The 57,671-nt window shown below is 63.2% G+C and carries 52 protein-coding genes, 2 tRNA genes and 3 pseudogenes (2 of these 57 running past the window's edge); 29 read left to right on the top strand and 28 right to left on the bottom strand.

From position 1 onward, the window contains the following. The 3 genes from merA to Q7S20_09800 form a co-directional block, all read left to right on the top strand. A protein-coding gene (gene merA / locus Q7S20_09810; protein ID MDO8502125.1) for a mercury(II) reductase crosses the window boundary here: on the top strand, positions 1-2 show a 2-nt sliver of it. 1,708 nt of this gene lie to the left of the window's left edge; only 2 of the gene's 1,710 nt are visible here; its start codon lies off the left edge, out of view; its stop codon straddles the left edge of the window (only 2 of its three bases are visible, at positions 1-2). 402 nt (positions 3-404) lie between these two features. Next, positions 405-812, top strand: a complete 408-nt coding sequence (locus Q7S20_09805) for a mercuric transporter MerT family protein (GenBank protein ID MDO8502124.1) — start codon at positions 405-407, stop codon at positions 810-812. A gap of 246 nt (positions 813-1,058) precedes the next feature. Then, complete coding sequence (locus tag Q7S20_09800) at positions 1,059-1,280, top strand: heavy metal-associated domain-containing protein (protein ID MDO8502123.1); 222 nt, start codon at positions 1,059-1,061, stop codon at positions 1,278-1,280. 115 nt (positions 1,281-1,395) lie between these two features. Here Q7S20_09800 and Q7S20_09795 read toward each other — a convergent pair. The 3 genes from Q7S20_09795 to dnaK form a co-directional block, all read right to left on the bottom strand. Next, positions 1,396-1,477, bottom strand: a tRNA-Leu gene (locus tag Q7S20_09795). A gap of 128 nt (positions 1,478-1,605) precedes the next feature. Then, positions 1,606-3,183 (bottom strand): trypsin-like peptidase domain-containing protein, encoded by a 1,578-nt coding sequence (locus tag Q7S20_09790; protein MDO8502122.1) that lies wholly within the window; start codon positions 3,181-3,183, stop codon positions 1,606-1,608. A gap of 89 nt (positions 3,184-3,272) precedes the next feature. Next, positions 3,273-5,207 (bottom strand): molecular chaperone DnaK, encoded by a 1,935-nt coding sequence (dnaK, locus tag Q7S20_09785; GenBank protein ID MDO8502121.1) that lies wholly within the window; start codon positions 5,205-5,207, stop codon positions 3,273-3,275. A gap of 156 nt (positions 5,208-5,363) precedes the next feature. On the opposite strand from dnaK, the gene Q7S20_09780 reads away from it, so the two are divergent. The 4 genes from Q7S20_09780 (at position 5,364) to ppk1 (ending at position 10,601) form a co-directional block, all read left to right on the top strand. Next, positions 5,364-6,113 carry a rhomboid family intramembrane serine protease gene (locus tag Q7S20_09780; GenBank protein ID MDO8502120.1) on the top strand — a complete coding sequence of 250 codons (750 nt, stop codon included), beginning with the start codon at positions 5,364-5,366 and terminating at the stop codon, positions 6,111-6,113. Between the two features lie 695 nt (positions 6,114-6,808). Beyond that, positions 6,809-7,420, top strand: coding sequence for a DUF47 family protein (locus tag Q7S20_09775; protein MDO8502119.1), 612 nt, complete (start codon positions 6,809-6,811; stop codon positions 7,418-7,420). Between the two features lie 4 nt (positions 7,421-7,424). Further along, positions 7,425-8,462: an inorganic phosphate transporter gene (locus tag Q7S20_09770; GenBank protein ID MDO8502118.1), complete on the top strand. Its 1,038-nt coding sequence runs from the start codon at positions 7,425-7,427 to the stop codon at positions 8,460-8,462. Positions 8,463-8,465: 3 nt separating this feature from the next. After that, on the top strand, positions 8,466-10,601 hold the full coding sequence (gene ppk1 / locus Q7S20_09765; protein MDO8502117.1) for a polyphosphate kinase 1: 2,136 nt from the start codon (positions 8,466-8,468) through the stop codon (positions 10,599-10,601). Here the strand turns inward: ppk1 and Q7S20_09760 are convergent. The 10 genes from Q7S20_09760 to Q7S20_09715 form a co-directional block, all read right to left on the bottom strand. Beyond that, complete coding sequence (locus Q7S20_09760) at positions 10,598-12,235, bottom strand: Ppx/GppA phosphatase family protein (protein ID MDO8502116.1); 1,638 nt, start codon at positions 12,233-12,235, stop codon at positions 10,598-10,600. The two genes, ppk1 and Q7S20_09760, sit on opposite strands and share 4 nt — an antisense overlap. 5 nt (positions 12,236-12,240) lie before the next feature. Beyond that, positions 12,241-12,924 carry a phosphate signaling complex protein PhoU gene (phoU, locus tag Q7S20_09755; protein MDO8502115.1) on the bottom strand — a complete coding sequence of 228 codons (684 nt, stop codon included), beginning with the start codon at positions 12,922-12,924 and terminating at the stop codon, positions 12,241-12,243. Next, complete coding sequence (pstB, locus tag Q7S20_09750) at positions 12,921-13,679, bottom strand: phosphate ABC transporter ATP-binding protein PstB (GenBank protein MDO8502114.1); 759 nt, start codon at positions 13,677-13,679, stop codon at positions 12,921-12,923. The genes phoU and pstB overlap by 4 nt, the downstream gene beginning before the upstream one ends. Next, positions 13,676-14,527, bottom strand: coding sequence for a phosphate ABC transporter ATP-binding protein (locus Q7S20_09745; protein MDO8502113.1), 852 nt, complete (start codon positions 14,525-14,527; stop codon positions 13,676-13,678). Before Q7S20_09745 ends, pstB begins: the two co-directional genes overlap by 4 nt. After that, entirely contained in the window at positions 14,508-15,353 is an 846-nt protein-coding gene (pstA, locus tag Q7S20_09740) for a phosphate ABC transporter permease PstA (protein ID MDO8502112.1), read from the bottom strand. Before pstA ends, Q7S20_09745 begins: the two co-directional genes overlap by 20 nt. Then, the gene (pstC, locus tag Q7S20_09735) at positions 15,350-16,336 is read right to left on the bottom strand and encodes a phosphate ABC transporter permease subunit PstC (protein ID MDO8502111.1); all 987 of its coding nucleotides are present in this window, start codon (positions 16,334-16,336) and stop codon (positions 15,350-15,352) included. The genes pstA and pstC overlap by 4 nt, the downstream gene beginning before the upstream one ends. Beyond that, complete coding sequence (pstS, locus tag Q7S20_09730; GenBank protein MDO8502110.1) at positions 16,333-17,412, bottom strand: phosphate ABC transporter substrate-binding protein PstS; 1,080 nt, start codon at positions 17,410-17,412, stop codon at positions 16,333-16,335. Before pstS ends, pstC begins: the two co-directional genes overlap by 4 nt. A 133-nt stretch (positions 17,413-17,545) precedes the next feature. After that, positions 17,546-18,721: a hypothetical protein gene (locus Q7S20_09725; protein MDO8502109.1), complete on the bottom strand. Its 1,176-nt coding sequence runs from the start codon at positions 18,719-18,721 to the stop codon at positions 17,546-17,548. 138 nt (positions 18,722-18,859) lie between these two features. Then, complete coding sequence (locus tag Q7S20_09720) at positions 18,860-20,188, bottom strand: ATP-binding protein (protein ID MDO8502108.1); 1,329 nt, start codon at positions 20,186-20,188, stop codon at positions 18,860-18,862. Further along, positions 20,185-21,000: a response regulator transcription factor gene (locus Q7S20_09715; GenBank protein MDO8502107.1), complete on the bottom strand. Its 816-nt coding sequence runs from the start codon at positions 20,998-21,000 to the stop codon at positions 20,185-20,187. The genes Q7S20_09720 and Q7S20_09715 overlap by 4 nt, the downstream gene beginning before the upstream one ends. 68 nt (positions 21,001-21,068) lie before the next feature. Between Q7S20_09715 and Q7S20_09710 the strand changes: the two genes are divergently transcribed. From Q7S20_09710 to Q7S20_09700, 3 genes are read left to right on the top strand one after another with little or no spacing between them, the layout of a single operon-like run. Then, positions 21,069-24,221, top strand: coding sequence for a 5'-nucleotidase C-terminal domain-containing protein (locus Q7S20_09710; GenBank protein MDO8502106.1), 3,153 nt, complete (start codon positions 21,069-21,071; stop codon positions 24,219-24,221). A gap of 48 nt (positions 24,222-24,269) precedes the next feature. Beyond that, positions 24,270-25,307, top strand: coding sequence for an adenosine deaminase (gene add, locus Q7S20_09705; GenBank protein ID MDO8502105.1), 1,038 nt, complete (start codon positions 24,270-24,272; stop codon positions 25,305-25,307). Next, complete coding sequence (locus Q7S20_09700; protein ID MDO8502104.1) at positions 25,304-26,143, top strand: purine-nucleoside phosphorylase; 840 nt, start codon at positions 25,304-25,306, stop codon at positions 26,141-26,143. The genes add and Q7S20_09700 overlap by 4 nt, the downstream gene beginning before the upstream one ends. On the opposite strand, the gene thiD is transcribed toward Q7S20_09700, so the two are convergent. Beyond that, positions 26,095-26,913: a bifunctional hydroxymethylpyrimidine kinase/phosphomethylpyrimidine kinase gene (gene thiD, locus Q7S20_09695; GenBank protein MDO8502103.1), complete on the bottom strand. Its 819-nt coding sequence runs from the start codon at positions 26,911-26,913 to the stop codon at positions 26,095-26,097. The genes Q7S20_09700 and thiD overlap by 49 nt on opposite strands. A gap of 105 nt (positions 26,914-27,018) precedes the next feature. Then, positions 27,019-27,810, bottom strand: coding sequence for a M48 family metallopeptidase (locus tag Q7S20_09690; GenBank protein ID MDO8502102.1), 792 nt, complete (start codon positions 27,808-27,810; stop codon positions 27,019-27,021). A 73-nt stretch (positions 27,811-27,883) separates the two neighbouring features. Between Q7S20_09690 and Q7S20_09685 the strand changes: the two genes are divergently transcribed. From Q7S20_09685 to Q7S20_09675, 3 genes are read left to right on the top strand one after another with little or no spacing between them, the layout of a single operon-like run. After that, positions 27,884-28,642 carry an RNA methyltransferase gene (locus Q7S20_09685; GenBank protein MDO8502101.1) on the top strand — a complete coding sequence of 253 codons (759 nt, stop codon included), beginning with the start codon at positions 27,884-27,886 and terminating at the stop codon, positions 28,640-28,642. Next, a complete protein-coding gene (locus Q7S20_09680) occupies positions 28,642-29,463 on the top strand; it encodes a prepilin peptidase (GenBank protein ID MDO8502100.1) in 822 nt (273 codons plus the stop codon). Before Q7S20_09685 ends, Q7S20_09680 begins: the two co-directional genes overlap by 1 nt. Positions 29,464-29,474: 11 nt before the next feature. Beyond that, entirely contained in the window at positions 29,475-30,785 is a 1,311-nt protein-coding gene (locus Q7S20_09675) for a hypothetical protein (GenBank protein MDO8502099.1), read from the top strand. A 4-nt stretch (positions 30,786-30,789) separates the two neighbouring features. On the opposite strand, the gene Q7S20_09670 is transcribed toward Q7S20_09675, so the two are convergent. The 3 genes from Q7S20_09670 to Q7S20_09660 are packed head-to-tail and all read right to left on the bottom strand — an operon-like array spanning position 30,790 to position 33,731. Continuing rightward, a complete protein-coding gene (locus Q7S20_09670; protein MDO8502098.1) occupies positions 30,790-30,948 on the bottom strand; it encodes a hypothetical protein in 159 nt (52 codons plus the stop codon). A gap of 29 nt (positions 30,949-30,977) precedes the next feature. Further along, complete coding sequence (gene lon / locus Q7S20_09665; protein ID MDO8502097.1) at positions 30,978-33,455, bottom strand: endopeptidase La; 2,478 nt, start codon at positions 33,453-33,455, stop codon at positions 30,978-30,980. 60 nt (positions 33,456-33,515) lie between these two features. After that, the gene (locus Q7S20_09660) at positions 33,516-33,731 is read right to left on the bottom strand and encodes a hypothetical protein (protein MDO8502096.1); all 216 of its coding nucleotides are present in this window, start codon (positions 33,729-33,731) and stop codon (positions 33,516-33,518) included. Between the two features lie 185 nt (positions 33,732-33,916). On the opposite strand from Q7S20_09660, the gene ffh reads away from it, so the two are divergent. The 4 genes and pseudogenes from ffh (at position 33,917) to trmD (ending at position 36,918) form a co-directional block, all read left to right on the top strand. Beyond that, entirely contained in the window at positions 33,917-35,260 is a 1,344-nt protein-coding gene (ffh, locus tag Q7S20_09655) for a signal recognition particle protein (GenBank protein ID MDO8502095.1), read from the top strand. 96 nt (positions 35,261-35,356) lie between these two features. Next, a pseudogene (rpsP, locus tag Q7S20_09650) lies at positions 35,357-35,584 on the top strand (30S ribosomal protein S16). A 137-nt stretch (positions 35,585-35,721) separates the two neighbouring features. Beyond that, positions 35,722-36,252 carry a ribosome maturation factor RimM gene (rimM, locus tag Q7S20_09645; protein MDO8502094.1) on the top strand — a complete coding sequence of 177 codons (531 nt, stop codon included), beginning with the start codon at positions 35,722-35,724 and terminating at the stop codon, positions 36,250-36,252. 3 nt (positions 36,253-36,255) lie between these two features. After that, positions 36,256-36,918 carry a tRNA (guanosine(37)-N1)-methyltransferase TrmD gene (trmD, locus tag Q7S20_09640; GenBank protein MDO8502093.1) on the top strand — a complete coding sequence of 221 codons (663 nt, stop codon included), beginning with the start codon at positions 36,256-36,258 and terminating at the stop codon, positions 36,916-36,918. Between the two features lie 29 nt (positions 36,919-36,947). Here the strand turns inward: trmD and Q7S20_09635 are convergent, their stop codons facing one another. The 5 genes from Q7S20_09635 to Q7S20_09615 form a co-directional block, all read right to left on the bottom strand. Then, entirely contained in the window at positions 36,948-38,582 is a 1,635-nt protein-coding gene (locus tag Q7S20_09635) for a peptide ABC transporter substrate-binding protein (protein ID MDO8502092.1), read from the bottom strand. A 40-nt stretch (positions 38,583-38,622) separates the two neighbouring features. Next, entirely contained in the window at positions 38,623-40,224 is a 1,602-nt protein-coding gene (locus Q7S20_09630; protein ID MDO8502091.1) for an HD-GYP domain-containing protein, read from the bottom strand. Beyond that, complete coding sequence (locus Q7S20_09625; protein ID MDO8502090.1) at positions 40,221-41,186, bottom strand: sigma 54-interacting transcriptional regulator; 966 nt, start codon at positions 41,184-41,186, stop codon at positions 40,221-40,223. Before Q7S20_09625 ends, Q7S20_09630 begins: the two co-directional genes overlap by 4 nt. Positions 41,187-41,349: 163 nt before the next feature. Further along, entirely contained in the window at positions 41,350-42,360 is a 1,011-nt protein-coding gene (locus Q7S20_09620) for a tetratricopeptide repeat protein (GenBank protein MDO8502089.1), read from the bottom strand. A 152-nt stretch (positions 42,361-42,512) separates the two neighbouring features. Continuing rightward, positions 42,513-42,926: a hypothetical protein gene (locus Q7S20_09615; protein ID MDO8502088.1), complete on the bottom strand. Its 414-nt coding sequence runs from the start codon at positions 42,924-42,926 to the stop codon at positions 42,513-42,515. Positions 42,927-43,542: 616 nt separating this feature from the next. Here Q7S20_09615 and rplS point away from each other — a divergent pair. The 5 genes and pseudogenes from rplS (at position 43,543) to Q7S20_09590 (ending at position 46,647) form a co-directional block, all read left to right on the top strand. Beyond that, positions 43,543-43,914 carry a 50S ribosomal protein L19 gene (rplS, locus tag Q7S20_09610; GenBank protein ID MDO8502087.1) on the top strand — a complete coding sequence of 124 codons (372 nt, stop codon included), beginning with the start codon at positions 43,543-43,545 and terminating at the stop codon, positions 43,912-43,914. Between the two features lie 13 nt (positions 43,915-43,927). Continuing rightward, positions 43,928-44,674 (top strand): annotated as a pseudogene (locus tag Q7S20_09605) (ribonuclease HII). Beyond that, on the top strand, positions 44,671-45,177 hold the full coding sequence (purE, locus tag Q7S20_09600) for a 5-(carboxyamino)imidazole ribonucleotide mutase (protein ID MDO8502086.1): 507 nt from the start codon (positions 44,671-44,673) through the stop codon (positions 45,175-45,177). The pseudogene Q7S20_09605 and the gene purE overlap by 4 nt, the downstream one beginning before the upstream one ends. Beyond that, entirely contained in the window at positions 45,174-46,265 is a 1,092-nt protein-coding gene (locus Q7S20_09595; GenBank protein ID MDO8502085.1) for a 5-(carboxyamino)imidazole ribonucleotide synthase, read from the top strand. The genes purE and Q7S20_09595 overlap by 4 nt, the downstream gene beginning before the upstream one ends. Positions 46,266-46,296: 31 nt before the next feature. After that, positions 46,297-46,647, top strand: a complete 351-nt coding sequence (locus tag Q7S20_09590; GenBank protein ID MDO8502084.1) for a hypothetical protein — start codon at positions 46,297-46,299, stop codon at positions 46,645-46,647. A gap of 8 nt (positions 46,648-46,655) precedes the next feature. On the opposite strand, the gene Q7S20_09585 is transcribed toward Q7S20_09590, so the two are convergent. After that, entirely contained in the window at positions 46,656-49,505 is a 2,850-nt protein-coding gene (locus Q7S20_09585) for an insulinase family protein (GenBank protein MDO8502083.1), read from the bottom strand. Further along, entirely contained in the window at positions 49,502-49,771 is a 270-nt protein-coding gene (locus Q7S20_09580; GenBank protein ID MDO8502082.1) for a DUF4342 domain-containing protein, read from the bottom strand. Before Q7S20_09580 ends, Q7S20_09585 begins: the two co-directional genes overlap by 4 nt. 125 nt (positions 49,772-49,896) lie before the next feature. On the opposite strand from Q7S20_09580, the gene Q7S20_09575 reads away from it, so the two are divergent. The 3 genes from Q7S20_09575 (at position 49,897) to Q7S20_09565 (ending at position 51,971) form a co-directional block, all read left to right on the top strand. Beyond that, positions 49,897-49,969: transfer RNA gene (locus Q7S20_09575), tRNA-Lys, on the top strand. A 213-nt stretch (positions 49,970-50,182) separates the two neighbouring features. Beyond that, the gene (locus tag Q7S20_09570; GenBank protein ID MDO8502081.1) at positions 50,183-51,532 is read left to right on the top strand and encodes a hypothetical protein; all 1,350 of its coding nucleotides are present in this window, start codon (positions 50,183-50,185) and stop codon (positions 51,530-51,532) included. Positions 51,533-51,578: 46 nt separating this feature from the next. Next, positions 51,579-51,971: a cupin domain-containing protein gene (locus Q7S20_09565; GenBank protein ID MDO8502080.1), complete on the top strand. Its 393-nt coding sequence runs from the start codon at positions 51,579-51,581 to the stop codon at positions 51,969-51,971. Between the two features lie 105 nt (positions 51,972-52,076). Here the strand turns inward: Q7S20_09565 and Q7S20_09560 are convergent, their stop codons facing one another. From Q7S20_09560 to Q7S20_09550, 3 genes are all read right to left on the bottom strand, one after another. Continuing rightward, positions 52,077-52,559: a CocE/NonD family hydrolase C-terminal non-catalytic domain-containing protein gene (locus tag Q7S20_09560; protein ID MDO8502079.1), complete on the bottom strand. Its 483-nt coding sequence runs from the start codon at positions 52,557-52,559 to the stop codon at positions 52,077-52,079. A gap of 318 nt (positions 52,560-52,877) precedes the next feature. Next, positions 52,878-54,479 (bottom strand): hypothetical protein, encoded by a 1,602-nt coding sequence (locus tag Q7S20_09555; protein MDO8502078.1) that lies wholly within the window; start codon positions 54,477-54,479, stop codon positions 52,878-52,880. Then, positions 54,476-56,428, bottom strand: a complete 1,953-nt coding sequence (locus tag Q7S20_09550; GenBank protein MDO8502077.1) for a CocE/NonD family hydrolase — start codon at positions 56,426-56,428, stop codon at positions 54,476-54,478. The genes Q7S20_09555 and Q7S20_09550 overlap by 4 nt, the downstream gene beginning before the upstream one ends. A 353-nt stretch (positions 56,429-56,781) precedes the next feature. Here Q7S20_09550 and Q7S20_09545 point away from each other — a divergent pair. From Q7S20_09545 to feoB, 4 genes and pseudogenes are all read left to right on the top strand, one after another. Next, positions 56,782-56,943 (top strand): annotated as a pseudogene (locus Q7S20_09545) (DUF433 domain-containing protein). Next, positions 56,933-57,118: a DUF5615 family PIN-like protein gene (locus tag Q7S20_09540; protein MDO8502076.1), complete on the top strand. Its 186-nt coding sequence runs from the start codon at positions 56,933-56,935 to the stop codon at positions 57,116-57,118. Before Q7S20_09545 ends, Q7S20_09540 begins: the two are co-directional and overlap by 11 nt. Positions 57,119-57,185: 67 nt before the next feature. Next, positions 57,186-57,608 carry a FeoA family protein gene (locus tag Q7S20_09535; protein ID MDO8502075.1) on the top strand — a complete coding sequence of 141 codons (423 nt, stop codon included), beginning with the start codon at positions 57,186-57,188 and terminating at the stop codon, positions 57,606-57,608. Further along, on the top strand, positions 57,608-57,671 hold the 5' end (the start) of the coding sequence (gene feoB / locus Q7S20_09530) for a ferrous iron transport protein B (protein ID MDO8502074.1). The gene runs 1,937 nt beyond the window's last position; the window shows 64 of its 2,001 coding nt (coding positions 1-64); the start codon lies at positions 57,608-57,610; its stop codon lies beyond the right edge, outside the window. Before Q7S20_09535 ends, feoB begins: the two co-directional genes overlap by 1 nt.

Below are 57,671 nucleotides of genomic sequence, written 5' to 3'. Positions count from 1 at the left end.
GACGAAAACCTCTGCAGGTTTTGAGACAGTGAGAAAGCGTGCGCGGAAGGGAACTTCGCAGACTTCGAAGGGAGGTGCTCCAGCCAGGCGTTCCCGCAAACGGGTCCTTCCTACGGTCCTGCCCACGGATGAACCATATCTGACAGGCGACGCTGAACGTGCGATATACAATCGGTTGTCGCGTCTCGAGGGACAGGTACGTGGGGTCAAGAAGATGCTAGCCGACCACAAGTCCTGCGACGATATGCTCGTGCAGGTTTCGGCTCTCAAGCAAGCAGTGAACGGTATTGCTGCCGAGTTACTCCAGGCTCACATGGAGACTTGTGTCCTGGGCAGAGTTGAAGCCGGCGAGGGGCGACGGGCGCTCGCAAGCCTGAGAGATGCTTTGGCCAAGGTGATGAAGCATGGCTGAGTCATTTGATCCCCTCACCGCTGCGGACGGCGACACGAGTCGTCCTGTCGGTCATCGGGGCATTGGGCCTTCACTGGCTGCCATTGGAGCCGCGTTGCTGGCTTCGCTCTGCTGCATCGGTCCCGTCTTATTCGTCACTGTGGGCGTGGGCGCTGGCCTCGCGAGGCAGTTCGAGCCATTGCGTCCCGTCCTCACGATATTGACAGTCGGGCTGATGGCTGCGGGGTTCTACTCGGTCTACGGACGCCGCGATGCAAAAGCCGGGGATGCACCGTGCGACGCGGATGGTGTCTGCCGGGTGCCTCGTAATCGCACTCGCGACAAGGTGGTGCTGTGGACTGCGGCCCTGATTGCTCTCGTGCTACTCACGTTTCCGCAGTGGTCGCTCTGGGTGTTTTGATCACCCGCAATTTCTACTTTCACTTTTTGTGGATGTAACATGAATAAACTGGCAGCAACTTTAGGGGTCTTCGCGGTAGGCGGAGGGCTATCACTTTGCGACCTGTGTGATACAGATCGGGTTTTGGAGCGCGGCGCGACTCACGCGTTCATCAGTGTGGCTGATGCAAGAACGCCAGGAGTATCTGGATCGGTAGCCGAGAAAGAGAGCGGTGTCGCCTCGCGTCCCGCACCTGCTTCAAAGACAGTGACATTCAAGATTCAGGGCATGACGTGCGGCGGCTGCGTCTTCGGAGTTCGCAAAGTCCTCAGGCGGCTTCCTGGCGTGTCCAAAGCCGTTGTCACGTACGAAGAGAGTCGAGCTGTTGTGACCTACGATCCGGCCATGGTGACAATCGCGCAGATGGCAGCCGCCATAAAGACGCTCGGATACAACGCGACGGTCGTTGCATCAACAGCGCCCAAGTAGCTCGACGCGCTGAGGTTCTCGGTGAAAAGTGATTACGAGAGTGACTACGAAGCCCCGAACAGCACACCAACCAACGGCGCACAATTCGAGGCTAAGTCGTTACGATGCAACCGAATGCGAAAGGCGAGACTCGAACTCGCACCCCCGAAGGGACTGGATCCTAAGTCCAGCGCGTCTGCCAATTCCGCCACTTCCGCTAAAGAAGAGACGCAGAGGGCCTTCGGCCACGCAGAGACGCAGAGTTCACAGAGAAATCATTGCGTCTGGGCACCGTGTCTCTGCGACTTCTGCGCCTCTGTGTCGCGTCAGCGCTCTGCGGCTCGTTTTATCCCCCGATGCGGATATTCACGACCCGGTCCCCTCCGCCCTGGATGAGCGAGTGCACGTTGAGGCTGATGTAATCTCCGTTCTTCAGTCCTTTCAGCACACCCAGCAGATCCGCCGGCGTCCTGATAGCGCGCCGGGGCGCGGGATACAGAAGCTCGAAGATCACGTCGTGCTCGATGAGCTTGTTGTACGACGGCCCGAGAGGAACAACGTCGGTGACGAGAACACCGCGGCGATTCTGCGGCAGATTCGCACTCGTTGCGACCTCCGGCGGAACAGGCCCGAGCGATACTCCGAGCTGGTCGCTCCGATAATTGGCTGGTTTCGGAGCCGCGTTTGGCATGCTGCCGGGCCGAGTCGAGCCGGATACGGGGCTGACTCGCGCCGTCTCGGCCAACTCCGTCAGCTTCACGCCGATGCTCTTCTTCTGTCCGTACCGCATCACCTCGAGCTGCACTGTCTCGCCGGGCGCGTGATTGCGGATGATACGTTGAAGCGTGCTCACACGCTCCACCCGCTGCTCGTCGGCGGTGATGATGATGTCGCCAGCCTGCATCCCCGCGCGCTCGGCGCCGCTCCCGCTGGGCGGATTGAATCCGTCCACCTTGGCTCCGCGGATGTCCTTCATCCCCGCGACCGCCGCGTCTTCCGGTGTGACTTCGCGAATGAGAATGCCGAGCACTCCAACGCGCACCTTGCCGTGAGCGATGATGTCGTCCATCACCTTCTTCGCTAGCGTGATGGGAATCGCGAATCCGTATCCCGCGTTCATGCCGGTGGAGCTGGCGATGGCGCTGGTGATTCCGATTACCTCTCCGCGCTGATTGACAAGCGGACCGCCGGAGTTGCCGGGGTTGATCGCCGCATCTGTCTGGATGAGATCGGAGATCGAGTAGTTGTTAGTGTCACCGCGGCGGCTCAGCAGTCCGGGAAGGCTCCGTCCCTTGGCGCTGATGATTCCGGCCGTGACCGTGAAGTCGAAGCCGAGCGGATTGCCTATCGCGAGAACCCACTCTCCGACGCGGCTCTGCGTGTCATTGCCGAGCGAAATGGTGGGGAAGTTGTTGCCGTCAATCTTGATCACCGCGACGTCGGTGGTCGGATCGTTGCCTACGACCCGCGCCTTGTATACGCGGTTGTCGAGCATCTGCACGGTGACGCGGTCGGCGATTGTGGTGCGGTCGCCCATCGTCACGACGTGATTGTTGGTGAGGATGTAGCCGTCCTTCGAGACGATGAAGCCGGAGCCCGATCCCGTTTCCACCTGAGGCGCCTGCTGATTGAAGAAGTCCTCGAATCCCGGCGGGAGCTGTCCCTGCGGGAATCTCTGGCGGTGCGAGTTCGCCGTCGGCCGGCTCTCGACCGAGACGGCGACGACGGCCGGAGTCACGTGGTCCGCGATCTCGACGAATGCGTTGCTCGCCTGCACCAGCGGCGCGACCGCGCTTGCGTCGGGGCGGCCCTGGGCGAATCCGAGCTTCGAGAGATTCAGTCCCCCCGACGCGATGATGAGCCCGCCCAGAAACGCAGCCACAACGACCACGCCCCACCGGGCCCGCGATGAAAGTGAAGACATAAAACCCGATACCTCTCTAATAGGTTTGATTCCTGAAAACTAAGACACCAGCCGCCCCATGCAGGTTGCGGCCGGTGTCCGCACTTCAGCTACTTCTTGTCGTCCACGATCTCGTAATCTGCCTCGACCACGTCATCGGCCTTGGCTTTCCCCCCGTCGCCCGAGGGCTGGCCAGCCGCCTCGCCCTGGGGCTGCGACGAAGCTTCCTGCGCCTGCTGCTGGTAGAACGACTGTCCTGCCTCGCTGAACACCTTCGTCAGCTCCTCCTGCGCCAGGCGGATCTCGCTCATGTCGTCGCCGCGGAGCGCCTTGCGCGACCGCTCGATTGCCGAGTCGATCCGTCCCTTGATTTCGGGGCTCACCTTGTCGCCCCATTCCTTCACGTTCTTCTCCACTTCATACGTCTGGGAATCGAGACGGTTCCGTGCGTCAATCGCCTCGCGCTGCTCCTTGTCGGCCGCGGCGTTCTTCTCCGCGTCCTTGACCATGCGGTCAATCTCCGCGTCGGTAAGTCCGCTCGACGCCTCGATGCGGATCTTCTGCTCCTTGCCCGTCGCCTTGTCCTTCGCCGTCACGTGCAGGATGCCGTTGGCGTCAATGTCGAAGGTTACCTCCACCTGCGGCATCCCGCGCGGTGCGGGCGGAATGCCCGTGAGCTGGAACTTGCCGATTGTCTTGTTATAGGTAGCGAGCTCGCGCTCTCCCTGCAGAACGTGGATCTCCACCGTTGTCTGATTGTCGTCAGCCGTCGAGAAGGTCTCGCTCTTCTTGGTCGGGATCGTCGTGTTGCGCGGGATGAGCACGGTGGTGACGCCGCCCAGCGTCTCGATGCCGAGTGAGAGCGGCGTCACGTCGAGCAACAGAACGTCCTTCTGCTCGCCGGTGAGTACTGCGCCCTGGATCGCCGCGCCGATCGCCACGACTTCGTCAGGGTTGACGCCCTTGTTGGGCTCCTTGCCGAAGAACTTCTTGACGATCTCCTGAATTTTCGGGATGCGCGTCGAGCCGCCGACGAGAATCACCTCGTCAATCTCGTTGGGCTTGAGACCCGCGTCCTTGAGCGCCTGCTCCATCGGCGGAATCGTGCGCTGGATCAGGTCGTCCACCTGCTGCTCGAACTTCGCTCTCGTGAGCTGATAGTTGAGATGCTTCGGGCCGCTCTGGTCAGCCGTGATGAACGGCAGGTTGATGTCGGTCGTCTGCGTCGTCGAGAGCTCCATCTTGGCCTTCTCCGCTGCTTCCTTCAGGCGCTGGACAGCCATCGGATCCTTCGACAGGTCAATCGCCTGATCGCGCTTGAACTCGGTCACGAGCCAGTCAATGACGCGCTGGTCGAAGTCGTCACCACCCAGGTGCGTGTCGCCGTTGGTGGACTTCACCTCGAACTGGCGCGAGCCCTCTACGTCGTACAGCTCGAGCACCGAGATGTCGTACGTTCCGCCACCGAGATCGAACACGGCGATCTTCTCGTCCTTCTTCTTGTCGAGGCCGTAGGCGAGAGCTGCGGCGGTCGGCTCGTTGATGATGCGGAGCACGTCGAGGCCAGCGATCTTGCCGGCGTCCTTGGTCGCCTGGCGCTGCGAGTCGTTGAAGTAGGCGGGCACGGTGATGACCGCCTTCTCGACCTTGTATCCGAGGTAATCCTCGGCGGTCTGCTTCATCTTCTGGAGAATCATCGCCGAGATTTCGGGCGGAGTATACCGCTTTCCCTGGACCTCGACCGTGGAGACGTCGTTGCCGCCGCCCAGAACCTTGTACGGAACGCGCGCCGTCTCGTTCTTCACTTCGCTCATCTTGCGGCCCATGAAGCGCTTGATCGAGAAGACCGTGTTCTGCGGGTTGGTGACCGCCTGCCGCTTGGCGATCTGGCCGACGAGGCGCTCGCCGTCCTTTGTAAAGCCGACGACAGACGGGGTCGTCCGCCCGCCTTCGGCGTTGGGGATAACGACCGGATCGCCACCTTCCATCACCGCCACGACGGAGTTGGTGGTACCGAGGTCGATTCCGATAACTTTGTCTGCCATATAAGCCCCTGAATTGTTTATGCTTGTGTATCGTGTGGGGATAAGGGCAATCTACGAGCCCGTTTTCTCTGCCAAAACGGCGTATTTCCGGGCAAAATCCGGAAATTTGCCGGCAAGCGAGGCAGCTTTTTACTGCTATAACGGAGCCAGAGGCCAGTGATTCCGCTTGGTGACGAGCACACCGCTCTGAGAACGCCGGTGATGACCTACGCGATCATCGCCGCGAACGTGCTTGCCTGGTTCTTCATACAGGGGGCGGGATTCAACGAGCCCCAGCTCGCGGCGAGCATCTGCAACTTCGGGATGGTCCCCGGAGAAATCACGCACGTCGCACGGCTGGGGCTGGCGATTCCCCTCGGCGACGGAATGGCGTGCGTGGTGGACAATGAGCGGATCAACATCCTGACGCCGCTGCTTTCCATGTTTCTGCATGGAGGCTGGATGCATCTCCTCGGCAACATGCTGTTCTTCTGGGTGTTCGGGAACAACATCGAGGACAGCATGGGCAGCGGCCGGTTCGTTGTTTTCTATCTGCTGTGCGGACTGGCTGCGGCAGCGGCGCACGTGTTCGTCTCGCCCGGGTCACCGGTGCCGACCGTGGGTGCGTCGGGAGCGATCTCGGGGGTGATGGGAGCGTACCTCGTTCTCTATCCGCACGTGCGGGTGAGGATGCTCTTCATCTTCGTCATCTTCTTCAAGGTGTTCCGGATTCGCGCGTGGATTGTGCTGCTCTGGTGGTTCTTCTGGCAGGTGCTGGGCGCACTGCCGGAGCTCACGACGTTGCGGCCGGAGGTTTCCAGTGGAGTCGCCTTCTGGGCGCACGTCGGAGGGTTTCTCGCCGGAGTGACACTCGTGAAGGTGTTCGAGAATCCGAGGCTCGTCGCGCGGAGGGCGGTACCTGTATGAAAAAAAGGTTCTTCGAGGAATTCCGGGGGGCGTCACCTTAAACATGCAGCCGGCCAAGAGTGTGTCAGCAGTGGGCTCGAGCCAATTCAACTGAGAAGGGCCGACCTGCCAGCGGTCAGCGAGGCAGAACGTCAGCTTCGAGGATACTACGAGACGCGCGGATTTATGCCCTTTCGCGCGATGAACGGGCGGTATAAACGCCCTACAACACGAAATCTTCCAACATGGCTGATTTCAAGAAGCTGCTCGTATGGCAGAAGGCTCACGCGCTTGCATGGGGCGAGATATCGGTGTCATCAGCAAATCTGATTTTCTGTCTCTCCTCAACCAACTGATAGAGGTGAGGAAGATGCTGCATGGCCTCCTCAACCATCTACGCGTCGCCGTCCCGTCCGACACTCGAGGCTGACACTCTGCCTCCCTGACCGCTGGCAGGTCGGCTGTTCTCAGTTATCGAGCGGATAGCTCACGGCTTCCGACCGACAAGTGCCTCTTCCTTTTCTGGCTCGTCGTCAACCACGAGGATGCTTTCCGCGGGAACGGAAGCCTGATTCATACCGCAACAGAATACTCCAACGGAGCCGCCGTCAACGGCCATGTCCTGCGCGGGTTGTGGCTCGGCGTTCCATCCCCGCGTAAATTCCGGCGGTCGGGATCGACCGCTTTACTCAGACTCAGCGATATGGAGCCCACCCTTGCAGCTCATTCCGCGCGACGCCCAGTTCTACAACCTTTTTGCCGAAGTTGCCAGCCGGTTGTCCGGCTCGGCAGCACTCCTTCACGAGCTGTTCAAGGACCCGTCGAAGCTCGACCAGCATGTGGCGTCCATCAAGACGCTTGAGCACGAAGCCGACAACCTCACCCACGACACGATTGACCGGATCAACCGGACGTTCGTCACGCCGTTCGACCGTGAGGACATCCACGCGCTCGCCGGCCATCTCGACAACGTGGTTGACCTGATCGACGGCTGCGCCCGCCGCGCATCTATCTTTCACATCACGGAGTCGCGCGAGCATGTGGTGCTCCTGTCGGAAGTTCTTCTCCGCGCAGCGCGGTGCATCGAGGACGGGGTGCGGAAGATGAAGGACCCGAAGGCGGTCTCGTCCGCCAACAGGCAGCTCAAGCTGCTCGAGGAAGAGGGCGACGCCATCTACCACGAAGCGATGGAGAAGCTCTTCCGCACCTCGACCGACGCGATCGAGATCATGAAGTGGAAAGAGCTCTACGACAGGATCGAGGACGCCATTGACCAGTGCGAGGACGTAGGGAATACGCTCCAGAGCATATCCCTCAAGAACGCCTAGGACAGTGGTCCACTACGTCGTTGCGATCGTTCTCGTAGCGTTCATCTTCGATTTCATCAACGGGTTTCACGACTCCGCGAACTCTATCGCGACAATTGTGGGAACCCGTGTTCTCAGCCCTCTGGCGGCCGTCATATGGGCGGCGTTCTTCAATTTCATAGCGGCTTTCGTATTCACCACCGCAGTAGCGAAAGCGATCGGAAAGGGTCTGATTGACCTTAACATCGTGACGCCCAACGTGATCCTGGCCGGTCTGCTCGGCGCGATCGTCTGGGATCTGGTCACCTGGCTGTACGGAATTCCATCCAGCTCCTCACACGCCCTCATCGGAGGCTACGCCGGAGCCGCGATAGCAAAGGCGGGTTGGGCGTCGCTGTTGTGGGGCAAGAAGTGGATCGAAACCCTGAGCTTCATCGTGATCTCGCCCCTCTTCGGCATGGCGCTGGGGTTCGTGATCATGGTCGCGCTTTTCTGGCTCTTCCAGAAAGCGGCGCCAGCGAGAGTCAACCGATTGTTCAAGCGAGGGCAACTCGTGAGCTCGGCCATGTTTTCATTGGCTCATGGCAGCAACGATGCTCAGAAGACGATGGGCATCATCGTCGGGTTGCTCGTGACGGTCGAGCCGCTGCTGGCGAAGGAGACGGGCTGGCTGCATGCTCTTTACGTGCCGAATGCCGACAAGATTCCGCTCTGGGTGATACTGAGCGCTCACACGGCCATCGCCCTCGGCACGCTGTTCGGCGGCTGGCGCATCGTGCATACGATGGGATCCAGGATCACCAAGCTCAAGCCCATCGGGGGGTTCGCGGCCGAAGGCGCCGGCGCCATCGCGATCATCATGGCAACGACGATGGGAATTCCTGTCAGTACCACCCACACCATCACAGGAGCGATCGTCGGCGTCGGCACGACGACCCGGCTGTCGGGTGTTCGCTGGGGCCTCGCCGGCCGGATCGTATGGGCCTGGGTGCTCACGATCCCCGCCGCCGGAGCCATCGCCGCGGTATCCTACGTCCTGCTAAGGACCTTCGTAGGGGCCTGACCCATGGCGACAGATCCCTCGCTCTTCATCAATCGCGAGCTGAGCTGGCTCGAGTTCAACGCAAGGGTGCTGCACGAAGCGTTCGACGGGCGCAATCCGCTGCTCGAGCGATTGAAGTTTCTCGCCATCTTCAGCACCAATCTCGACGAGTTCTACATGGTGCGCGTGGCCGGATTGAGGCGTCAGCTGGCCGCGGGGATGCACGCCCCCACGGCGGATGGAATGACGTCGCAGGCCCAGCTCTCGGCGATCAAGGCCCGGGTATCGGAGCTGATAGCACTCGGGCGCAGCTGCCTGCATGACGAGCTCCTTCCCGCGCTGGCCGAGCACGGCGTTCGCCTCGTGACGATGTCGGAGCTGTCGAAAGAGGAGTGCCAGAGGATCGAGGAGTTCTTCGAGTCACAGGTCTTTCCGGTCCTGACGCCGCTGGCGGTGGATCCGAGCCATCCATTCCCGTACATCTCGAACCTCTCGCTGTCACTGGCGGTCGAGCTCAGGAATCCGGATAACGGCGCGGAGGAGTTCGCGCGAGTGAAGGTGCCCCGCAGCCTGGCACGCTGGATTCCGACTGGCGTCAAGCATCGCTTCGTGGCGCTGGAGCAGGTGATCGCCGGCAATCTCTCGGCGCTTTTTCCGGGAATGGACGTAGTCGGATCCAATGTCTTCCGTGTGACGCGGTACTCGGATCTTGAGCTGTCCCATGCTGAGGAGCCGGAAGACCTGATGGCGCTGATCGAGGAGCAGGTTTTCCGCCGCCGGTTTGCCGAGGTAGTGCGTGTGGAGATCGAGACCGGCACGCCCGCGAGTCTGCAGGCGCTCCTGCTGGACGAGCTGAAGGACGATCAGGAAGATGATCTGCCGTCGCTGCCCGACATCGAGCTGGTGGAGACGGGACCGCTCCTGGAGCTGGGCGACCTGATGACGCTCGCCATACTGGAGATACCCGAGCTCCGCGACCCGCCGTTCACTCCGGCGGTGCCGCGCGAGCTGAGGGACGCAACCAGGTCCATCTTCGACATCATTCGCGAGAAAGATATTCTGGTCCATCACCCGTTCGACTCGTTCTCGGCGTCGGTGGAGCAGTTCATCACGTCGGCGGCGCTCGACGAGAACGTGCTGGCGATCAAGATGACGCTCTACCGCACTTCGGGTGATACGGCGATCGTGCGCGCGCTGACGGAAGCGGCGGAGCGCGGGAAGCAGGTGGTGGTGCTGATCGAGCTCCAGGCGCGCTTCGACGAAGTCAACAACATCACCTTCGCGCGAACGCTCGAAAGTTTCGGCGTGCACGTCGCGTACGGGCTGGCGGGTCTCAAGACGCACACGAAGACGGCGCTCGTGGTGCGCCGTGAAGGCGATGGTATCCGCCGCTACGCGCACGTCGGCAGCGGCAACTACAACTCCATGACGGCCCGGACCTACACGGATATCGGGCTTTTCACTTCCAACCCATCGATTGGCGCGGATCTGAGCGACCTGTTCAACGCTCTCACCGGATTTTCCAGACAGCGGGTTTATCGCAAGCTGATCGTTGCCCCGGCCGGCATGCGCCAGCGCTTTCTCGAGCTGATACGGCGGGAGACGGAGCACGCCACCGAGGGCAGGGGAGGGCGCATCATCGTCAAGATGAACGCGCTGGTGGACGCCGAAACGATAGAAGCGCTCTACAGGGCTTCGCGCTCAGGCGTCGAGATAGACCTCATCGTGCGTGGCATCTGCTGTCTTCGCCCGGGAGTGGCCGGCGTGAGCGACAGGATCCGTGTCGTGAGCATCATCGGGCGGTTCCTCGAGCATTCGCGAATCTTCTACTTCGCCAACGCTGGAAAAGAGGAATACTATTTCGGGTCCGCCGATTGGATGCCGCGCAACTTCGACCGCCGCGTCGAGGCGGTGACTCCGGTGGAGGATGCATCTCTGCATCCGCGTCTCCGCTCGCTGCTCAATACTTGTCTCGGCGACAACCGTCAGGCGTGGGACCTGCAGCCCGATGGCTCATACGTGCAGCGTGATCCGCATGGTGCTCCGGAGCGGGCGACGCACAAGATCCTTCTGCGGAACAGCTGGGGACTGACAGGGTCCGACGACGCGAGGAAGGCTGGCGCGGAAGAAGCGCTGGTCGCTCAGCCGAACGTCAGCTAGTCGGGCCGGCTCGAATCCTCGTCAGCCGCGTACGCAGCTCCGCCGGGCACGACGATCTCGACGGGGACGCCGGCGACACTCGCGAGAAGTGCCGACTTCTTGCTCGCGCCCCACAGCTCCAGGCGCAGGCTCGACGCTTTCGGCGCCGGCACCGGAATGAGCCGAATCGCGCGCTCGAGCCAGCGAACGCGGATGTCGGCCACGGCCGACGTGTGGCCGCGATCGAAGCCGTCGGCGATCCGGAGAATCGCCGACAGCCGCGCGACGCGTGCGCGGTTCGCCGCGTTCAGTGGGCCGAAGTTGGCGTGAGACCTCCTCGGCTCCGAGCCGCGATGATAGCGGGCGACGTTCGCGATCAGCACCTGATCGCTGGGAGTCATTCCGAGCAGTTCGGCGTGACTGATCAGGTGATACGAGTGCTTGTGGTGCTTGTCGTAGTTGATGTGATACCCGATGTCGTGAAGGAGCGCGGCGTCCGCCAGCGTCTGACGCTCTTCGGGCCGGCAGCCGATTCTCGTCCCGATCGAATCGAAGAGACGCAGCGCGAGCTTGCGAACGTGCCGCGCGTGCAGCTCCTCGTAATGCGAGCGCTCGGCGAGCTCGCGCACGGATCTCTCACGCGCTTCGCCTCTGTCGGCTGATCTCGGCTCGACCCGCGCGAGCTCGAGAATGATTCCTTCCCGGATACCGTAGCTCGAGACCACGACGTCCTTGGCCTCGAGGCGGGCCAGGACCTCGGCGACGGTGGCGAGCCCGGCGACGATGATGTCCGAGCGCGCGGCGTTGAGACCGGGCACCGTTTGCCTTTCCGCGGGGGACAGGGCCACAAGATAGTCTATCACATGTTCGAGCTCGACGCGTTGCACCACTGTTCCGTGAACTGTGCGCGCCGTGCGGATTCCCTGCCGCGCGAGCACGATGCCGGCGAGGTTGGTGAAGGTTCCGCCCGAGCCGATGACGTGCACGCCTCTCCAGTCGCGGGCGGAGAACTCATCCTTCAGGCGCTTCCGCACCGAGCGGCGCAGTTTGCGCATTGCCTCTGGAGTGATGCCCTTCCGGAAATACTTTTCGGTGAGTCGAATGGCGCCGAACGGCAGCGAGATCAACCGCTCGACGAGACCGTCGGCGCTGAGCGCGACCTCGAGAGAGCCGCCGCCGATGTCGATCACCGCCGCGCGGCCGACACCGATGTCGAAGTGCGCCTGCGCGCTGCGGAAACTCAGGCGAGCCTCGTCGTCCCCTTTCAGAGTCACGACGTTGAGCCCGGTCTCGAGCTTCACGCGAGCGAGCCATTCAGCCGCGTTCGAGGCCTCGCGCACCGCGCTCGTGGCGACGACACGCGTGCGCCGTGCGCCGAGCTGCCTGGAGAGAGTCTCCATTCTTCCGAGCGCCTCGATCGCTGCGTACTCGGCATCCCTGCTGAGCTCCCCGGTTTCGTGAATGCCGGCGCCCAGCCGCGGCGCGGCTTTCATTTCATCCACGACGCGGATGCCGCCGGTCGGCGAGACGTCGGCGATGATCTGGCGGATGGAGTTGGAGCCAATGTCGATCGCCGAAATGCGCACGTCCCCGTCGGCGCGGTGTGGATGCTGCCGGGGAGCGGCGAGCCTGAGATGCGGCTGAGTGTCGCTCACGCGCATCAGTCCTCGAAGTGGTGCTTGATCTGCTTGCCTTCGGCGAGATATACGGCATCCTCGCTGATGTTCGTCGCGAGGTCCGCCACGCGCTCGAGGTTGCGGCTGACGAGCAGGAGCTCGAGCGAAGGAGTGATCTTGCGTGCGTCTTCCATCATGTGTGTCAGCAGGATGCGGAACACGGAGTTGTGCAGCGAATCCACAGCGTCGTCAGCCTTGCACACCTCACGCCCGAGGGAGCCGTCGGCGCGGGTGAAAGCATCGAGAGCGTCACCGAGCATCGAGCGGGCGCGGCGGGCCATGTCTTCCAGTTCGGGGATCGGTGTGATCGCTCCGCCCTGGTCGATGAGGCGGATCGCCGACTCCGCGATGTTGACCGCATGGTCCCCGACTCGCTCAAGGTCGTTCGAGACCTTGATCGTTCCGACGATGAAACGGAGATCCCTGGCCATCGGCTGCTGAAGCGCGAGAAGCGACACGGCAAGTTGCTCGATCTCGACCTCCAGAGTGTTCAACACCTTGTCGCCCGCGATGACCTGCTCGGCCGTCTCGCGATCGCGGTCAACGAGCGAGCTGATGGACATGTCCACGAGCCTTTCCGCGTGGCCGGACATCTCCAGAAGCTTGCGCTTCAGCTCGGCAAGCTGCTCGTGAAAGTGACGGAATCCGATGCCTGGCTCGGCGTTCATCCAAACCTCCCGGTGATGTACGCCTCGGTGCGCTCCTCCCGGGGACGTGTGAACATGACGCTCGTTCGATCCATCTCGACCATGTGTCCAAGATAGAAGAACGCAGTTGTATCGGACAGGCGGGCGGCCTGCTGGAGATTGTGCGTCACGATGACGATCGTGAGCTGCCCCTTGAGCTCGAACAGGAGCTCCTCGATCCGTTGTGTAGCGATTGGATCCAGTGCGCTGGCCGGCTCATCGAGAAGCAGCACACCCGGCTCATTGGCGAGAGCGCGGGCGATGCACAGGCGCTGCTGCTGGCCCCCCGACAACCCGAGCGCGCTCGAGCCGAGCCGGTCCTTCACCTCATCCCACAATGCGGCGCGCCGCAGGGACAGTTCAACGATCTCGTCGAGCTCGCGTCTCGGGATCGCACGGTTGATGCGCGGGCCGTAGGCGACATTATCGTAGATCGACTTCGGGAACGGATTCGACCTCTGGAACACCATCCCGACGCGCGACCGCAGGTCTACAACATCGACGCCGCTCGCATAGACGTCCTCGCCCTGGAGAACGATGTCGCCTTCGTGGCGCACGCCGGGGATCGTCTCGTTCATCCGGTTGATCGAGCGCAGGAACGTGGACTTGCCGCATCCTGACGGCCCAATCAGCGCAGTGATGGCCCTCTCGGGAATCGCGAGATCGAGCTCGTGAAGCGCCTGCTTCTCCCCGTACCAGAAGGAGAACTTGCGTGCCTCGACTGCGGTAGTGGTCATCCGAACCGTCCAGTCACGTATGCTTCGGTGCGTGAGTCCGCAGGCGTGGTGAAGAGCGCCGTCGTAGGTGCGACTTCCACCAGCTCGCCGTTCAGCATGAACGCCGTTATGTCGGACACCCGTGCGGCCTGCTGCATGTTGTGCGTCACGATCACCACCGCGATTGTCTGCCGAAGCTCGTACACCAGCTCTTCGATCCTCTGAGTGCTCAGAGGATCGAGCGAAGCAGTCGGCTCGTCGAGAAGAATGACGCGCGGCCTCGTCGCCAGCGCCCTCGCGATGCAGATGCGCTGCTGCTGACCGCCGGAGAGGGCGATGGCGCTGTCGCGCAGACGATCCTTCACTTCGGTCCAGAGGCCGGCGCGCTCGAGGGCGCCCTGGACGATCTCGTCCGTCTCCTTTCGCGAAGGGCCCGAACCGACCTGAATCCGAAGACCCGCGGCTACGTTGTCGCGTATGGACATCGTCGGAAACGGCGTCGGACGCTGGAAGACCATGCCTATGTGGCGGCGCACGGCGATCGCGTTGAGATCGCCCCGGTAGATGCTTTCGCCGCCAAGGAGCACGTCGCCTTCGACGATCGCGCCTGGAATTGTCTCGTGCAACCGGTTCAGACATCGGAGCAGCGTGGACTTTCCGCATCCCGATGGACCGATCACCGCGGTCACGGCGCGGTCGGCGAAATCGATGGTGACGTTGCGCACCACGCGCGCCGAGCCGAACCACGCGTTGAGTCTGCGCGTGGAGATGAGCGGCGCACCGACCGGCACGGGCGGCGCTTCCGCCGCGGAACGCGTCGTGACTGCCACACCGGGCACCAGCGGCCGGTCAGTCTCCGCCACCGGCATACCGTCCTCTGGTTGCATAGCGGGCGATCAGGCTGATGACGAGCACGATCGCGATGAGTACCAGCGCACCCGCCCAGGCTTGCGCGTGCGCAGACTCGTACGGACTGACCGCATATGAGAATATCTGGAGTGGCAGCGCCGCGATCGGCTCGTGCAGCGACGTGGACCAGAACTGATTGCCCAGCACCGTGAACAGCAGCGGCGCAGTCTCTCCGGCAATTCGAGCGACCGCCACCAGTGCACCGGTGACGATCCCCGGCAGCGCCGTACGCAACACGATGCTTACCGAGGTTCTCCACTGGGTATAACCGAGCGCCAGCGCCGCTTCACGCAGGGACACCGGAACCAGCCGTATCATCTCTTCCGTCGTGCGCGTCACGAGCGGAATCATCATCGCCCCCAGTGCAATCCCGCCCGCCATCGCCGAGAATCCGCCGAACGGCCTCACCAGAAATTCCCAGGCGAAGATGCCGAGCACGATGGACGGGAGCCCGTTCAGCACGTCAGACAGAAACCGCACGACGGTCGCGAACGGACTTCCGCGGCGGTCGGCCAGATAAAGCCCGGCACCGATGCCCACCGGGAGCCCTATCGCCGAGGCGATCCCGATCAGTATCAGCGTGCCCATGATAGCATTCGCCATTCCACCGCCGGGCTCTCCGACGGGCCTGGGCATCTCGGTGAAGAAGCCGGGCCGGATGAACGCCGCTCCCTGACGCACGAGGTGAAGGATGATCAGGAGCAGCGGCAATGTCGCGATGGCGGCCGCGATGTAGGTGAGTCCGAGCATGACGACGCTCTTCGCGTGTCGCGTGCGCAGGCTCATCGAACTCCGCCTTTCGTGACGCGCCACACGAGCCAGCGTGCCAGCGCATTCACGACAAGTGTCACGGCGAACAGCACCGCGCCCACGGCCATCAGCGCGGACAGATGAGCGTCGCTCGTCGCTTCGCTGAACTCGTTCGCAATGAGAGACGCCATGGTGTAACCCGGAGCAAACAGCGATGCGGAGATCTCGGGACGGTTTCCGATCAGCATCGTGACGGCCATCGTTTCGCCGAGCGCGCGGCCGAGTCCGAGAATGATGCCGCCGATGATTCCGGATCGCGCGTAGGGGAGAACAGCGTCGCGGATCATCTCCCAGCGTGTCGCGCCGAGCGCGAGGGCAGCTTCACGCTGCGAGCGCGGTACGGCGAGAAGCACCTCGCGCGTCACCGCCGAGATGAACGGGAGAATCATGATCGCCAGGATGATCCCCGCCGCGAGCATGCTGTACCCGTAGTTGGGTCCGCTGAAGAGAGGCGTGCCGCCAAGGTGCAGCGTGTCGCGAAGAAACGGAGCTACCGGATCGCGCAGCAGGGGGATGAGCACGAAGATCCCCCAGAGACCATAGACGACACTCGGAATCGCGGCGAGAAGATCCACCAGGAACCCCACCGGCTGGCGCAGCCACTTCGGCGCGATCTCCGAGAGAAAGATGGATACGCCAAGCGCGAGAGGAGTGGCGATGAGAAGCGCGAGCGCGGATGAGACGAGTGTGCCGTAAATAGCCGGTGCCGCGCCGAACTCTCCGGCAACAACGTCCCATTTGCTGCCCGTCAGGAACGAGATGCCCGAGCGTGACAGTGCGGGCCACGCCGCCAGCCCGATCGAGATCGCGATGACGACCAGGAGAAGGGGGATGGAAACGGCGAACGCGGTGATCGCGATCTGAAAGATCCGGTCACCGCGTGCCGATGTCCTTGCCGGGCCGGCTACCCGGGAGCCCGCGAGCGGGTCCCCGGACAGCCGTGCTGCTGCGTCGGTCACCGAGTGGTGCCGACCTTTATCGAATCCACTCGCGCGTTGAGCCGCATCGCCATGGATGCGGGGAGTGGCGCGTAGTCGAGCGAAGCCGCCTCGCTTTCACCCTCCGTCAGCGCCCATCGCAGAAAATCACGGAGCTTGCGGCCCTTCACGGAATCTGCCTGCTGCGAATAGACGAGAATCCACGTGAACGATGAGATCGGATACGCATCGGCACCGGCGGCGTTGACGATGGACAGACGATAATCGGTATTGCCCGGGAGCTTGTCCGCGACACCAGCGGCGGCGGCAGTCATTCCTTCCGGCGAAGGCGCGACGAAATTTCCGGCCGCATTCTGAATGGAGGCATAAGGCAGCTTGTTCTGCTTCGCGTAGGCCAGCTCAACGTAGCCGATCGAGCCCGGCGTCTGCTTCACCTGGCCAGAGACTCCTTCGTTACCCTTGCCGCCAAGTCCCACCGGCCACGCCACTTCCTTGCCGCGGCCCGGACCGGCGGCCCACGAAGGGCTGACGGTGGCGAGATAGTCGGTGAATACGAACGTCGTCCCGCTTCCGTCGCTCCTGTGCACAACGAGAATATCGGCCGCCGGCAGATTCACGCCCGGATTGAGCGCTGCGATCTTTGCGTCGTTCCATTTCGCGACCTTCCCGGCGAAGATGTCGCTGATTACCGCGCCGGACAGGCGGAGCGGCGCGGAAAGCTGCGGCATGTTGTACGTCACGGCCACGGCGCCGAGCACAGTCGGGAAGTGCATCACCGGGCCCTTCGCCTTGGCGATGTCCTCGTCCTTCATCGGGCTGTCCGAGGCGCCGAAGTCGACCGTGCCCTCGGAGAGCTGCCGGATTCCGCCGCCGGATCCGATTGACTGGTAGTTGATCTTCACGCCGGTCTTCGCCGCGTAATCGGCGAACCACTTCGAATAGAGAGGGTACGGGAACGTCGCACCTGCGCCGGTGAGGGCCACCGATCCGTCGCTGCTGCCGGCCCCGGCCTGGGATCCGCTGTTCGACTTGTCGGAGCCGCACGCGACTGCGGCGACGGCTGCGACGACGAGCGAAGCGAATGTCAATTTCTTCAAGGAAGCTCCTTTCAGGAGAGAGATTGCGGAGATATTTCGTACGAAAGCTATGCCTCCTGGCGCAGGAGACGGCGCATCGGTCGTAACGGCTCTGTCACAACTGCGCCACGTGCCCTTCGGACCGGTTCGCATGTCAGAACCGGGCCACGAAATGAGCGAAGTACATCTTGTTCGTGGCGATCGGAGATCCGCTCGCCGGAGTTGTCTCCTGATAGTCCAGCGAGAACGACGCCTTGCTCGAGAGATCCCAGATCAGCCCGGCGATCACGACATTGTAGCGCGCATCCGAGTCGGTGTTGGTGACGACCCTGTCGAATCGCGCCATCAGCGACAGGGGGTGAACCTTCGAAGCGTCCCGCAGCATCATCGGACGGATCAGCGCATAGGCGGAAGCGAGCGTTCCGGTGCTGTCCACGACCGAGCGCGGAGAGGCGACGGTGTTCGATCCATTCTCGGCCTCCTCGCGACGCGATGCATACTCGACGCCGAACGTGAGCTTCGGCGTCGCGCTTCCGGCGTGCACTCCCCACCTGTTGCGCGCGAGCCCGTCGCCGACCGAGCCAAGCTGTCCCGCTCCGCCGCCGACGAACCTGCTCGCGGTCGCTCCCTTGTATCCCCATGCACTCAACGCAAGGGTCTTCAGTGGGCTCGCTGCATCGCTCGCCCACGGCGTCAGCGTCAGTCGCGCAGCATAGTCCTTGAAACGGTCGGTCTCGCGGGATGTGTAGCCGGGCCCGTTGGTAATGGTGGCGTAGACCTCGCCGGCCTTCCGGGGCAACGAGACCGACGTGGCGAGCCCTGCGTCTGCCGAAGCGAAGTAGCCCGCCCGCTCGGTGGGACTCGTGGTTATCCATCGCGGCCAGAACTGCTCGTCGTGGTCTATGAATACGGTATGCAGAAGGCCAACGCGTGCCACTGCGCGCCAGTCCGGCGTGTCGATGTAGTTGTACTGCAGGTACGCGTACTTCGCGCGCACCGTCCATCCCCGGTAGTACGCATCGCTTCCGGGGGCAGTTTGCTGGTACAGGTCGGTCGTGACGCGAACGCTCGTGCGTTTTCCCGCGGCGATGCGGAAAGTGAGGTACGCTCGCTCGACGTCGAAGCGGTTCGTGGATTTGGCCGGGCCGGCATCTCCGTGGTACTGATAGTTGGCGAAGAGAATCCCGGAGAAGTCGAGCGCCGGGGCCGCGGCAGGCTTTGCCGGAGCGGCAGCGGAGTCCGCCGGAGACGACGATGATGCAGGCGTCTGTGCTGACGCCCACGCGGGTAAACAGAACAGCGCCGCGACAGCGATGCGCTTTGTGATCATACGGTCTCACCCTCGGGTGGAAGAAGCTGCGAGTCGGAAATTCGAACGGCGTCTGCCGTCACGCCTAATTCTGATCCCGGCTTGTCTCCGAACTCACCACACTACGGCAACGGCTCTGTAACGATCAGGCGACCGGACTCACTCCTGCCGGCGAGGGAAGAATGCGGCGATCGTCGTGCCTTTGCCCGGCTCGCTCGTCGCGCTGACGCGTCCGCCGTGCGCATCGACGAGGTGTTTCACGATGGCGAGCCCGAGCCCCGTTCCTCCAGTGTGGCGGCCGCGCGCCGCGTCCACGCGGTAGAACCGCTCGAAAATTCTGGGAAGATGTTCGGGCGAGATCCCGGGTCCTGTATCGGTGACACCGATCCATACGCCGTCCGGCGCAGACCGTGAGAATATTGTCACGCTGCCACGGTCGGTATGGCGCACGGCGTTGTCGGTGAGATTCGACAGCACCTGTCGCACCGCAGTGCGATCGGCCCGGAAGCGCGATGCGGCAGAATCGAGTCGAAGTTCCAGCGTGAGACCCTTTACGCTCGCCGCATCGCGGAAGGTCGCGGCAATCTCTTCCGCAATCTCTGCCGTATCGAGATCGGAGAGAGCCGCCTCCCATCGGCCCGACTCCAGGCGCGACAGGTCGAGCAGATCGTCCACGATTCGCTGCATGCGCCCGGTATGAGCGTGAATCGTGCTGGCGAACTGCTTGCGCATCTCGGGGGAAAGGTCGTCGTCCGCAAGCGTCTCGGAGAAGCCGCTGATGACAGTCAGCGGAGTGCGAAGCTCGTGCGAGACGTTGGCGACGAAATCGCGCCGCACTGCCTCGAGCCTTCGGATTCGCGTCAGGTCGAAGAGGGCGATGACGACGCCGCCCATGGCGAGCGGCCGGGCAGTGAGAGAAACCGTGCTCTGCCCGATCATGGCTTCGACAGGCTCGGTCACGTTTCCTTTCAGCGCATCGTCGAGCGCTCGCTGCAGCTGTGGAATGCGGGGGAAAACGTCGGTCGGGAATGGAAGAAGACGGGTGACACCGAGGATCGCTCTCGCCGCGGCATTGATGCGGACGACCTGGCGCCGCGCATCCAGCGCGACCACCCCTTCGTCGAGCGACTCGATGAGAGCGGCAAGCAGCGCGTCCTCGGCTTTCAGCGCGCTGATGCGGGATCCGAGATGCTCCGAAAGCCGGTGCACGGCGGTGGCTAGCTCGCCGATTTCTCCCGGGGCCGTGAGCGGCGGACGAGCGGAGAGGTCGCCCTGCGCGAGGGATCTGGTGACATCCCGCAGGTTTCGGATGTCGCCGCTCACGTTTCTCGCCAATATCGTGGAGAGTGCCAGCGCGATGAGTGCCGCGATCATGCCGGGGAAGAGAAGCGATCGCCACGTCACGCCGTCGTGGGCGCCGAGCACTGCGATAATGACGATCGCGACGATCGCCAGGGAGAGAAGCTGGAGCCGCGCTCCGAGCCTCATGCCTTGATGGAGCTGCCCGGCCTGATCCGATATCCGAAACCGCGGACGGTCTCGATGAGATCTCCGGCCGCGCCGAGCTTGGTGCGCAGCCTCTGCACGTGCATGTCCACCGTTCGTGTCTGTATGTCGGGCGCGGCATCCCACACGGACTGGAGGAGATGCGACCGTGCCTGCACACGTCCACGCCGTTCGGCGAGCAGTATCAGCAGCTTGTACTCGGTCGGCGTGAGATCTATCGAATTGCCGGCGACCGACACCGAGTGAGTCGAGCGGTTGATGGATACGTCGCCGAACTCCAGCACGTCATCCTTCTGCGTCTGCGCTCCGGTGCGCCGCAGAATCGCCTTCACGCGAAGAACGAGCTCCGCAGGACTGAAAGGCTTGGTGAGATAATCATCGGCGCCAAGCGAGAGACCTCGAATCCGGTCGGGCTCGTCCCGTCGCGCGGTGAGCATCAGCACGGCGATGGAACGCGTTTCGTCGTTGCGACGCATCGCCTCGAGGACGTCGAAGCCGGACAGACCGGGAAGCATCAGATCGAGGACGACCAGTGCGGGGATCTCGCGTTTCGCCTGCTCGAGCGCGTCCTGTCCGTTTGTCGCGGTGGATACCCGGAAGCCGGCTTTCGCCAGATGATAGGCGACCAGGGCGACAATGTCCGGCTCGTCGTCCACCACGAGGACACGCTCGCCAGCCGCTGGGGGCTGCTGCATGAGGGAAACTTCGCCGCGCGACCGCCGGTCAGTCAACGCCGTGCCTGTCACGAAGTCGTCACACAGCGCGGCGAGCACTCGAACGGGTGCGCCGCGCACTCGCAGGGCCCATGCGGCGCGAATACCTTACATGTGTGTCCCACCGTACCTCAGTCAGAGAGCCAAAGGTGAAGTTCGCTTCGCGTCTTCTTTTCGTTTTCCTGACCGCCTGCACTCCGGCGGTCATACCTCCCGGCACGGATCGGGGCGCGGCGTCAGGTGGAGCCCCCTTCGAGCTGCTCGTGCTCAGCACCACCGACGTCCACGGGCGCATTCGCGGCTGGGACTACTATGCCGACTCGGCCGAATCGGCGCGGGGCCTCACGAGAGCGGCGACGATCGTGGACTCGATCCGCGCCGCCAATCCCGGACGCGTACTGCTGGTGGACGCGGGCGATCTCCTGCAAGGCAATCCCTTCGCCTACGTGGCGATGAAGCAGTTCGCGGATTCCGCCAACCCGATCATCGCCGCGATGAACGCCATGCACTATGACGCGGCGGCGATAGGCAACCACGAGTACAACTACGGCGTGCCGTATCTGGAGCGGGCGGTCGCCCAGGCGCGGTTCCCCATGCTCTCGGCCAACACGTGGAAGCCCGACGGAACTCACAAGTTCCGGCCGTGGACGATCCTGGAACGGCAGGGAGTGAAGATCGGCATTGTCGGCGCGACAACTCCGGGTGTGATGGTATGGGACGCGGAGAACGTGCGCGGGCGGGTATGGCTGACCGACATCGTCCCCGCCGTGCGCACGGCGGTTCAGGAGGTGCGCGCGGCGGGCGCGAACGTCGTCATTGTGAGCGTTCATTCCGGACTGAACGAACCGCCGAGCTACGACACGGTCGCGACAGGATTGCCAGGCGAGAACGTTTCCGAGCGGGTTGCGCGCGAGATTGAGGGCATCGACCTCGTCGTCTACGGCCACTCGCACAAGGAACAGAAGGATCTGCACGTCGGGTCGACCCTTCTCGTTCAGCCGAAGAACTGGGCGACGGGCGTCGGGGTCGCGCATCTGACGGTTGCGCGTGAAGGCGGCGCGTGGAAGGTTGCGTCGTCTCGCGGCGAGACGATCCAGTCGCGCGGGCATGCGGAGCAGCAGAACGTGGTCGCGTTGTCGGCGGTGCCGCACCGCGCAACCGTCGCCTACGCCAACGAGGCGATCGGAACTACGCCGGTCGCGTGGCGCGGCGATTCCGCGCGGCTCGAGGATACGCCGCTGATCGACCTGATAAATGAAGTGGAGCGCAGGGTGGCGAAAGCCGATCTCGCGTCGAGCGCCGCGTTCACGCTGGAAGCTTCTCTCCCCGCGGGCGCTGTCACGGTCGCCAGAATCGCGCAGCTCTATCCGTATGACAACACGCTTCGCGCCGTGCGCATCAGCGGGAAGCAGCTCCGCGACTATCTCGAGTTCAGCAGCCGTTACTACAAGTTGGTGGAGAACGGAAAGCCCGTCGCAGACCCTGAGATCCCGGGCTACAACTTCGACGTCATCAGCGGAGCGGATTACACAATCGACCTCACCCGGCCGATCGGCTCACGTCTGACCGCGCTGACTTACAATGGAAAACCGGTCGCGCCGACGGACAGCTTCACTCTCGCCCTCAACAATTATCGGCAGACCGGGGGCGGCGGATACGCGATGCTGCAGGGAGCGCCGGTCGTGTACGATCGGCAGCAGGAGATAAGACAGCTCCTGATTGACGAGGTGCGGGGCCGGAAGACCATACGGCCGGAGGATTTCTTCAAGGCGAACTGGTCTCTCGTCTATCCCGGAGCGCCGGGCCGCGCCGGGTCGGTTGGCGGCGCTATCCCGGCCGGATCCCCGCGCCTCAGGATCATCGCCACCAATGACCTCCACGGCGCGCTCGAGCCGCGCGCGGATGCGAACGGCGTACTCCGCGGCGGAGTCGCTTACGTCGCTGCGATGATCGAGAAGGCGAAGCAGGAATGCGCGCCTTCGTGCGAGACGATTCTTCTCGACGGCGGCGACATGTTCCAGGGCACGCCGATCTCCAACCTCGCTTACGGCAGACCGGTCGTGGAGTACTACAACAAGATGGGATTCACCGCTGCAGCGCTTGGCAACCACGAGTTCGACTGGGGAGTGGACACACTGCGCGCGCGCATGCGTGGCGCTCGCTTCGCGATCCTCGGCGCCAATGTGAAGCTCGCCGACGGCCGCGACGTGTCCTGGATCCGCAACGATACGATCGTCGTTCGCGGAAAGACAAAGGTCGGCATCATCGGGATATCGACACCCGAGACCCCCACAGCCACCCTGCCGGCGAATGTGAAAGGCCTCAAGTTCGAGGATCCTGCTCCGGTGATCGATGCACATGCGAGATCTCTGCGGGCGAGAGGCGCCGACGTCATCATCGTCATCGCGCACGAGGGAGGGTTCTGCAATACCACCGCAGGAACCGAGACCTGCACCGGCGATATCTTCGAGGTCGCTCCGAGAATCACCGAGAAAGTCGATCTGATCGTGAGTGGCCACACTCACAGCCAGATCAACACGAGGGTGAAGAACATTCCGATAGTCCAGGCGAGATCGAGCGGACAGGCGATCGAAGTGGTGGACATCCCCCTCGACGCGGAAGGAAAGGTTGCCGGCGGAGCCGTGGCCCAGATTCGGTCGGTGACCACAGCCTCAATCGAGCCATATGCGCCCGTAGACTCGATCGTCCGGCGCGCGGCGGCCCGCGTTGCGCCGATCGTCAACCGCCGCTTTGCCACGATCCGGGTTCCGCTTGCGAGGACCGGTGATCAGTACGCCCTGGGAAACCTGGTGGCTGACGCGCAGCGATGGGCGGGGAAGGGCGACATCGCGATCATGAACAATCACGGTATCCGCGCGAGCTTGCCGGCAGGCGAGATCACATACGGCAAGCTCTTCGTCATCCAGCCTTTTGCCAACACGCTCTATCGAATCCGGATGACAGGCGCGCAATTGCGCGAGTATTTCGAGAAGCTTCTTGGAGGCGACGACATTCCCGTCCACGTCAGTGGGATCACGATTGGGTACAATCCCGAGAAGCCCCGCGGGCAGAGAATCGTCTCGCTCCGGCTGCCCGCCGGGCGAACGCTCGTGGACAACGCGTTTTACGATGTCGTGACGAACAACTTCATGGCGACCGGCGGAAGCAACATGGGCCCGCCTGAGGGCTCGCGCGCGACGCCGCTGAACGTGGTCGATCTGGATGCACTCATGGATTACCTGGGAAAGCTGAAGTCACCCATCGCTCCACCGACGGAAAGCCGCATTTTCATCACTCAGTAGTCGCGACGTCTCGCTTCACCTTTACGACGGAATTCGATATCATCGTGGATGCTGACATCTGAACAACTGAGGCGAATTCCGAAGGCCGAGCTGCACTGCCACCTCGACGGCTCGGTCCGGCCGTCCACGCTCCTCGAGCTTGGTCGTGAATACAATGTGGTCATGCCGCGCGACACCGCCGACGCGCTGCGCGACTACATGATCGTCAGCGACGCCAAATCTCTCGAGGACTATCTCAGGCGATTCGAGGTGACGGTCTCCGTGATGCAGACTGCGGGGGCGATCGAGCGCATCGCATACGAGCTGGGCGCGGACGCCGCCGCCGACGGAGTGCGCTACATCGAGGTCCGCAACGCTCCGATTCTCAATAGCCGGGGAGGACTCGAGCTTGGCGAGGCACTCGAAGCCCAGATCCGCGGGCTCGAGCGAGCCGAGCGTGACTACGGCATCATCGCCAGGTCCATCGTCTGCTCGCTGAGACAGCTTCCTCCGGAGACCTCTCTCGAGCTGGCGCAGCTCGCGGTTGCATACAAGCACCGGGGTGTCGTCGCTTTCGACCTGGCAGGAGGCGAAGCGGGTTTTCCGGCCTCCGCTCATTCCGACGCGTTCGCATATGCGCGCAAGCACAACCTCGCCATCACCGTGCACGCCGGCGAGGGCGACGGCGCGCGCTCGGTGCGCGACGCCGTCCACAAGTGCGGCGCTGACCGGCTCGGGCACGCCACGCGGCTCATCGAGGACGCCGATCTTACGCAGTACGTGAACGATCGCCGCATCGGGCTCGAGATATGTCTCACGTCCAACGTCCAGACGCACGCGGCGAAGTCGTACGAAACGCATCCGCTCAGGCAGTATTTCGACCGCGGAATGAACGTCGCGCTCAACACCGACAATCGCCTCATGAGCGGAACGACGCTCACCGACGAGTACGCGTTCGCCGCCAGGCATCTCGACTTCAGTCTCAACGAGCTCTGCACGCTGGCACTCAACGGATTCGAGAGCGCGTTTCTGCCATGGGAACAGCGCCTGAAGCTGCTCGACGAAGTCTCGGCGGAAATGCTCACGATCGCGACGGGCGCAGAATGAGCGCGCCATATGGAAGAGACGCGGCCGAGCGCAGTGCCGCGGCGGTGCGCGAGCGGATCGGCGATGCGGTACCCGAGATCGGCATCGTACTCGGCTCCGGGCTCGGCGGCCTCGCCGCTGATATCGAGCGTGCCGTGCGCGTTCCGTTCCCGGAGGTGCCGGGCTTCCCGACGGCGACGGTGATCGGGCATGCCGGCGCGCTCATCTCGGGCCGGCTCGGAGGGCGAAACGTCATCGCGCTGGCGGGACGTTTTCACATGTATGAGGGCCATCCCCCCCAGCTGGCTGCCTTTCCCGTTCGGGTGATGCACGCGCTCGGCGCGCGCACTTACTTCGCCTCGAACGCCGCCGGTGGAATCCGGCGCGATCTCGCCGCCGGCGATCTGATGATCATCGAGGATCACCTGAACCTCACGGGAGTGAATCCGCTCACCGGTCACGTCGAGGAAGGAGACGAGCGCTTCCCCGACATGACGGCGCCGTACGATGCGGAGCTGCGGGCTCTTCTCAAAGCCAGCGCGGCCAGGGTCGGCATCGGTGTGAAGGAAGGTGTTTACGCGTGGCTCCCGGGGCCGTCGTTCGAGACGCGCGCGGAGGTGCGGATGCTCGAGCGGCTTGGTGCCGACGCGGTGGGAATGTCCACCGTGCCAGAGGTCATTGTCGCCCGCGCGATGGGAATGCGCGTGGCGGGCATGAGCTGTATCGCCAACGCTGCTTCAGGCATCGGCGATACGCCGGTGCTTCACACCGACGTTCTCGAAGTGACGGCGCGCACGGCGCAGGGCTTTCAGGCGCTGGTTCGCGAGTTCGTCGCGGCGCTTCCGCCGGCAAAGTGATTGAGCGGGCCGTGCCCGCTTCCCAGTCCCGGCGCGGTGGCCATCGCCGTGTGCACGAAATCGATCGCTGACCGGACGGCGTCCCGGAGAGCGGCTCCTTTCGCCAACTCGGCGGTGATTGCCGCCGAAAGCGTACAGCCGGTGCCGTGAGTGCTCGTAGTGTCAATGCGCGGGTTGGTAAACATTGTGAACTCTCCGTCGTAGAGGAGATCCACCACCGTTTCGGGATCGCCGCCGCGCACGTGTCCGCCCTTGATGAGAACTGCGCCGGCACCCATGGCGGCGATCGCAGTCGCCGCGCGCCGCATGTCGTCCTCGTTCTCGACCGGAAAGCCGGCGATCACGCGCGCCTCGCCGGCATTGGGAGTGACAAGGAATGCGAGGGGGAGAAGATCCGACCGGATCGCGCCCACGGCGTCGGTCTCGATGAGAAGGTCGCCGGAGGTCGCGACCATCACCGGGTCGAGAACGTAATTCGAGAGGCGATAGCGGCGAATTGATTCCGCGACCACTACAACGATGTCTCGGCTCCCAAGCATACCGGTTTTGGTCGCCGCAGGATGGAGGTCGGAAGCGACGGCTTCGATCTGCGCGCGCACCAGGCCGACATCCACCGGCTGCCATTGCGACACGCCAAGCGTGTTCTGCGCGGTGATCGCGGCAATGGCGGAAGTGCCGAAGACGCCGAACTGGTGGAAGGTCTTGAGATCCGCCTGAATTCCGGCGCCGCCGCCCGAATCGGAGCCGGCGATCGTGAGTGCGACTTTCATGAACGAAAGATGCGCCGCGGATTCCCACGGCGCATGTTCGCTCTCCCGCTCACTGCACGCGCTGTTGCCTCGCGGCAGTCCCCCGAGCGGTCCGTACCTCTGTCGTTACTGCCTCGGCGCGGGAAGCGATCTCAGGCGCGACACGAAAGTGTTGTAGTTGCTCGAATTCGTCGTCAGGCGTGCACGCGTGGCGCTCGGAATCTGGTTGATCGAGGCCTGAGCCGCCGTGACGCGGTCCTCCTCGAGCGGGTGCGTGGAGAACCAGCCTTCTACCGCGCTCGGGCGAGTCCTCCGCTCCTCGATCAGCTTCTGGAACATCGTGACGATTCCCTGGGGATTGATTCCCGCCAGCACCGTGTTTGCGACCGCTTCCTGGTCGGCTTCGAGCTCGTCCTGGCGGCTGAACCGCGCAAAGACGACGCCGCCGGCGACTTGGATTCCGGCCTGCGCTGCCTGGCTGCTACAGATGTTGGTGAGCACGCACGCGAGCGTCACACCGATGTTCGCGCCCTGCGCCTTCTCCATCTGCTTGATGCTGTGCCTGCGGACCACGTGTCCGATCTCGTGCCCGAGGACTCCCGCGAGCTCGTCCATCCTGGCAGTGCGCTCGACGAGGCCGCGGTTGACGTAGACGTAGCCCCCCGGCACCGCGAAGGCGTTCACTTCCTTCGAGTCCACTATATAGAAGCGCCAGTCCAGATCGGCCCGGCTCGTCCTGCTGGCGATCTGGTCGCCCAGGACGTTGATGTACCGGTTGATCTCAGGGTCGCTCACGATGCGCAGCTTGGCATTGATCTCCTGCGATGATTCCTGGCCCATCTGCACCTCCTGCTGCTGGGAGATGCCGCAGGCAGTCAGGGATGTGGCAAGAGCCAGTGACACAAATATTCGTTTCATTTGAGTTCTCGCGGTAAATTGCACGCCGCCGTAAAAGGCAAGTCCCATTCCACACTGTTAAACCCATACCATCTTGAGACTTCTGACCTTCGCGCGGGACCTGAGGCGACGAAAATCGCGGGAGCGGCATGCCGTCTTCGTGGCGGAGGGGGTGCGTTCGGTGGAGGAGCTGCTCCGTTCTGACCTTCGGATTCGCGGAGTCCTCACCGCCCCTCAGCTCGATGGCGCGCCCCGGGGACCCGCGTTGAGAGCGCTCATCGCGCAGCGCGGCGTCGAGACGGCCGCGGTGGACGAGGCCGAATTCAGGAGTGCGGCGGAAACGGAATCGCCGCAGGGCGTGCTGGCAATCGCGGAGATTCCGGGACATTCGCTCGCCGCTCTCGCAGGGCGGGCATCGCTGCGGCTCCTCGTCCTCGATGCCGTTCAGGATCCCGGCAACGTCGGCACCATTCTGCGGACGGCGGCCGCGCTCGGAGCTGACGCTACTATCGCGCTGCCGGGAACCGTGGACCTCTGGAACGCGAAGGTCGTCCGCGGCGCGATGGGAGCGAGCTTCCATCACCCCGCGATGCACTGCACCGTGGACGAGCTCATGTCTTTTCTTGACAGCGAGAAGGCCGAGCTGTGGGGCGCCGATGCGGGCGGTACGCCGGTGGACGGCATGCCGGCGCCCCCTCGGCTCGCCCTCGTCGTCGGAAACGAGGGAGCCGGATTGTCGTCTTCCATGCGAGCGCGCGCAACGCAGCTTGTGTCGCTGCCAATCTCCGGCCCGGTCGAATCGCTGAACGTCGCGGTGGCCGCGGGCATTCTCCTTTATCAGCTCAGGAAATAATGCAAACCATCTGGGCGGCCTACAGCTTCCTCTGTGGAGCCTGTTTAGGATCGTTTCTCAACGTGTGCATATCGCGCTGGCCCGATGGCTTGTCCGTCGTGCGGCCGCGCTCGCGCTGCCCGAACTGCGGGCGGCAGATCGGAGCGATGGAGAACATTCCGATCGTGAGCTGGATCGTGCTGCGCGGCCGCTGCCGCGGGTGCCGCAAGCCGATCTCGTTCCAGTATCCGCTCGTCGAGATCATCGTCGGCGTAGTCTGGACTCTCAGCTATCTCGAGTTCGGCCTTTCGTTCACGGCGCTGCGCGTCGTGGTGTTCGTCACGGTGCTGATCGGCATCGCGATCACGGATGCGAAGCGGTACCTCATCCCCGACGGCTTCACGGTATTTGGTCTTGCCTGGGTGATCGTGACCGCGCTCGCGTCGCTGTTCATCGGCGACACCGGTCCGTTCGCCGGCGCATACGACGCGGTGATCGGCGCCTGCGCCGGGGCCGGCGCGATCGCCATCGCTGGATGGCTCGGCGAGGTGGCGCTGAAGAAGGAGGCGATGGGTTTCGGGGACGTCACGCTGATGGCGATGGTCGGCGGGGCGGTCGGCGCCAATCGGGCACTTATCACCATCTTCGTCGGCGCACTGATCGGCGCCGTCGTTGTTCTCGGAGTTGTGTATCCGATCATATGGATGCGCTCGCGCGCGGCGAAGTCGGAGTTCGGTCCGCCGCTCGTGCCGTTCGGCGTTTTTCTTGCGCCCGCCGCGGTGATCGCATTGCTTTGGGGCCAACGACTGATCAACGCGTACGCGAGTTATTCGGGACTCTGATGCCGGCGGACATGCAGCATGAATCGAAGGGTCTCGAGCGCCTCGGGCGCGGGATGACGGGCCACGGAATGTGGGGGGTCGCCGTGGTGCTGCTCGCCGTCGGCCTGATGCCGTCGTGCACCGACAGGAAAGCGGAGCACACCGGTCCGTTCGGCAAACAGGTAAGCGACGCCGTCCCCGCCATCGAGAATGCGGTCGGGCTCAAGTTCAAGCAGCCGCCCAGGGTCGAGTCGCGCTCCAAGGCGCAGGTCCGCGAGTTCGTGACGCGGCAGATCACCGATCCTGCCGCGGCGCGTCAGTTCGCCGGTATCACTGCCGCGTACAAGCGCCTCGGCATGATCCCCGACACGCTCAACCTCCAGAAATTCCTGATAGACCTCCTCGAGGAGCAGATCGTCGGCTATTACGATCCGAAGACGAAGGTCCTCTACGTCGTGAACGATGCGCCGAAGGATGTCGTGGGGATCACGATCACGCACGAGCTCGTGCATGCGTTGCAGGACCAGTACATCAGTCTCGATTCGACGCAGAAGGTGGAAGGGCAGAACGACCGGCAGTCCGCCGCCCAGGCGGTATTCGAAGGGCAGGCGGTTTACGAGCAGATCTCCGCGATGCTCGGCGGGACGAACGTCGCGATGAACCTGCCGGGTGGCTGGGACAGGGTTCGCGAGATGATCCGGGAGAACCAGGCGTCCATGCCCGTGTTCGCGCGCGCGCCGGTCGTGATACAGGAGACGCTGATTTTCCCGTATCTGAGCGGAGCCGAATTCGTGCGCAACTACAAAGAGCGCAGCGCGGGCAAGCCCATCTACCGGGACATGCCGGTCTCGACGGAGCAGGTGCTGCATTCGGGTGCATTCTTTGGAAAGCGCGATGCGCCGACCGACATTACGCTCCCGCGATTGAAGGGTGCCGCGGCGACATATCAGAACACGCTTGGCGAATTCGAGACGCGACTCTTCCTGTTCCAGCACCTGAAGGATCAGAACGAAGCGGTGCAGGGCGCGACCGGGTGGGACGGCGACCGGTACGAGCTGTTCAACGCGGCCAGCGGTCAGGGAGTCGCGTGGGTGACTGTGTGGGATTCACAGGCCGACGCGTCGGAGTTCTACGATCTTCTCGGGAAGGTCGTGAACAAGCGCTACAAGGCGACCTCCGATTCACCGCCGGGCTCAGTGACGCGAAGCTACTCGGCGGCGGGTCGCTCGATTCGGATCAGCACCGACGAAGTCGCCGGGCGACCGGTGGTTCTGTATGTGGATGTGCCGGCCGGCGCCAGCATGAGCGTACTCGACATCTCGAAGATCGGACTGAAGCAGTAGGGCGTCAGAGCCCTGCGAGGTGCGAGATGAGAAAGGTGAACACGCCTACGACCGCGCCGAGGACGTAGCCCGCACCGATGATGAGCTTGAGCTCCGTGTCGATGACGGCGCAACAGCTCCTCGACCCGTTCCACCCACGACGTTCACGGCGAGGTCCACCCATGCGTTGTTGGCGCTGAGAAGCACTAAAGCTTAGTCCTTGGCTACAGGGATCGCATCGTCACTACGCGCGGCAGGGGTCGAAGTTTTCTCCCTCTTGCGTGGTGACGCACGGCGCGGTGGCGGCGAATCGGCGAGCACCGGCAGCGGCTTCTGCATGAGCATGAGATGGAGCACCTCGTCCATCGTGGAGACGAAGGTGAACGCCATGTGGCCCCGCACTTCATCGGGGATGTCGCGCAGGTCCTTCTCGTTCGTTGACGGCATGATCACCTGGCGCAGCCCGGCGCGATATGAGGCAAGCACTTTCTCCTTCACGCCGCCGATCTCGAGCAGCTTGCCGCGCAGCGTGACTTCGCCGGTGATGGCCATGTCCCGGCGGATAGGCCGCTGGCTGAGAACGCTGGCGATCGCGAGCGTGATCGCGGCACCGGCGCTGGGGCCGTCCTTGGGGATCGCGCCTGCGGGGAAGTGCACGTGCAGGTCGCAGTCGCGGAATTCCTCCCTGGCGATCCCGAGAACTTCGGCGCGTGAGCGGACGTAAGAGTACGCCGCGTCCACCGACTCCCGCATCACGCTGCCGAGCTGTCCTGTGACGGTGAGCTTTCCGGACCCCGGCATGCGTAGCGCTTCGATGAGCATCAGGTCGCCGCCGGCCGCCGTCCACGCGAGCCCGGTGACGACGCCGATCTCCGGCTCCTGCTCGGCCGATTCGAGCTGATAGCGGGGATTGCCGAGAATGTCCATGACGCGCGCGTTGTCCACGATCCATGCGCCCTGCTCGCCGTCCGCCTTTTTTCGCGCGCGGCGGCGCATGATCGCGGCGAGATCGCGCTCGAAGTTTCTCAGTCCCGCTTCGCGCGAGTAGCGGCTGGAGATGAAGCCGAGCACTTCGTCGGTGAACTGGAGATCCTTGTCGGTGATGCCGTGCTCCTCGAAAAGGCGCGGCAGCATGTACCGCCAGGCGATCTCGACTTTTTCCTCGACCGTATAGCCGGCGATGCGAATGATTTCCATCCGGTCGCGAAGCGGTGGGAGTATGTCGTAGATGTTGTTGGCCGTGCAGATGAACAGGATCTGCGACAGGTCGAACGGCACGTTGAGATAGTGGTCCACGAAGCTCTGGTTCTGCGACGGGTCGAGAACCTCGAGCATGGCGGCTGTCGGATCGCCCGAGGCGCCTCCTCCGCTCATCTTGTCTATCTCGTCAATCATGAATACCGGATCTCTGACCTGCACCCGGCGGAGCGCCTGGATGAGCAGGCCCGGCATGGCGCCGACGTAGGTGCGGCGATGTCCGCGGATCTCGGCTTCGTCGCGCACGCCGCCGACGGAGATGCGATAGAACTCGCGCCCGATGGCTGTCGCGATGGCTTCTCCGAGCGAAGTCTTGCCCGTGCCTGGCGGACCCGCGAGGCAGAGGATGGGGCCGTGGGGGTCGTTTCCGCGCAGCTTTCGCACGGCGAGGAACTCGAGGATGCGCTCCTTCGCTTCGTTCAGGCCGTAGTGCCGCTCGTCGAGCGACTTCTCGACCGTGCTGAGATCAATGTCATCCTTGCCCGAGCGCTTCTCCCACGGAAGCGACAGAAGCCAGTCGAGGTATGTGCGGATGACCTGATACTCGCTCGACGCGGGCGAGAGCTGGCGAAGGCGCTCCGTCTCACGACGCGCTTCCTGCGTCGCGCGCTCGGACATCTTCGTCTCCTCGATCTTGCGAAGAGTCTCGATTGCTTCCTTCTCCCCGGGGTCGGATTCTCCGAGCTCGGCCTGGATTGCGCGGAGCTGCTGGCGGAGAAAGAACTCGCGCTGGTGCTGCTCGATCTTGATCTCCGTCTGTCGCTTCACGTCCTCGACCACGTGCGCACGGGCCACCTCGCGCTCGAGGCGAGTAAGCAGAAAACGGAGACGCTTGCCGATGTCGAGCCGCTGAACGATCTCGTCCTTGTCGGAGATCTTGAAGTTCATGTTCGTCGCGGCGAGGTCGGCGAACCGGCCCGGGTCCGAGACGTTCATCCTGAGGATTGCGGGGACCTCGTCGGGGATGCGGTCCACCATCTGCGCGAGCGTTTCCGCCGCCGTCACGACGCGCGTGACGAGCTCGTCCACCTCGTTCGGGTTGGCTAAAAGTTCTTTCGCGCATGTGACCTGCGCGATCGGATACGGCGTGCGCTGCGAAACGCTGTCTATCACTATGCGACGCAGGCCCTGGAGCGTGATCTGCACCGTCTCTCCGGGGAGATTGATGCGCTCGTGGACGCGCGCCGCGACGCCGACGCGGCCGACGAAGGTGTCGAGATCAATCGTCTCTACATGGTCACCGGTGGCGACGACGAGTGCGACGATAAGGCCCGAGCCGGGGTTGTCGCGAAGGAGCGCGAGGTTTTCGGGCGCTCCCATCTGTACGGCGATCGTGCCTAGCGGATAGACGATCGTCGAGCGCAGCGCCATGAGTGGCAGCGCCGGCGGGATCTCGGACCTGAGTATGTCGTCCTTACGCTGATTCCTGGCCATGTTTCCAAGTTAAGAGAACCTGGCGGCGTGAGCTATCGAGAACCGTGCCGTTGAGACGGGCTACGCCGTCGCCTCCACGGGTTTTCGCTTCAGCAGCTCGATGAAGGCGGGATTGTTGCGTAACGGGTCGAGATCGGAGTCGTGCTCGATCCACTTCCAGTGGCCGAATCCGTGATCGAGCGCTTTTTCGAGCGCATCGAGAGCCTCGGTTGACTGGTTCTCCATCGAGAACGCACAGGCGATGTTGTAGAGGACCGACGGATCGTCGGGATCCATGGCGAGTGCGCGCCGGTTCCATTAGAAAGGAAGTTCTTGCGAAAAGGTACGGTAAGCAACTCGACGGAGCCAGAAATACAACAGCAAACGACCTGCGGACTTATGTAGTTCCGCAGTATGTAGTTCCGCAGTGTTGTTTGAGCAGTGTTGTTTGAGCAGCGGTACCCGGGTTAAATTGCAAGGCTATGTTCGAAGACCTCAGCGAAAAGCTGGAAGCCACATTCGCCCGCCTGCGCGGACGCGGAACTCTCTCGGAATCCGACATCAAGGAAGGACTCCGCGAGGTGCGCCGCGTCCTCCTCGAGGCGGACGTCAACTTCCAGCTCACCCGCGAGTTCCTCGAGCGCGTCGAGAAGAAAGCGGTAACGATTTCCGCGCTGAGCACAGTCTCGCCCGCGCAACAGCTCGTAAAGATCGTCCACGAAGAGCTCGCAACGATGCTCGGCGAGCGCCGCGAAGGGCTCAAGCTGAGCTCCGTTCCTCCGACGGTCGTGATGTTGGTCGGACTCCAGGGCTCGGGCAAGACGACCACCGCCGCCAAGCTCGCGCGGAAGCTCAAGGCCGAAGGACGCCCGACCCGTCTCGTCGCCGCCGATGTCTATCGTCCCGCTGCCATAGATCAGCTGGAGACGCTCGGACAGCAGCTCGACATTCCCGTCTACGCCGATCGCACCACGCAGGACGTGGTGAGGATCGCCAGGGCCGGCGTCGAGCAGGCGAAGCATGAGCGCGATCGCGTCGTCATCGTGGACACCGCGGGTCGTCTCCAGATTGACGAAGAGATGATGGACGAGCTCCGTCATCTGAAGGAGGCGCTGCGCCCCACCGAGATCCTGTTGGTCGCCGATGGAATGACGGGACAGGAAGCGGTGAAGATCGCGCAGGGCTTCGACAATGCCCTCGGCGTGACCGGCGTGATCCTGACGAAGATGGACGGCGACGCGCGAGGAGGTGCGGCGCTCTCGATCTACGGAGTTCTCAAAAAGCCGATCAAGTACATCGGTGTCGGCGAGAAGTCGGACGCGCTCGAGGAGTTCCACCCCGACCGCATGGCCGGCCGAATCCTCCAGATGGGGGACGTCGTCTCTCTCGTGGAGAAGGCGCAGGCGGCGTTCGACGAGACGGAAGCGAAGCGGCTGCAGAAGAAGGTGAAGAAGGAAGGGATGGACCTCACCGACTTCCTGCATGCCATGAAGCAGATCGAGAAGATGGGTCCGCTGGAGGGCGTCCTGAAGATGCTGCCGGGCGTCAACACCAAAGTGCTGAAGCAGGCGAAGATGGATCCCAGGCGGATGCGTCACGTCGAAGCGATCGTCCTCTCCATGACGCCGGAAGAGCGGAAGGATCCGACGATCATCAACGGCTCGCGGCGCGCGCGGATCGCGAGGGGCTGCGGACGCTCGATCAGCGACGTGAACCGGCTGCTCGACCAGTTCCGCGAGATGCAGAAGATGATGAAGAAGATGTCCCAGGGCGGAGGCGGCAGGCTTGGAATGCCGGGGATGCCTGGTATGTTTGGAATGCGGTAGAAACACCGCATTTGCAGGACCGGGTGCGCGCCGGAGACACCGGCGAAGCGATGAGCCCGGAGAAGCACGAGACCTTTCCTGAATGGAGAAGTACCGATGGTAAGAATCCGTCTCCGCCGTATCGGGCGGAAAAAGGCACCTGTGTACCGTATCGTCGTCGCCGACTCGCAGAGCCCGCGTGACGGCAAGTTCATCGAGATCATCGGCCAGTACGCTCCGCGTCAGGCTCAGGGTGGTCTCGCGGTCAACGAAGAGCGCGCCAACTACTGGCTCGGCGTCGGCGCCCAGCCGAGCGATACCGTACGCTCACTGCTCCGCCGCGCAGGCGTTCTGAAGCGCCGCCACGAGCAGCGCCTCGGCATCGAGCTCAAGCAGTCGGCGGTGCCGCTCCCCGAGCGCAGCGCCGAGGAAGAGGCAGCGCTCAACGCCGAGACGCCAGCCGGTACCGACGAGGCGTAGGCATGGCAGCCAATGCATTGGCGATCGTAGGACTGATCCGCAATGCACAGGGAATCCGCGGCGAGGTTGTCATCGAGTCGCTGACAGATGCGCCGGACGCGGTATTCGCGTCCGGCCGTCGTGTTTTTGTGGGTGACGTCACCGGCTTGGTCGGCGACGGCTCGCAGTCGCTGACCGTGGAGGGCGCGCGCCCCTTCAAAGGCGGCCTGATGGTGAAGTTCACCGAGATCGCGGACCGTAACGCCGCCGAGCTGTTTCGGGGCCGGTACCTGTTCTCGCCGTTCGATGAGCTCGAGCCACCAGCGGAGGACGAGGTCTATCTCCATGATCTCCTCGGCATGAAGGTGCAGCTCGATACCGGCGAGTTGATGGGCGAGGTCACGTCGTATTACGAGCTGCCGCAGGGTCTCACACTCGACGTGAAGACAGCGAAGGGGAGCGTGCTCATTCCGTATCGTCATGAAGTCATCGAGCGAACCGACACCGACGAAAGAGTGGTGGTGGTGAAGTCCGAAGTCGGGATGTTCGACTAGCCGATGCCGCTCAGGATCAACGTCGTGACGATCTTCCCCGATTTCTTCGCGGGGCCGCTGGGGCTGAGTATTCCGGCGCGGGCGAAAGCGTCCGGTGGCGTCGAGTACAACATCGTGGACCTGCGCGATTTCACTCATGACAAGCACAAGACGGTGGACGACGCCCCATACGGGGGCGGGGCCGGCATGGTGATGAAGCCGGGCCCGTTCTTCGAGGCCGTCGAGGCGATTGGCGCCAGCGCGCCGGTCGTCCTGCTATCGCCGCGCGGCAAGCTCTTCTCGCACGCCGCCGCGGTGCGATTCGCGGAGGGAAGCGAGCTCACGCTCTTGTGCGGTCATTACAAGGATGTGGACCAGCGCGTCGCGGATCATCTCGCGACCGAGGAGATCTCGCTCGGCGATTTCGTGCTGAGCGGAGGCGAGGCGGCTGCGCTGGCGATCATTGACGCGACGGTGCGCTTGATTCCGGGCGCGATGTCGGATCTGGAGAGTGCGCGCAGCGATTCATTCTTCGATCGGGGAATCAGCGCGCCGAGCTACACGCGACCGCCGGAGTTTCGTGGCCACACCGTGCCGGAGGTCCTCCTGTCAGGCGACCACGCGAAGATCGCGAAGTGGCGAGAGGAAGAAGGGGCGCGACTCACGCAGCGCCGCAGTAACCGCTGAAGAGCGACCGGATTGCGCTTCCCGTCGGATCAGCCCGGCGGACGGATCTTCCAGTCCGCGAGCCGGGCCCACCAGGCGTCAGCGCGCATTCCGGTTGTCTCGACGCGCGGCGCGACGCCGAACACATTGCGCGACTCGTACAGCCAGAGAGCAGGCGCGTCTTCCGTTATCTCGCGATACGCGCGACGATACAGCGATCTGCTTTGCTTCGGATCTCCGCTCGCGGCGGCGCTGTCGAGGAGTGCGTCGACGACAGGGTTGGAGTACGACTCGAAATTGAAACCGGCCTTGTTGCGTTCGGCGCTCACCCACTCGTCGCGCACGGAGGCGGGGTCAGGATCAATCTGCCAGGCATTCAGCAGGGCGTCGAACTCGTGGGCTTCCATTCGCGCGCCGAACGTGGACAGCTCCAGCTGGTCGAGGCGGACGTCGGCCCCTATCCGCTTCCACTGGTCCTGAAGCAGGACGGCGAACTTCATCCTCGGTGCGCTTGACGTTGGCACGATCAGCGTGAATCGAAGCGGGCGGCCGTTGCGCATCCGGATTCCCGATGACGAAAGCTTCCATCCGGCGGCATCCAGCGCTGCGGCCGCAGCAACCACGTCGTAGGGAAGGCCGATGCTGGTGTCACTCGTCGGAATGGCGCGCGTCACAGGTCCGTGGGCCACGAGACCAAGCGTGTCGAAGACGTTTTTCACCAGCGCCGCACGGTTGACCGACATGACGAGAGCGCGGCGCACCGCGCGATCCGAAAGGATCGGATGGGGACGCGAGGTGGCGCCGTCGCGAAGGTTGAATGCGACGTATCCGTAATTCAGGCTCGGCGTACCGGTGGATAGGTGCCGTCCCCCGGCACGAACCTTGTCGACGAGCTCCGGCTTCACCACGTCCAGGAAGTCGGCCTGGCCGCTCAGGAATCTCAAAGCGGCGCCGTCGTAATCCTGTGAGACCAACCAGACGAGCCTGTCGGTTTCCGGCCGGCCGCGGTAGTTGGCCGTATCGGCCGTGAGGACGATGCTCGTGGACGGTGTCCACTTCGAGAATCGGAACCTTCCGCTGCCAATCGGAGCGCGAGCGAAAGAGGAAGTGCGGAGAGACTGCGGGGCCACATGCTTCAGCAGATGTTCGGGCAGAATGGCGATGGCGGACGCGAGTCTGAAAAACTCGTTGGGAGGATGTTTCGCCAGCCATACCCGCGCGATGAGAGGGTCCGGCAGCGTCACCGAATCGACATTCTCCACATTCGCCGCGAGCTGGGAGCCTACGGCGGTGTCCTTTAGCAGCGAGAACGTGAATCTCACGTCCGGGGACTGCACACGCTTCCCATCGTGCCAGCGCGCATTCGGATCGATGTTGAACTCGATCCAGCTCGAATCGGGGGCCCAGCGCCAGCTCTTCGCGAGGCGTGGACGGAAGCCGGAGTCGCCGACTGTGTTCATGCCGTCGCCGATGTCCGCCAGGTTGTCGAAGATCTGATCCACGATCTGCTTTCCCTGCACAGACATAGTGAGTGGCGGGAGGAGAAGATCTGGATCGGCCGACGCGGATATCACTATCGTTCCGCCCCCCGCCGGTTTCTCAGACCTGTCGGGAGAACACGCGCAAAGCGAGAGGGCGACCGCGGCGGCGGCGGCGCAGATTTGAATCAGCGAAATGGGCTTCATGGCTTAATTCGGGTTGGCCCGCGCTGTCAGGCGCAGAGACTCAATTCGGGCGGCTTGGCGGGGTAGCCCACTCGGTGAAAATCGGTATCAGGCCGGGGTCGAACTGACCGTCAGCGGAGAGCATGATGCGCATGCCTTCGTCATGGCTAAGCGCCTGACGATACGGACGCGGCGAGGTGAGTGCGTCATAGACGTCGGCGATGCAGAGTATCCGCGCGGGCAGGGAAGTCGCTTCGCCGGCGAGACCGTCCGGATAGCCCTTGCCATCCCACCGTTCGTGATGACTGCGGATCATCGAGCGCACGTCTCCGGGGAAGTCAACGCCGGCGACGAGCTTGAGACCCTCCTCCGGATGGCGCTTCATCAAATCCCATTCGTCCGGCGTCAGCTGCCCCGCCTTATTGAGCACCTCGGGCGGCACGATGACCTTGCCCACGTCGTGCAGGAGCGCACCAAGCCTGAACCAGAACATGTCCCGGGGATCGAGTCCGGCGCGGACGGCAAGTGCGCACGCCAGACTGGCCACGCGTTCGCAGTGGCCCTGTGTGTAGTGGTCGGCGCCTTCGATCGAATCGCCCCAGCTCCGGGCAATTTTCAGAAAGCGCTGTTCCAGGTTGGCGTTTCGCCGCTCTATGTCGGCGACGCGATGCATGGCGTTGAGCCGGGAATAGATTGCGCGCGCCCGATTCAGGCTCGCCAGCATCTCGCGATGACGCTCCTCGGCCCAGAAGAGCTCGGCCTGCTGTTCCGCGACGTCGGCGGTCAGCAGATAGTCCTCCGACTCGTCGGCAAGCTTCGCCGCCAGGGCGAGAAATTCGTTCGATGCAGCATACTCAGAGCGCTCGCGCGCGATCACACCCATGTGACGAAGCACTTCGCCCGCCCACGGTTGCTTCTCGCCACCTGTGGCGGCGAGAAGCTCGTCGCACTGATGCCGCGCCTTGTCGAACCGTCGCATTGCGATCCAGAGCTGCACCTGATTCACGGCAACGTCTCTTTGCTTCGAGCGGTCACCACCGGCGTCGAATGACTGGATCGCTTCTGCATACGCCGATTCGGCGGATCGATGGGCGCCGAGGTCGACGAACGCGAGGCCCATGTTGTTGAGCACCTGCCCGGCGTAGTCGGTCATGCCGAGTGACTGATATCCGGCGAGACTCAGGCGGAATGACTCGAGCGCGCCGCGGGTGTCGCCGCGGATGCTGGCCACGGTGCCGGCGTTTTGATCGATCATCGCGACGAGGGCGCCGTCACCCGCTGCCTGCGCCTGCCCTCGAGCCAGGACGTAAAGCGCCGCCGCCTCTTCCAGGTTCCCCACAGTTTGCTCGAGGATCGCAACTACGTTGAGCGCGCGAGCGACCGCGGCGGGTCGGCGGGCTTGCTCTGCGGCAGCGACGGCTGCTTCCAGCACGTCTCTCGCTGCGCCGCGATCGCCACGCTCCAGGTAGGCGCGGCCCAGGAGACGTAGCGCTGAGAGTCGTGTGTCGAGGCGGGCCTCGGGATTTCTGATCAGCCGCTCGTATTCGCCGCAGGCCGCCTCCCATCTGCCTTTCTTCTCCGCGCGATTGGCGCGCTCCAAGCCGCGGGCTATCGAAATCGACTCGCGTCCTTCATCCACGCCGGAATGGATCGCCGCCGTCACGCAGAGGCCAGGATAGTGCGCCGAACGAGCCCGTGTTCACGGAGCTTCCGGGCGAGGGTCGGCCGGGAAATTCCGAGCAAACGCGCCGCCGCGCTGAGATTACCGCCAGTAAGGCCGATCGTGGCGTGGATCGCTTCGTTCACAATGACGTTTAGCGACTTGCCTTCGGGGGGGATATGGATCGTCATCCCTGCCTGAGCCGCAGTGATGGGAACGAGGGAGCGGCGCTGAAGCGAGATGTGGTGCGGCTCGATCACATTTCCGGAGCAAACCACTACCGCACGCTCGATGACATTCCGCAGCTCGCGGATGTTGCCCGGCCAGCCGTACTGCTCGAGGACATCCAATGATGCGTCCGAGATCCGAAGCTTGGGCCGGTCGTCCCCTTCGGCGTGCCTCCTGACGAAGTACGCTGCAAGGAGCCGAACATCGCCGGCCCGCTCCCGGAGCGGAGGAAGCTCGATGCGAATGACGTTCAGACGATAGAAAAGATCGCCTCGAAAAGTCCCTTCGCTGACAGCAGGCTCGAGAGCGGCGTTGGTACTCGTGATGATGCGCGCGGTGAGCTGCCGCTCTATGTGGCCACCGACGCGCCTGAACTTCCGTTCCTCGAGCACCCGAAGCAGCTTCGACTGAAGCTTTAACGGAAGCTCAGCGATTTCGTCGAGGAAAATGGTTCCGGCTCCTGCGATCTCGAACAGGCCCGTCTTGAGCGTGCGGGCATCCGTGAAGGCGCCTGCCTCGTGCCCGAACAGCTCGGTCTCGAGCAGAGTGTCGGGGATCGCCGCACAATTGATGGCGACAAAGGGGTCAGCAGTGCGCGGACTTGCGGCATGTACTCCGCGGGCGAAAAGCTCCTTGCCGGTTCCTGTTTCTCCAACAAGGAGGACCGTCACGCTTCGGCTGGCCGCAACTCGATGAGCGAGCTCAATGACCTCCAGCAACGCAGGGCTCTCCCCCACAATGTGGGAGGCCCACGGCTCTCTGAGGCCATGGACGTGTCGCGTCGAAATAATCGGAGGTTTCTGTGCTGTCACACAGAAGAAAGTAAATAATTCGGGAGGTCAGCAACATATGCCAGGGCAAAGTCGGCCTGACGAGCCCCGCTGGACCTTCACCGGCCGATCAGCCTGGGCTGAGGTGCATCAGCAGCGTTTCGGTCTCGACGGCGTCGTGGAGCGCACCCACGTTTCGAAATTCGACTGCGGCCTGGGAAAGTGCATCCTTCGCGGCCGGAGTGTCTCCACGATCCCGGGCAAGCTGCCCGAGCTCGCGTTGAATCTCGGCGTGCAGCATTCGATCCTCCGAGCCCTGCGCTTCGAAACGCGCCATCTGGAGACTGGCAATGCCCTTGTCGAACTCGCCCCGCTTCCGCTCGATCCGGGCCCGACAGGTCAGCGCTTCCGCGGCTGTGAGACGATCGCTGCGTCTGTTCGCTGCTTCGAGGGAGTGCGAGCATAGCTTCTCAGCGAGCTCGAGATCGTCGGCGCGAACCCACAGCTCGGCCAGGTTGAGCGTGATGATCTCTTCCACGAGTGCATCGTCGCGGCGCTTGGCTATCGCCAATCCACTCTCCAGGTGTTTTTGGGCTTCGACCAGATGCCCGAGCTTGGTGTGCAGCATCCCCAGGTTGTTCAGCACCCAGGATACCGCCTGATCGTCACCAGCTATCTCGAACGTCTTGAGACTCTCTTCATATAGACTCGAAGCCGCCGGAAAGTCGCCCCGCATGTTGGCGAGCACACCGCGGTTCTGCTGAATCATGCCAAGAAGGCGATGCTCGAGCCCCTCTGTCGCGCACTCGGACGCCTTTTCATACAGGCGCTCGGCTTCGCGCAGGTCTCCGCGTCGCTGGGCGATTATCGCCAGGCAATTGAGGACGTGCGCCTTGACGTCGGCGAGGCCGGTACGCTCGGCCACCGCCAGACTGCGCAAATAGTGCCGGCAGGCCTCCTCCGTCTGGCCGGTTTCGCGCAGCAACGTGCCCTTCCACCGCAAGACTGTCGCGGCCAGCGGGTCGGAGCTGTGCGAGCCAAGCTCTGCCAGCGCATCGTCATAGAGCGCGAGGGCGCGTGCATTCTCGCCTCTCGTCTCGGCCTCGCGCGCAGCTTCGGCCAGTCTATGAGCCTGCGTCATGTCAGCTGGCACGCTGCCGTATCACGGTTCGTGTGAATATCATCGGGCTGATAAGAGGAGAAAAAGAGTCGGACCGTTGAGCGCTCTGCGGTTTGCGAAGACTCTACGGATTTCCACCGATACTTGCCGGCTTGACGCGCCGGCCCCGCAAATCATCCTGACGCCAGCATGTACCTCGAGAAGTGATTGATCTGCCAGACCAGATAGTCCGGCATCAACTTGCCGCGCACGCGGGTAAACACGATCGCCGAAGGCAGTATCTCGGTTACCGGGACCTTTCTATCGATACCTGGCATAACATCGCTGCCGATGTACACGCCGTGGAGAACCAGGGTGCGATTGAAGTCGTCGTCGTAGACTTCGGTGTTGTGCAAGCCCTGCTTGACCAATACCGTGGCGGCAAAGGTGATCCCGCGCGGAAGCATGTCGTAGGCGACATACCCCCCGTTCACCGTACTTACCGTAATCGAAACAGGGACAGCTACCGCACCCGCCGGAAAAGTGATGGTGAAATCGGCGCTTGGTATGGACAGCGTTCCGCCCCCAGCACCGATGACTCTGGTCACCGACACACTCCTCGGCGCGTCCTGCCATTCGATGGCGGTCTGACGCCCGTCATCCCAGGCGCTAAACCGCGAAAACTGAAGGGGTGGATCCGCAACGCTGGCAGGACCGGTTGGCAGAGGCTGGTCGCTGCAACCCGCCAGTCCAACGGCCGCCGCTACCAGAGCGAGTGTTCGGAAAACTTTAAATCGATCCACCTGAAGCCTCCAGTCGAAAGGTATGGCCGGTCGCAGCCTCTATAGCAACGGTCATACCGTCATCTAACCCATTGTCATATAATGGCTTAGGTGAATTGAAGCTTCTGCGGTGTAAAATAATGGTATAACGTTGTGTTACATGTAGATCAGATTGTTAGAGTCTACAAACCTTCCTCGTATTTGCTTTGTGTTACCAGCCATCTACAACAACCAACCCCGGCCAAGATGATGACAAGGAATCTGCGCGAAGATCGCGAAGTGGCGAGAGGAAGAAGGGGCGCGATTCACGCGGCGCCGCAGTAACCGCTGAAGAGCTTTGCGGTTGACTCCGGGCAGTGGCATAAACGCTTCCAGCCGGTTAATTTGGGTCTCTACCTTCTAACCATCCCGACGGGCTGCCAACCTTCGCCCCGAGCGTCATATGCATCCATTTATCGAAACCCAGAAAGAGTGGCTCCGCGGCGATCTGCCGCCCTTCCGCGCCGGTGACACGGTTCGCGTCAATGTTCGTGTAAAGGAAGGTGACAAGGAGCGCCTCCAGGCGTTCGAGGGTGTTTGCCTGGCTCGCCGCGGCAGCGGTGTCAGCGAGACGTTCACGGTCCGCAAGATCTCCAGCGGCATCGGCGTCGAGCGCATCTTCCCGACGCATAGCCCGATGATCGCCGGAATCACGGTGGTTCGCCGCGGCCGCGTTCGTCGCGCCAAGCTCTACTACCTCCGGCACCTCACGGGCAAGGCGACCCGCATCAAGGAAAGAAAGGTGCGCGTCCAGGTTCCGGGCGCCGAGGCGTAACGCTTCGCAGAGCAGCAAGGGCGTGGCTGATGACGGCTCGAAAGAGCCCGCCCCCAGGAGCCGCGCTCCGTACCGTCTAAAGAGATGGACCCATATCGAGAGGGATCTCCGCAAAGAGCGGGGACCGCTTCTCGCTGGCGTTGACGAAGTAGGCCGCGGCCCGCTCGCCGGCCCGGTCGTCGCGTGCGCCGTCATCATGCCGCCTGACATGCGCGCTATTCGCGGCGTGGACGACTCCAAGATGCTCACCCCCGACGAGCGCGTCCGCCTCGCCGTCAAGATCCGGAGCAAGGCCATCGCCTGTGCACTCGGCGCCGCCTCCGTGAGAGAAATCGAGCGGCTCAACATCTACCAGGCGAGCGTGCTCGCCATGAAGCGCGCACTGTCACGCCTCCAGGTCCAGCCCGATTACGTCATCATTGACGGCAAGACGATGCGCACTCTGCTCGTGCCGCACACGGCGGTGGTTCACGGCGACGCGCGCTGCTTCACGATCGCCTGCGCTTCCATCGTCGCGAAAGTCACGCGCGATCATCTCATGGCGCGGCTCGCCCTGCGGTATCCCGCGTACACGTGGGAGCGCAACGTCGGATACACGACGCGCGCGCACATCCGCGGCCTCGATTCGCACGGGATCACGCCGCATCACCGCAGGAGTTTCTTCCGCGTGAGCCAGCTGGTGCTCGATTTCGATTCCGCGCGCCCCGAAGTGGACCTCGCCACCGAAGTCATCTCCATTTCATTTCCTCTCCCGGGCTGAGCTTGGCAACCAATCCGCTGGTCGGCGTGATCATGGGATCCAGATCCGACTGGGAAACGATGCGTCACGCCGTCGAGACGCTCGACGCCCTCGGCGTTCCCAACGAGACGCGCGTCGTCTCTGCGCATCGAACTCCCGACCTGCTGTTCGAGTACGCCAGCTCGGCGCACAGTCGGGGGCTTCGCGTGATCATTGCCGGAGCGGGGGGCGCGGCGCATCTGCCAGGCATGGTCTCCGCCAAGACGACTCTTCCCGTGCTCGGTGTTCCCGTCGAGAGCAAGGCGCTCAAGGGGATAGACTCGCTGCTTTCCATCGTGCAGATGCCCGCCGGCGTTCCGGTCGGCACTCTCGCCATCGGCAAGGCGGGAGCGATCAACGCCGCGCTGCTCGCGACGGCGATTCTTGCGATAGACAACGCCGAGCTTCGCGACGCTCTCGATACTTTCCGCCAGACTCAGACGCAGGCGGTACTGGACCAACCCAACCCAGCCAGCGCCGAGTGATAGTCGGCGTGATGGGGGCCGGGCAGCTCGGGCAGATGCTCGCGCTTGCCGGAAGCCGGCTTGGATGCCGCTTCCGTTTTTTTTCGCCCGATCCTGAAGCGCCCGCGGGGCGATTCGCCGAGCTGGTAGTGGCGGACTACGACAACGATACCGCCCTCGCGCATTTCGCCGAAGGTCTGGATGTCGCGACGTACGAGTTCGAGAGCATCCCGGCGCATGCAGTGCGCTATGTCGCCGAGCGCGTCCCGACTTATCCGTCTCCGCTCGCGCTGGAGACCGCGCAGGACCGCGCCGTCGAAAAGGCCTGTTTCGAGCGCCTGAAAATTCCGACCGCGCGGTTCGCCGCTGTGGACAGCATGCGCGAAGTTCGCGAAGCGCTCGAGCGCGTCGGGCTGCCCGCGGTTCTCAAGTCGAGACGGCTCGGCTATGATGGAAAAGGGCAGGCCGTCATTCGCACGCGAGACGATATCGGCGGCGCGTGGGTGAAGCTTGGCGGATTGCCGGCGATCGTCGAATCGTTCGTGAAATTCACGCGCGAGCTCTCGATCATCGCCGTGAGATCGCGCGCCGGCGAGTTTGCGTTCTATCCGCTCGTGGAGAATCATCACAGCGAGGGCATCCTGCGCTTTTCGCTTGCCCCTGCGCCGGGCGTATCGGCCGGCCTGCAGGCGAAAGCAGAGGAGTATGCGCGGAGGCTGATGGAAGATTTCGGCTACGTCGGCGTGCTCGCGATCGAGCTGTTCGAGACGGGAGAGGGTCTCGTCGCCAACGAGATGGCGCCACGTGTCCACAATACGGGCCACTGGACGATCGAAGGAGCGGACACGAGCCAGTTCGAGAATCATCTTCGGGCGATCATCGGGCTTCCGCTGGGATCCACGGAAATGGGAGGCGCGGCCGGAATGGTGAACGTCATCGGCACCGAGCCGGACGTGCGGCGGCTTGGCGAGGTGGATAACGTTCATGTTCACATGTACGGGAAGTCGCCCGGCCCCCGGCGGAAGCTCGGCCACATCACAGTGATCGCGGACGACCTGGACGGTGTACGAGGCAAGGTGGCCGAGCTGCGGCACGCGATGTCGCGGTGATCTGAGCCGAGCCAGCTTCAGGAGAGCGACGATGCACCAAAGAGCCATCGCAGCTGCGGCCGCTCTCATCTCGACCTACAACGTGTATCAGTCCAACGGAGTGATCCACGTCGTGGACAAGGCGCTCCTTCCGAACTTCCGAAGATGTAGCCCGAGGCAGGCTCGGCGATGGGTATCGTCGCTGAGCTCCTCGACGTGCCGCATATTCCCCGGCGTGACGCAATTCAGGGATCTCTTCTCCGGCGGCGCGGCACTCTATTCCCGGTATCGGCCTCACTATCCGGTGGCGCCGGTGAAACCGGCGCTTGCTCGCCACTGGGGTGACCCGGACGTGCGGCATCTCGTTCAGTGGCCGCTGCACATCCGGGCGGGGTACGTGTAGCTCATCCCCTATTTCGTCGCGCCCTGATTCTCCGGGAGCAGAACGAATCGCGCGTAGTTCGCGGTGTTGAAGTACGTCTTCGCTGCCTGTTGAATCATTGCCGGCGTGAGTCGCTTCACCATCTCGTCGTACGCCGAGCCGAGTCCGCTGAGATCCTCTCCTGCCTGATCGCGTGCGGCGATGTTGGTGATCCAGTAGGGGTTGGTCTTCACTTCGACTTCGCGTGACCGAAGGATCTCCTCCTTCACCTTGTCCACGTCAGCGACGGAAGGAGGCTGGGCCTTGAGACTGTCAATCAGGGCGAACACGGCGCTGGAGAGAGTTTCCACGTTTTCGGGCGACGATCCGTACGAGATCTGGATCGTGTACTCCTGGCGCGGTTCGCGCGAGCAGCCTCCGCCGACGCCAGGACTGTAGGTCCCGCCAAGCTTCTCGCGCAGCGTCTCGTTCAGGCGCGTCTGCATCAGCGTGTTGAGCGCGCGCAGCGTGAGCCGGTTCTCCGGCGAGTACGTGCACGGCCCGGTGAAGGCGAAAATGGTATTCGCCTTCGGCTCGGTCCCTTTCCGCACGACTCTCTGCACGATGCCCTTCGGCCGCGTGATGCCGTTGTCGCGCGCCTTCTCGACTCTTCCGGTGCCGGGCAGTGAAGCGAGATAAGTCTCCACGAGCGGCTTGATTGCCACAGTGTCCACGTTGCCGACCAGAACGAACGTGAAGTCGCCGGCGTTCGCGAAGCGATCCTTGTAGAACGTGAGTGCCCTGTCCGGATTCACCTCGTTGAATACCGCCGGGGTCATCGGCCGCGCGCGGAAGGCGTGCTGCGCGAGCGTCACCTGCACCGTGTCCGAGAACACCGCCTCGGGCGAAAGGCCGCGATTCGCGAGGAATGTCGCTGCCTGTCCACGGAATGTCGCGAACACCACGGTGTCGAGGCGCGGCGCCGTGAAATCGAGATAGATGAGCTGGAACATCGTCTCGATGTCCTTGGGCGAGCTGCTGCCGCTGAGGCCTTCAGTGAACTCGCCGATCACCGGACTGACGGACGCGGCCTTGCCGGTGAGCTTCTTCATGAGATCAATGCGGCTGAAGCTTCCCAGCCCGCCCAGGCTCATCACCTGCGATGAGAGCGCTGCCGAGATGAAGTCAGGATCGCTGACCAGCGACGTGCCGCCGGCGCTGTACGCCGAGAAGAGCACCTGGTCGTCCTTGAAGTCCGTCGGTTTGACGATGACGCGCGCTCCGTTGGAGAGCGTCCACTCGGTTGCACCGATGCTCGAGATCGGCTTCGATGAGATGATCTTTCCCGCCGCTGGCGCGGTGGCGATCAGTTTGTCCTCCGAGAGATTCTCCGTCCACGCTGCGATCGTTGATTTGGCGGCGCGATCGAACGCGGCGAGAATTCCGCTCTTCGTCGGAACAGGGACGCTTTCCTTGATCGGAGTCTGCGCGATGATCACGCGATTCTCGTCCGTTATCCACCGCTTCGCGAGATTGTTCACCTCGGCCAGGGTGATCGTCGGCAGAAGATCCTGCGCGAGCTTGTATTCGTACTCGATGCCGGGGATCGCTTCGGTCTCGAGGTAGTTGCCGATGTACTCCTCGACGAACGAGCCCGACTGCGTCTTGTCGCGCTCGGCGTACGAGCGTTCGTAGGAGCGGAGAACGTTCTGCTTCACGCGGTCGAGCTCGGACTGCAGGAATCCGAACTGGTCCACGCGGCGCGATTCGGTGAGGAGCGCTTCGGTTGCTCGCTCGACTCCGCCGTCCTTCACGTTCGCGGCGAGAGTGAACGCCTCGGTGGTGCGGGCGAAGAAGCCTCCCTTCGATGCTCCCGCGCCGAGAAACGGTGCGTCCGGCTTCTCGCTGATCTCGGAGAAGCGGCTGTTGAGCATCTGGAGATAGAGTCGCTCCATCAGCATCGTGCGGTAATCGCCGACCGTCTTCACGCTCGTTGCGGGAAGCTTGTACATGAGATTGACGCTCGAGTTCGTCGCTTCCTTATCGCTGGCGATGGCGACGATGGGGTCCCTGTTTGAGGGAACGTCGTACATCGTGCGGCGCGGCGCGTTGACGGCCTTCGGCAGCCTGGAGAAATGCTCTCTGATCTTCGCCTCGATCGCAACGGGATCGAAATCGCCGACCGCAATGACCGCCATGAGGTCGGGGCGATACCAGTCGCGATAGAACGCGCGGAGCTTGGCGGGTGTCGCCGCCATTATGCTCTGCTCGGTACCGATCGGCAGCCGCTCGGCGTATCGCGATCCCTTGAACGCAACGGGAAGCCATTGCTGCAGCATTCTGTCGCCGGCGCCTTTCCTGCCGCGCCATTCCTCGCGGACCACGCCACGCTCGTTGGCGACTTCGGTGGGGTTGAAGGTCTGGCCGTGCGCCCAATCCTCGAGGATCGTGAAGGCCTGATCCACGATCCGCGCTGTGTCGGTCGGGATCGGAAGGATGTAGACCGTCTCGTCGAAGCTCGTGTACGCGTTCAGGTCGGCTCCGAATCGAACGCCGATGGACTCGAGGTACTTGATGAGATCGTTCTTTGCGAAGTGCGTCGTGCCGTTGAACGCCGTGTGCTCGAGGAAGTGCGCGAGGCCGAGCTGGCTCTGGTTTTCGAGGACGGAGCCAGCGTTCACCACCAGCCGTAGCTCGGCCCGCTTCTCGGGGCGCGTGTTCTGCCGGATGTAATAGCGGATGCCGTTTGGCAGAGTGCCAATGCGGACCTTCCGGTCAACCGGAAGCTGGGTCGAGAGGGATACCGGAGTGGCAGCCGGCACGGGTGCGGTCTGTTGCGCGACAGCCGGGGCCGCGAGAAGAAGCAGCGCCGGGAGTGAGAGAGCTCGAATAGACATCATGTGCGCTTCTCGACGACGATGGTATAGTGTCCGGCGAGTGCGGCGATCGTGCCGATGGCGATCCACACCGGGGCGAGCACCACGCCGATGACGCCCATCGTGAGAGGGATTTCCATCAAGCTTTTGCCCGCGTCGTTGCGGATGCTGATCTTGCGCGCATTTCCCTCGCGTATGATCTGCTTGACCTTCTCGAGGAGCTTGTCGGCACTGACCTTGTGCTCCTCGGCATGCGGGGAGGAGCTGGAGTTCGCAGTTGTCATTTTCATTGGGTTGAGTGTCGCTCCGGAAACCTACGGCGGCGAGGGGGGTTTTGTGACAATTGCGGAAACTGAGGTGACGCGCCAGTAGCCATCGCACGGGTCAACGTTGTAGAATCAGCGAATCACAACGAGACCCGGTAGCTCAGCTGGTAGAGCAACGGACTTTTAATCCGTAGGTCGCGGGTTCGAGACCCGCCCGGGTCACTAACCTTAGGCTCGCAGTGGGGAACCCCCTGTGCGGCTATCTATGCGGTTGGTGAGCGAAGCGGGCTCTCAAGAGAACCTCACCGACTGCGCCGCGACTTCCCCCTGAGAGCCGATTTCCCCGACTGCGCCGCCTCCGGACGGGATATACGATTGAAAGTCTCATCACTTCGACACATTCAGAAGGAGTCCGCCATGTCAGTTTGGTCTCGAATGGGATGGTTCCTGGCCGCATTGCCCGCCACGGCGGTTGTCAGCTTCGCGCAGACACCTTCGGTCGTCGCTGAAGACTTCCCCACCCTGGTAAAACGCCTTCAAGCGGAGAAACCGACGTTCGCGAAGCGCCAACAGGATTTGCTCGCGCAGCGCTACGACCTCGCTGACCGGCCGGCCAAGGGAACGGCCATGTCGCGCGGCAAGCCGGTGCAAGACGGCGTGCGCGTCAAGTTGCCCGCGGGAATGGGGACCTGGGAGAAACTCGCCGCCTTGTCGCCGGAGGAAGTCAAGGAAAAGCAGCTATGGCCGGCCGGCTTTCTTCCGTTGCCGCATCCCCACCATGAAGCGGGCGGTATGATCTTCCCCAAATTCCTAATCGAGGAAACGAAGAAGCAGACCGATCGGGATCTGACTCGCTTCGACCTTGACTTCGACTTGCCGGATCATTTCCTGCCCGAGTTCCCGGCACCGATCTATCTGACAACAAGGCCGGATCTGGGCGACGTCTCGCAAGGGAAACTCGTGACGCTCAGCAACTTCAACGAGTTGTTCAAGGACATCCTCAATCCCAAGCAACTCGAAGGATTGCGGTTGCTGGTCACGCCGTTTCCCCAGCAGCAGTTCAACGCCATCGAAGACCGACGCAGCTTGAAGGCCTCTCAGGGCGTGGCCTGCTTCGACTGTCACGCCAACGGCCATACGAACGCCTCCACCCACACGGTTGGCGATATTCGGCCGAATGAGCATCGGCATCGGATCGACACGCCATCGCTGCGGGGCCTGAACATTCAGCGCCTGTTCGGTTCGCAACGGGCGATGAAGACCGTGGAGGACTTCACCGAGTTCGAGCAGCGAGCCGCCTATTTCGACGGCATCCCGGCCGACGCGGCGCGTAAAGGCACCAACGTCCTCGAACGCGGAAGCCAGGTGCATTTCATGGCGGAGTTCCAGGCGCTGCTCGACTTCCCGCCCGCGCCGAAGCTAAACGTCTTCGGCAAGCTCAATCCTGCCAAAGCCAGCGAGAGCGAGATGCGCGGCCAGGGAATCTTCTCCGGGAAGGGCCAGTGCGCGAGCTGCCACACCCCGCCGTATTACACCGACAACACCATGCACAACCTGAAGGTGGAGCGGTTCTTCAAGGAGGTCACGATCAACGGTCGCAAAGCGTCGGCCGACGGCCCGATCAAGACCTTCCCGCTGCGCGGCATCAAGGACTCGCCTCCTTACCTGCACGACGACCGCCTGTTGACGCTGGAGGACGCGGTGGAGTTTTTTAACCTCGTCCTGGAATTGAAGCTCAATGAACAGGAGAAGAAGGACCTGGTGGCCTTCATGCGGGTGCTGTAGGCCGCTAGCTGAGGCGGAAGCCGATTACTCGGGGGAGGAGTCGTTTATGAAAGGCTTTGTGAAAGACATCGAGGGTCTCGCCGTCAAGAATGACGAGTTTCGCCGGGTGCTTTATACGGCAAAGAACTGCCAGCTCGTCGTCATGGCGTTGAAGCCCAAGGAAGAGATCGGGGCGGAAGTCCACAAGCTCGACCAGTTCTTTCGCGTGGAGGAGGGGACCGGTGAGGCGGTTCTCAATGGCGTTCGGACGCCGATCCGCGCGGGCTTCGCCGTGCTCGTCCCGGCCGGGGCAAATCACAACATCATCAATACCGGCAGTGCTCCACTGAAGCTCTATACGCTCTATGCGCCGCCGAATCATCGGGACGGCGTTGTCCACCATACCCGCGCCGACGCGGAGAAGGACGACGAACACTTCGACGGCAAAACGACGGAATAGAGGGTCGACTGGGCGCCGGCTAATCTCCGCAGGAGCGCCCAGATTGGAGTTCCTTCTACCCGAGCAGAAATGACTGAAGCGGGGTTCCGGGCGCCGCACGCGGCCTCACACCGCGCAACGACCATCGGCAGCTCCACATAGCTTGCCTGCCCCGGAGCGTGATAGATCCGCTGCACTGCCTTGCGATAGTCTCCGGGCTTCGCCCAGAAGATGTTCGGCACGAACGACTGCGGATTTCGGTCGTAGAGCGGGAACCACGACGATTGCACCTGGACCATGATGCGGTGACCAGGTAGGAACACGTGGTTCGCCGTCGGCAGCGCGAAGCGATACGGCAGCGCTGTGTTCGCCTCGATTCGGCTTCGCCGTCTCAAAGCTCTCGCGATAGCGGCCGCGGAAGATGTCGGCGGCAACCATGAGCTGATAGCCACCCATCGCTGGCTGCGCGGCGACCTCGTCTGGGTAAACGTCGATCAGCTTCACGACCCAGTCGGCGTCGGTGCCGTCGGTCGACGCAACGAGGTTGGCGATGGCCTGGCCGCTGATCTTGACCGGCTCCGTCCGTTCCCCGGATTTCTTCCCCGGCAACCTGCCTCCGGCAAATCTTGGCCCGGTGTGGGAAATAGAAAAGAAGGACGGAACGTTATTACGCCGCCACTTCGGGAAACCTCCGAGACTTCGATAAGATTGAGCCTGTCAGACATTGGACAGACATTTCATTATTTCCGGTGCTATCGCCCCTCTGTAGGGGGTGTTGTGGGCCTCATTTCTTTTAATCCGTAGGTCGCGGGTTCGAGACCCGCCCGGGTCATTGGATGTAGCGCCGCAAATTAGTGAGCCTCGATCAGGTAGCGAACGATGGGGAGAGGAACCGGATGGTTCTTCTCCCCATCGTTCGCTACGTGCTTAACGGACAGGTAGCAAGATGGTGAGCTTGTGGATCTTGAGTGTGCCACTCTGCATGAAAAGCTCACCGCTTGGCGCGGCGATGATTCCGCCTGCGGTGCGCAGGATGTCCGGGGTCCCAAAGACTTGGCCGCCCCCTTGGGTTTGACCGCAAGCGCCGGGGCCGCAAGTGAGCGAGAAATTGTACAGCACGTCCAGGTCTCGCGAGCGGAGGCGGAGGCCAAGAGTCGGCGACCACTCTACCCAGTCTTCGCGTTGCGTGCGGAACGTCCGCTGCACATGATTGGCTTGTTGCAGCCGGTAGTTGATCGCGTACAGTCCAAGTCCCACCTGGTAGCCGAGGACCGTGCTCCCCTCGCGGCGGATCACGATATCCCGCCCCGCACCCAGACGCATCTTGATGTTGGCGAAGCGAAAGGTGTTTTCAACCGTCTTCGCACCGGCCTTGATCGTTCCGCCACCAATAACGGCGGTTTCTGTCGCCGCGTCTGCCCAGGTGTCTGCAAACATCGGCTCATAGATCAGATCGGCGGCGAAGGAAGTTCCGCGCACCGAGCGGCCAATTCCCGCACCAGCGTTGAAGCTGTACGTAGTGCCGGGATCGCGCGGGATGTTCTGGATGACGTAGTTGGGAATCCTGGGGTGCGACAAGCGATTCACGGTGCCGAGCCAGCCCAGATGCCAGCCTTCGGATCCAACCGGGCGCGAGTACTCGCTGTGCAGACCCCAAATATGGGTTCGATCCTGGTTGAGGTCGGTGCGCTGTTCCCGAATGTTGCGGCGGGCAACCGGATCCCAGCGCCACGTGGTAAACCTGACATCGTGACGCATGTCGGTGCGCGAGTGCACCAGCATGACCTCGAGATGGCGGTCCGTGCCAACTTCTTTCGTAAGGCCAAATCGAAAATCGGCCAGGCTGCCGGACTGTTCGATGCGATCGCTACCCGCGTAGAGAAGATCGACGCCGTCGATCGCGTCGAGGGCCGCGAGCTGAACGCCAAGCCCGACGCTGGTGGACGGCGTCAGGCGCCGAGCGATGGACCCAGCGACATACTGATTGAATGCCGACCGATCGCTGGTCGACAAGTTCCAGGTCGGGCCGGCACGATCCAACTGCTGAAATGTGAACAGCCCCGTCGCCGACCAGGCTCCCCACGATCCACCAGCGCCAACGGGGAGGCTCCGTCCCCCTCCCCTGGCGCCCGACACACTATGGAAGAAAGGAGCTGCAAAGATGTGACTCACGCCAATACGCGTCGCCTTGGCCGGATTGACGAACGGATCGAGCAGAGTGTCGTCAACGGCAATGGTCGTCCCGCCCATACCGGCGCGAGCTGACGGAAACATGTCGAACTGGCCGCCCTGGAGCACTGGCAATGTTTTAGGCGTCACTACCTGTGCCGAGCTTTCGATGGGGACCGCGAGCACGCCGCAGCAAAGCGTCACACAAAGAATGGGGTTCAAGACCCGTACGATCGCGTGCCGTGCACTAACAAGAGGTCGATCCATGCCGACTCCTCGTGGTAAGGGTTGCTGGTTATATGTGGGCGCGCGCGCCGCGGCACAAGAGCAAACGGCCGCCAGTGGGACGAACGCCCTCACCGCGCTATAACCACCGGCAGCTCCACGTAACTCGCCTGCCCCGGAGCGTGATAGATCCGCTGCACCGCCTTCCGATAGTCTGCGGGCTTCGCCCAGAAGATGTTTGGCACGAACGACTGCGGATTTCGGTCGTAGAGCGGGAACCACGACGATTGCACCTGGACCATGATGCGGTGACCCGGTAAGAACACGTGGTTCGCCGTCGGCAACGCGAAGCGATACGGCAGCGCTCTGTTCGCCTCGATCGGCTTCGCCGTCTCAAAGCTCTCGCGATAGCGGCCGCGGAAGATGTCGGCGGCAACCATGAGCTGATAGCCACCCATCGCTGGCTGCGCGGCGACCTCGTCGGGGTAAACGTCGATCAGCTTCACGACCCAGTCGGCGTCGGTGCCGTCGGTCGACGCAACGAGGTTGGCGATGGCCTGGCCGCTGACCTTGACTGGCTCCGTGAGCGCGTCCGAAGTGAAGGCGAGGACGTCGGGGCGTCCCGACGCTTCACGCTGGTCGTCGACGAGCCACTCAGACCACGTCAGGCCGTTGTCGTAGCCGGTGGGGCGCGTGGGGCGTGCGCGAAACGGTACGGGCTTCGCCGGATCGGAGACGTACTCGTCGTAGGCGGGACCGCCAGCGTCAGGCGCCGCGAAGGCCAGCTTGAGGCGCGGCTGCAGGTAGAGCGGTGTCGCGCGCACGGTGCACCCGCTGGCGCACCCGGCCGGCCACGCCGTCAGCCGGCGCCACGTGTTGGTCCCGGTCTCGAAAGCGGTCACCGGCGCGACGTCGGCCTTTGGCGCCTCGTCCTTCAGGTAGTGATCGAGGAACGGGCGCAGCACCTCGCGCTGGAAGGTGAGCGACGTGTTGCTCTCGAACCTGAGCGCGCCTAACGATGAGCCGTCCTTGATCTCCTGGCCGTGATGCCACGGGCCGAGGACGAGGAAGACCTTATCGTTGTTCGTGTCCTTCGGCTCAAGCGCCTTGTAGACAGCGATGTCGCCGTAGATGTCCTCCTGGTCCCAGAGGCTGTGGACGAGCATCACCGGCACCTTGAGTGGCTGCGCCGCGAGCATCTTGTCCATCGCCTGGTCCTGCCAGAATGCGTCGTACGCGGGGTGCGCGAGCACTTTGCGCCAGAAGCCGACCTGCTCAAGCCCGCGCCGCCGTCCAAGCTCGCCTGCCGAGCCCGCCTGCAGAAACATGTCGTAGTCGTCGTAGTGCGTGCTCCACCACTTTGCCGAATTGTCGCGCGTCCCGGCTTGCTCGTAGATGTACGGCATGTTCTGCTGGCGGAATGCGCCGTTGTGAAACCAGTCGTCGCCCATCCAGCCGTCAACCATCGGATTCATCGGCACGCTCACCTTGAGCGCCGGGTGCGGGTTCACGAGGGCCATCAGCGGCAGAAACCCGTCGTATGAGATGCCGAGGATGCCGACGTTGCCGTTCGACTCGGGGATGTTCTTCACGAGCCAGTCGATGGTGTCGTACGTATCGGTCGCGTGGTCGACGGACGTCGGGTTCTGTGGGCCGTGCAGCGGACGGTTCATCACATAGTCGCCCTCCGAGCCATACTTGCCGCGCACGTCCTGCACGACGCGGATGTAGCCGCCGCCGAGGATGACATCGAGCGCGTTGTCGTAGCCGTTGAGGTTTGGCCCGAGGTGCGCGCTGTTGGCGTGGCTCGTCAGCGCGGTTGCGTCGTACGGCGTGCGCGTGAGCAGGATGGGCGCTCGGCGCGCGCCCTTCGGCACGAGGATGACGGTATGGAGTTTCACGCCGTCGCGCATCGGGATCATGACGTCGCGCCGCGTGTGGTCGAAGCCATCGTTCGTCGGCACAAGCGTCGCCGGCGTCTCGCTCGGCAGCGTCGTCACCTGCGCGGGCAAAGCGGCTGGGGCGGCGGCGACCAGCAGGCCGATGGCGAACGCGCGAAAACGATATGCGGTGAATGTGAGCACGGGCGGCTCCATAGCTGGATGGCGGGGGCGCGTACGTCCGTCAGGCGTGACGCGCACGGCACGGATCGATTCGCGAAGTTGCGGCGATGTGACTCGTTCCGCCAGACGCGTCGGCTATGGTCACTGGCGTTTCATTTGATGCGGGTCCGCCTGCGGGGCGAGTTAGCAGATATTGCGACGAGTCTTGCCGCGTTGGCAGAGTCAGGGGTAGTATCCCGTGCAGGTGAATAGAGAGTCAGACACACGAGCCTGGATCGGTGTATACTGAAGGACGGCATTCGCCGAGCGTTCGATATGAGCCCAACCGCAAGCGTCCACAGTAACCCCAACAATCTTGGCGGAACCCCCTTTTTTTCGGCACGCGCGTCCTGGTGCAGTCGCTATTCGACTACCTCGAGGGCGGCGAAACGCTCGACGAATTCCTCCGTCAGTTTCCATCGGTGAGGCGCCATCAGGCGGTCGCGGCGCTCGATTCAGCTCGCGACTCGCCTCTGGTTGGTGCGCGTGCTGCTTGACGAGAACCCGCCACTGGACCTTGCGGCAGAGATTCGCGGCCATGACGTCCATACGGTCCGCGGACTCGGGTCGACCGGCATTGAGAACGGCGAACTGATGCGCCTCGCTACTACCGCGTGCGACGTATTCGTCACGACGGATCAGAATCTCCCGAACGGGAGCACGGATCGTTGATTCGCGGGATCATCGCACGGCGCGCTCGGGCGGGTTCGGGCGCCCGGAGATCGCGAGGCTCTACGGCATGACGGACGTGCCGATGTTCGAGCACGTCGAGCGCGTCGAGCGCGTCGAGCGCGTCGGCGACGCGGCGGTGCAGCAGCCTGGGCGCTCGCGCGGCTCTGGCACCCGCGAGCGCCGTTGGTGGCGGCGTGTCATGACGCGACTCCTTAGTTGGTTTCGCCCCGCCAGCGCCGGGCCCACTGCAGCGGAGGCGAGCTGCGAACATTGTCCGCTCGGCTCGTGCGCGTCCGGATGGCGGGCGCTCATCGTCTGCCTCGGCTGTCCTTCACTCGAGGCACGCCGCCTGCGGTCGCTCGGCGTGTTCGAAGGAGCCTCCGTGGCCGTCGTCGGCACGCGAAATGGCATTCTGCTGGACGTGCAGGGCGCGCGGCTGGCGCTCGATGAATCGGTCGCGATGGCCATCACCGTGCGACCCCTGGTCTAGTGCCCACCGCCAGCCGGGCCCTGCGCGCCAGAAAGTTGCCGCCGCCGCCGGCGCCAGCCGCGC

The sequence above is a fragment of the Gemmatimonadaceae bacterium genome (assembly GCA_030647905.1).
Taxonomy (GTDB): Bacteria; Gemmatimonadota; Gemmatimonadetes; order Gemmatimonadales; family Gemmatimonadaceae; genus UBA4720.
The sequence above is the reverse complement of the archived record's forward strand: the minus strand, read 5'-3'. Positions and strand labels throughout refer to the sequence as shown.

What these genes read in the sequence shown, in the direction of transcription:
- Q7S20_09805 (MDO8502124.1), top strand. Translation starts at nt 405, where the DNA reads ATGGCTGAGTCATTTGATCCCCTCACCGCTGCGGACGGCGACACGAGT.
- Q7S20_09565 (MDO8502080.1), top strand. Translation starts at nt 51,579, where the DNA reads ATGAAAGGCTTTGTGAAAGACATCGAGGGTCTCGCCGTCAAGAATGAC.
- Q7S20_09700 (MDO8502104.1), top strand. Translation starts at nt 25,304, where the DNA reads ATGAGCGCGCCATATGGAAGAGACGCGGCCGAGCGCAGTGCCGCGGCG.
- thiD (MDO8502103.1), bottom strand. Translation starts at nt 26,913, where the DNA reads ATGAAAGTCGCACTCACGATCGCCGGCTCCGATTCGGGCGGCGGCGCC.
- rimM (MDO8502094.1), top strand. Translation starts at nt 35,722, where the DNA reads ATGGCAGCCAATGCATTGGCGATCGTAGGACTGATCCGCAATGCACAG.
- Q7S20_09725 (MDO8502109.1), bottom strand. Translation starts at nt 18,721, where the DNA reads ATGATCACAAAGCGCATCGCTGTCGCGGCGCTGTTCTGTTTACCCGCG.
- Q7S20_09675 (MDO8502099.1), top strand. Translation starts at nt 29,475, where the DNA reads ATGCAGCATGAATCGAAGGGTCTCGAGCGCCTCGGGCGCGGGATGACG.
- Q7S20_09670 (MDO8502098.1), bottom strand. Translation starts at nt 30,948, where the DNA reads ATGGGTGGACCTCGCCGTGAACGTCGTGGGTGGAACGGGTCGAGGAGC.
- Q7S20_09620 (MDO8502089.1), bottom strand. Translation starts at nt 42,360, where the DNA reads ATGACGCAGGCTCATAGACTGGCCGAAGCTGCGCGCGAGGCCGAGACG.
- Q7S20_09570 (MDO8502081.1), top strand. Translation starts at nt 50,183, where the DNA reads ATGGGATGGTTCCTGGCCGCATTGCCCGCCACGGCGGTTGTCAGCTTC.
- lon (MDO8502097.1), bottom strand. Translation starts at nt 33,455, where the DNA reads ATGGCCAGGAATCAGCGTAAGGACGACATACTCAGGTCCGAGATCCCG.
- Q7S20_09690 (MDO8502102.1), bottom strand. Translation starts at nt 27,810, where the DNA reads ATGAAACGAATATTTGTGTCACTGGCTCTTGCCACATCCCTGACTGCC.
- pstB (MDO8502114.1), bottom strand. Translation starts at nt 13,679, where the DNA reads ATGACCACTACCGCAGTCGAGGCACGCAAGTTCTCCTTCTGGTACGGG.
- phoU (MDO8502115.1), bottom strand. Translation starts at nt 12,924, where the DNA reads ATGAACGCCGAGCCAGGCATCGGATTCCGTCACTTTCACGAGCAGCTT.
- Q7S20_09590 (MDO8502084.1), top strand. Translation starts at nt 46,297, where the DNA reads ATGCACCAAAGAGCCATCGCAGCTGCGGCCGCTCTCATCTCGACCTAC.
- Q7S20_09720 (MDO8502108.1), bottom strand. Translation starts at nt 20,188, where the DNA reads ATGAGGCTCGGAGCGCGGCTCCAGCTTCTCTCCCTGGCGATCGTCGCG.
- pstA (MDO8502112.1), bottom strand. Translation starts at nt 15,353, where the DNA reads ATGAGCCTGCGCACGCGACACGCGAAGAGCGTCGTCATGCTCGGACTC.
- Q7S20_09680 (MDO8502100.1), top strand. Translation starts at nt 28,642, where the DNA reads ATGCAAACCATCTGGGCGGCCTACAGCTTCCTCTGTGGAGCCTGTTTA.
- trmD (MDO8502093.1), top strand. Translation starts at nt 36,256, where the DNA reads ATGCCGCTCAGGATCAACGTCGTGACGATCTTCCCCGATTTCTTCGCG.
- Q7S20_09745 (MDO8502113.1), bottom strand. Translation starts at nt 14,527, where the DNA reads ATGCCGGTGGCGGAGACTGACCGGCCGCTGGTGCCCGGTGTGGCAGTC.
- ppk1 (MDO8502117.1), top strand. Translation starts at nt 8,466, where the DNA reads ATGGCGACAGATCCCTCGCTCTTCATCAATCGCGAGCTGAGCTGGCTC.
- Q7S20_09580 (MDO8502082.1), bottom strand. Translation starts at nt 49,771, where the DNA reads ATGAAAATGACAACTGCGAACTCCAGCTCCTCCCCGCATGCCGAGGAG.
- Q7S20_09535 (MDO8502075.1), top strand. Translation starts at nt 57,186, where the DNA reads ATGACGGACGTGCCGATGTTCGAGCACGTCGAGCGCGTCGAGCGCGTC.
- Q7S20_09585 (MDO8502083.1), bottom strand. Translation starts at nt 49,505, where the DNA reads ATGATGTCTATTCGAGCTCTCTCACTCCCGGCGCTGCTTCTTCTCGCG.
- Q7S20_09635 (MDO8502092.1), bottom strand. Translation starts at nt 38,582, where the DNA reads ATGAAGCCCATTTCGCTGATTCAAATCTGCGCCGCCGCCGCCGCGGTC.
- dnaK (MDO8502121.1), bottom strand. Translation starts at nt 5,207, where the DNA reads ATGGCAGACAAAGTTATCGGAATCGACCTCGGTACCACCAACTCCGTC.
- rplS (MDO8502087.1), top strand. Translation starts at nt 43,543, where the DNA reads ATGCATCCATTTATCGAAACCCAGAAAGAGTGGCTCCGCGGCGATCTG.
- add (MDO8502105.1), top strand. Translation starts at nt 24,270, where the DNA reads ATGCTGACATCTGAACAACTGAGGCGAATTCCGAAGGCCGAGCTGCAC.
- Q7S20_09660 (MDO8502096.1), bottom strand. Translation starts at nt 33,731, where the DNA reads ATGGATCCCGACGATCCGTCGGTCCTCTACAACATCGCCTGTGCGTTC.
- Q7S20_09790 (MDO8502122.1), bottom strand. Translation starts at nt 3,183, where the DNA reads ATGTCTTCACTTTCATCGCGGGCCCGGTGGGGCGTGGTCGTTGTGGCT.
- ffh (MDO8502095.1), top strand. Translation starts at nt 33,917, where the DNA reads ATGTTCGAAGACCTCAGCGAAAAGCTGGAAGCCACATTCGCCCGCCTG.